59 protein-coding genes, 1 tRNA gene and 1 pseudogene (2 of these 61 only partly in view) are annotated in these 53,169 nt (G+C 65.1%); 23 read left to right on the top strand and 38 right to left on the bottom strand.

Going from position 1 to position 53,169, the window contains the following annotated elements:
• From MUO32_RS16155 to MUO32_RS16185, 7 genes are all read right to left on the bottom strand, one after another.
• Positions 1 to 755, bottom strand: partial view of an aconitase X gene (locus tag MUO32_RS16155; RefSeq protein ID WP_257949385.1) — the start only. The gene continues 928 nt to the left of window position 1, outside the view; only the first 755 of its 1,683 coding nucleotides appear in the window; it begins with the start codon at positions 753 to 755; its stop codon lies off the left edge, out of view.
• A gap of 10 nt (positions 756 to 765) precedes the next feature.
• Positions 766 to 2,016 (bottom strand): FAD-binding oxidoreductase, encoded by a 1,251-nt coding sequence (locus MUO32_RS16160; RefSeq protein ID WP_257949386.1) that lies wholly within the window; start codon positions 2,014 to 2,016, stop codon positions 766 to 768.
• Positions 2,017 to 2,023: 7 nt separating this feature from the next.
• Positions 2,024 to 2,746, bottom strand: coding sequence for an amino acid ABC transporter ATP-binding protein (locus MUO32_RS16165; RefSeq protein ID WP_257949387.1), 723 nt, complete (start codon positions 2,744 to 2,746; stop codon positions 2,024 to 2,026).
• Entirely contained in the window at positions 2,739 to 3,389 is a 651-nt protein-coding gene (locus MUO32_RS16170) for an amino acid ABC transporter permease (protein WP_257949388.1), read from the bottom strand. The genes MUO32_RS16165 and MUO32_RS16170 overlap by 8 nt, the downstream gene beginning before the upstream one ends.
• 11 nt (positions 3,390 to 3,400) lie before the next feature.
• Positions 3,401 to 4,066 carry an amino acid ABC transporter permease gene (locus tag MUO32_RS16175; RefSeq protein ID WP_257949389.1) on the bottom strand — a complete coding sequence of 222 codons (666 nt, stop codon included), beginning with the start codon at positions 4,064 to 4,066 and terminating at the stop codon, positions 3,401 to 3,403.
• A gap of 69 nt (positions 4,067 to 4,135) precedes the next feature.
• On the bottom strand, positions 4,136 to 4,945 hold the full coding sequence (locus MUO32_RS16180; RefSeq protein ID WP_257949390.1) for a transporter substrate-binding domain-containing protein: 810 nt from the start codon (positions 4,943 to 4,945) through the stop codon (positions 4,136 to 4,138).
• A 177-nt stretch (positions 4,946 to 5,122) separates the two neighbouring features.
• A complete protein-coding gene (locus MUO32_RS16185; protein WP_257949391.1) occupies positions 5,123 to 6,640 on the bottom strand; it encodes an aldehyde dehydrogenase (NADP(+)) in 1,518 nt (505 codons plus the stop codon).
• Positions 6,641 to 6,787: 147 nt separating this feature from the next.
• On the opposite strand from MUO32_RS16185, the gene MUO32_RS16190 reads away from it, so the two are divergent.
• A complete protein-coding gene (locus tag MUO32_RS16190) occupies positions 6,788 to 7,825 on the top strand; it encodes an Ldh family oxidoreductase (protein WP_257949392.1) in 1,038 nt (345 codons plus the stop codon).
• A gap of 48 nt (positions 7,826 to 7,873) precedes the next feature.
• Here MUO32_RS16190 and MUO32_RS16195 read toward each other — a convergent pair whose 3' ends face one another.
• The 4 genes from MUO32_RS16195 to MUO32_RS16210 all read right to left on the bottom strand — a co-directional run bounded on the left by MUO32_RS16195 (position 7,874) and on the right by MUO32_RS16210 (position 11,361).
• Positions 7,874 to 8,506, bottom strand: coding sequence for a LysE family translocator (locus MUO32_RS16195; protein ID WP_257949393.1), 633 nt, complete (start codon positions 8,504 to 8,506; stop codon positions 7,874 to 7,876).
• Positions 8,507 to 8,625: 119 nt separating this feature from the next.
• Entirely contained in the window at positions 8,626 to 9,588 is a 963-nt protein-coding gene (locus MUO32_RS16200) for a dihydrodipicolinate synthase family protein (RefSeq protein ID WP_257949394.1), read from the bottom strand.
• 121 nt (positions 9,589 to 9,709) lie between these two features.
• Positions 9,710 to 10,408 (bottom strand): GntR family transcriptional regulator, encoded by a 699-nt coding sequence (locus MUO32_RS16205; protein ID WP_257949395.1) that lies wholly within the window; start codon positions 10,406 to 10,408, stop codon positions 9,710 to 9,712.
• Between the two features lie 191 nt (positions 10,409 to 10,599).
• Positions 10,600 to 11,361: a GntR family transcriptional regulator gene (locus MUO32_RS16210; RefSeq protein WP_308311298.1), complete on the bottom strand. Its 762-nt coding sequence runs from the start codon at positions 11,359 to 11,361 to the stop codon at positions 10,600 to 10,602.
• A gap of 89 nt (positions 11,362 to 11,450) precedes the next feature.
• On the opposite strand from MUO32_RS16210, the gene MUO32_RS16215 reads away from it, so the two are divergent.
• From MUO32_RS16215 to MUO32_RS16225, 3 genes are all read left to right on the top strand, one after another.
• The gene (locus tag MUO32_RS16215; protein WP_257949396.1) at positions 11,451 to 12,482 is read left to right on the top strand and encodes a proline racemase family protein; all 1,032 of its coding nucleotides are present in this window, start codon (positions 11,451 to 11,453) and stop codon (positions 12,480 to 12,482) included.
• Positions 12,483 to 12,591: 109 nt separating this feature from the next.
• Complete coding sequence (locus MUO32_RS16220; protein ID WP_257949397.1) at positions 12,592 to 13,269, top strand: FadR/GntR family transcriptional regulator; 678 nt, start codon at positions 12,592 to 12,594, stop codon at positions 13,267 to 13,269.
• The gene (locus MUO32_RS16225; protein ID WP_257949398.1) at positions 13,266 to 14,531 is read left to right on the top strand and encodes an MFS transporter; all 1,266 of its coding nucleotides are present in this window, start codon (positions 13,266 to 13,268) and stop codon (positions 14,529 to 14,531) included. The genes MUO32_RS16220 and MUO32_RS16225 overlap by 4 nt, the downstream gene beginning before the upstream one ends.
• Here MUO32_RS16225 and MUO32_RS16230 read toward each other — a convergent pair.
• Both MUO32_RS16230 and metB read right to left on the bottom strand, forming a co-directional pair.
• A complete protein-coding gene (locus MUO32_RS16230) occupies positions 14,501 to 15,199 on the bottom strand; it encodes a 5-formyltetrahydrofolate cyclo-ligase (protein ID WP_257949399.1) in 699 nt (232 codons plus the stop codon). The two genes, MUO32_RS16225 and MUO32_RS16230, sit on opposite strands and share 31 nt — an antisense overlap.
• 19 nt (positions 15,200 to 15,218) lie before the next feature.
• Positions 15,219 to 16,401: pseudogene (gene metB / locus MUO32_RS16235) on the bottom strand (cystathionine gamma-synthase).
• A 108-nt stretch (positions 16,402 to 16,509) separates the two neighbouring features.
• On the opposite strand from metB, the gene MUO32_RS16240 reads away from it, so the two are divergent.
• Positions 16,510 to 17,349 carry a LysR family transcriptional regulator gene (locus MUO32_RS16240; RefSeq protein ID WP_257949400.1) on the top strand — a complete coding sequence of 280 codons (840 nt, stop codon included), beginning with the start codon at positions 16,510 to 16,512 and terminating at the stop codon, positions 17,347 to 17,349.
• Here the strand turns inward: MUO32_RS16240 and MUO32_RS16245 are convergent.
• Positions 17,346 to 17,747, bottom strand: a complete 402-nt coding sequence (locus MUO32_RS16245) for a DUF488 domain-containing protein (RefSeq protein WP_257949401.1) — start codon at positions 17,745 to 17,747, stop codon at positions 17,346 to 17,348. The two genes, MUO32_RS16240 and MUO32_RS16245, sit on opposite strands and share 4 nt — an antisense overlap.
• A gap of 14 nt (positions 17,748 to 17,761) precedes the next feature.
• Positions 17,762 to 18,352 carry a carbonic anhydrase gene (locus tag MUO32_RS16250; protein ID WP_257949402.1) on the bottom strand — a complete coding sequence of 197 codons (591 nt, stop codon included), beginning with the start codon at positions 18,350 to 18,352 and terminating at the stop codon, positions 17,762 to 17,764.
• A 345-nt stretch (positions 18,353 to 18,697) separates the two neighbouring features.
• On the opposite strand from MUO32_RS16250, the gene rnk reads away from it, so the two are divergent.
• Together rnk and MUO32_RS16260 are read left to right on the top strand one after the other, a co-directional pair.
• A complete protein-coding gene (gene rnk / locus MUO32_RS16255; protein ID WP_257949403.1) occupies positions 18,698 to 19,123 on the top strand; it encodes a nucleoside diphosphate kinase regulator in 426 nt (141 codons plus the stop codon).
• Positions 19,124 to 19,260: 137 nt separating this feature from the next.
• Positions 19,261 to 19,776, top strand: coding sequence for a hypothetical protein (locus MUO32_RS16260; RefSeq protein ID WP_257949404.1), 516 nt, complete (start codon positions 19,261 to 19,263; stop codon positions 19,774 to 19,776).
• Positions 19,777 to 19,793: 17 nt separating this feature from the next.
• Here the strand turns inward: MUO32_RS16260 and gdhA are convergent, their stop codons facing one another.
• From gdhA to MUO32_RS16280, 4 genes are all read right to left on the bottom strand, one after another.
• A complete protein-coding gene (gene gdhA / locus MUO32_RS16265) occupies positions 19,794 to 21,146 on the bottom strand; it encodes an NADP-specific glutamate dehydrogenase (protein WP_257949405.1) in 1,353 nt (450 codons plus the stop codon).
• A gap of 93 nt (positions 21,147 to 21,239) precedes the next feature.
• The gene (locus MUO32_RS16270) at positions 21,240 to 22,391 is read right to left on the bottom strand and encodes an HPP family protein (RefSeq protein ID WP_257949952.1); all 1,152 of its coding nucleotides are present in this window, start codon (positions 22,389 to 22,391) and stop codon (positions 21,240 to 21,242) included.
• A gap of 183 nt (positions 22,392 to 22,574) precedes the next feature.
• Positions 22,575 to 22,661 (bottom strand) — tRNA-Leu (locus MUO32_RS16275).
• 82 nt (positions 22,662 to 22,743) lie between these two features.
• The gene (locus tag MUO32_RS16280; RefSeq protein ID WP_257949406.1) at positions 22,744 to 24,174 is read right to left on the bottom strand and encodes a phosphomannomutase; all 1,431 of its coding nucleotides are present in this window, start codon (positions 24,172 to 24,174) and stop codon (positions 22,744 to 22,746) included.
• Between the two features lie 149 nt (positions 24,175 to 24,323).
• Between MUO32_RS16280 and MUO32_RS16285 the strand changes: the two genes are divergently transcribed.
• Positions 24,324 to 24,698: a BA14K family protein gene (locus MUO32_RS16285; RefSeq protein WP_257949407.1), complete on the top strand. Its 375-nt coding sequence runs from the start codon at positions 24,324 to 24,326 to the stop codon at positions 24,696 to 24,698.
• Positions 24,699 to 24,763: 65 nt separating this feature from the next.
• On the opposite strand, the gene MUO32_RS16290 is transcribed toward MUO32_RS16285, so the two are convergent.
• Positions 24,764 to 25,063 carry a SelT/SelW/SelH family protein gene (locus MUO32_RS16290; protein WP_257949408.1) on the bottom strand — a complete coding sequence of 100 codons (300 nt, stop codon included), beginning with the start codon at positions 25,061 to 25,063 and terminating at the stop codon, positions 24,764 to 24,766.
• Between the two features lie 181 nt (positions 25,064 to 25,244).
• Between MUO32_RS16290 and MUO32_RS16295 the strand changes: the two genes are divergently transcribed.
• Positions 25,245 to 25,694, top strand: coding sequence for a DoxX family protein (locus tag MUO32_RS16295; protein ID WP_257949410.1), 450 nt, complete (start codon positions 25,245 to 25,247; stop codon positions 25,692 to 25,694).
• Here the strand turns inward: MUO32_RS16295 and MUO32_RS16300 are convergent.
• Positions 25,685 to 26,080: a hypothetical protein gene (locus tag MUO32_RS16300; protein WP_257949411.1), complete on the bottom strand. Its 396-nt coding sequence runs from the start codon at positions 26,078 to 26,080 to the stop codon at positions 25,685 to 25,687. The genes MUO32_RS16295 and MUO32_RS16300 overlap by 10 nt on opposite strands.
• 190 nt (positions 26,081 to 26,270) lie before the next feature.
• Between MUO32_RS16300 and MUO32_RS16305 the strand changes: the two genes are divergently transcribed.
• Positions 26,271 to 27,032 carry a Crp/Fnr family transcriptional regulator gene (locus tag MUO32_RS16305; RefSeq protein ID WP_257949412.1) on the top strand — a complete coding sequence of 254 codons (762 nt, stop codon included), beginning with the start codon at positions 26,271 to 26,273 and terminating at the stop codon, positions 27,030 to 27,032.
• Positions 27,033 to 27,041: 9 nt separating this feature from the next.
• Here MUO32_RS16305 and pyrC read toward each other — a convergent pair whose 3' ends face one another.
• The 5 genes from pyrC to MUO32_RS16330 form a co-directional block, all read right to left on the bottom strand.
• Positions 27,042 to 28,082: a dihydroorotase gene (pyrC, locus tag MUO32_RS16310; protein WP_257949413.1), complete on the bottom strand. Its 1,041-nt coding sequence runs from the start codon at positions 28,080 to 28,082 to the stop codon at positions 27,042 to 27,044.
• A 60-nt stretch (positions 28,083 to 28,142) separates the two neighbouring features.
• Complete coding sequence (locus MUO32_RS16315; RefSeq protein ID WP_257949414.1) at positions 28,143 to 28,766, bottom strand: nucleoside triphosphate hydrolase; 624 nt, start codon at positions 28,764 to 28,766, stop codon at positions 28,143 to 28,145.
• Entirely contained in the window at positions 28,763 to 29,542 is a 780-nt protein-coding gene (locus MUO32_RS16320; protein WP_257949415.1) for an ATP-binding cassette domain-containing protein, read from the bottom strand. Before MUO32_RS16320 ends, MUO32_RS16315 begins: the two co-directional genes overlap by 4 nt.
• On the bottom strand, positions 29,542 to 30,633 hold the full coding sequence (locus MUO32_RS16325; RefSeq protein WP_257949416.1) for an ABC transporter permease: 1,092 nt from the start codon (positions 30,631 to 30,633) through the stop codon (positions 29,542 to 29,544). Before MUO32_RS16325 ends, MUO32_RS16320 begins: the two co-directional genes overlap by 1 nt.
• Before the next feature lie 266 nt (positions 30,634 to 30,899).
• Positions 30,900 to 31,925 (bottom strand): sugar ABC transporter substrate-binding protein, encoded by a 1,026-nt coding sequence (locus MUO32_RS16330; protein ID WP_257949418.1) that lies wholly within the window; start codon positions 31,923 to 31,925, stop codon positions 30,900 to 30,902.
• Positions 31,926 to 32,212: 287 nt separating this feature from the next.
• Here MUO32_RS16330 and MUO32_RS16335 point away from each other — a divergent pair, with 287 nt between their 5' ends.
• From MUO32_RS16335 to MUO32_RS16350, 4 genes are all read left to right on the top strand, one after another.
• On the top strand, positions 32,213 to 33,442 hold the full coding sequence (locus tag MUO32_RS16335; protein WP_257949419.1) for an ROK family transcriptional regulator: 1,230 nt from the start codon (positions 32,213 to 32,215) through the stop codon (positions 33,440 to 33,442).
• Positions 33,443 to 33,871 carry an RbsD/FucU family protein gene (locus tag MUO32_RS16340; RefSeq protein WP_257949420.1) on the top strand — a complete coding sequence of 143 codons (429 nt, stop codon included), beginning with the start codon at positions 33,443 to 33,445 and terminating at the stop codon, positions 33,869 to 33,871.
• A gap of 98 nt (positions 33,872 to 33,969) precedes the next feature.
• A complete protein-coding gene (locus MUO32_RS16345; RefSeq protein WP_257949421.1) occupies positions 33,970 to 34,146 on the top strand; it encodes a hypothetical protein in 177 nt (58 codons plus the stop codon).
• Positions 34,147 to 34,270: 124 nt separating this feature from the next.
• Entirely contained in the window at positions 34,271 to 34,996 is a 726-nt protein-coding gene (locus tag MUO32_RS16350) for a type 1 glutamine amidotransferase (RefSeq protein ID WP_257949953.1), read from the top strand.
• Here MUO32_RS16350 and MUO32_RS16355 read toward each other — a convergent pair.
• The gene (locus MUO32_RS16355) at positions 34,993 to 36,372 is read right to left on the bottom strand and encodes a PLP-dependent aminotransferase family protein (protein ID WP_257949422.1); all 1,380 of its coding nucleotides are present in this window, start codon (positions 36,370 to 36,372) and stop codon (positions 34,993 to 34,995) included. The genes MUO32_RS16350 and MUO32_RS16355 overlap by 4 nt on opposite strands.
• A 92-nt stretch (positions 36,373 to 36,464) precedes the next feature.
• On the opposite strand from MUO32_RS16355, the gene MUO32_RS16360 reads away from it, so the two are divergent.
• From MUO32_RS16360 to MUO32_RS16375, 4 genes are all read left to right on the top strand, one after another.
• Positions 36,465 to 37,187, top strand: coding sequence for a pyridoxamine 5'-phosphate oxidase family protein (locus MUO32_RS16360; RefSeq protein WP_257949423.1), 723 nt, complete (start codon positions 36,465 to 36,467; stop codon positions 37,185 to 37,187).
• Positions 37,188 to 37,361: 174 nt separating this feature from the next.
• Positions 37,362 to 37,973, top strand: coding sequence for a bifunctional 2-polyprenyl-6-hydroxyphenol methylase/3-demethylubiquinol 3-O-methyltransferase UbiG (locus MUO32_RS16365; protein ID WP_257949424.1), 612 nt, complete (start codon positions 37,362 to 37,364; stop codon positions 37,971 to 37,973).
• Between the two features lie 291 nt (positions 37,974 to 38,264).
• Positions 38,265 to 39,011 (top strand): F0F1 ATP synthase subunit A, encoded by a 747-nt coding sequence (locus MUO32_RS16370; protein ID WP_257949425.1) that lies wholly within the window; start codon positions 38,265 to 38,267, stop codon positions 39,009 to 39,011.
• A 153-nt stretch (positions 39,012 to 39,164) separates the two neighbouring features.
• A complete protein-coding gene (locus MUO32_RS16375; RefSeq protein ID WP_257949954.1) occupies positions 39,165 to 39,353 on the top strand; it encodes a hypothetical protein in 189 nt (62 codons plus the stop codon).
• A gap of 147 nt (positions 39,354 to 39,500) precedes the next feature.
• Here MUO32_RS16375 and lepA read toward each other — a convergent pair whose 3' ends face one another.
• Both lepA and MUO32_RS16385 read right to left on the bottom strand, forming a co-directional pair.
• Positions 39,501 to 41,333, bottom strand: a complete 1,833-nt coding sequence (gene lepA / locus MUO32_RS16380) for a translation elongation factor 4 (protein WP_257949426.1) — start codon at positions 41,331 to 41,333, stop codon at positions 39,501 to 39,503.
• A 61-nt stretch (positions 41,334 to 41,394) separates the two neighbouring features.
• Positions 41,395 to 42,645: an MFS transporter gene (locus tag MUO32_RS16385; RefSeq protein WP_257949427.1), complete on the bottom strand. Its 1,251-nt coding sequence runs from the start codon at positions 42,643 to 42,645 to the stop codon at positions 41,395 to 41,397.
• Positions 42,646 to 42,788: 143 nt separating this feature from the next.
• Here MUO32_RS16385 and MUO32_RS16390 point away from each other — a divergent pair, with 143 nt between their 5' ends.
• Both MUO32_RS16390 and MUO32_RS16395 read left to right on the top strand, forming a co-directional pair.
• Entirely contained in the window at positions 42,789 to 43,367 is a 579-nt protein-coding gene (locus MUO32_RS16390) for an XRE family transcriptional regulator (RefSeq protein WP_257949428.1), read from the top strand.
• A 14-nt stretch (positions 43,368 to 43,381) separates the two neighbouring features.
• Positions 43,382 to 43,903: a GNAT family N-acetyltransferase gene (locus MUO32_RS16395; protein WP_257949429.1), complete on the top strand. Its 522-nt coding sequence runs from the start codon at positions 43,382 to 43,384 to the stop codon at positions 43,901 to 43,903.
• A 56-nt stretch (positions 43,904 to 43,959) separates the two neighbouring features.
• Here MUO32_RS16395 and MUO32_RS16400 read toward each other — a convergent pair whose 3' ends face one another.
• The 6 genes from MUO32_RS16400 to pcaD all read right to left on the bottom strand — a co-directional run bounded on the left by MUO32_RS16400 (position 43,960) and on the right by pcaD (position 47,926).
• The gene (locus MUO32_RS16400) at positions 43,960 to 44,136 is read right to left on the bottom strand and encodes a hypothetical protein (RefSeq protein ID WP_257949431.1); all 177 of its coding nucleotides are present in this window, start codon (positions 44,134 to 44,136) and stop codon (positions 43,960 to 43,962) included.
• Positions 44,137 to 44,236: 100 nt separating this feature from the next.
• Complete coding sequence (locus MUO32_RS16405; protein WP_257949432.1) at positions 44,237 to 45,292, bottom strand: 3-carboxy-cis,cis-muconate cycloisomerase; 1,056 nt, start codon at positions 45,290 to 45,292, stop codon at positions 44,237 to 44,239.
• 59 nt (positions 45,293 to 45,351) lie between these two features.
• Positions 45,352 to 45,966 (bottom strand): protocatechuate 3,4-dioxygenase subunit alpha, encoded by a 615-nt coding sequence (pcaG, locus tag MUO32_RS16410; protein ID WP_257949433.1) that lies wholly within the window; start codon positions 45,964 to 45,966, stop codon positions 45,352 to 45,354.
• Positions 45,966 to 46,715, bottom strand: coding sequence for a protocatechuate 3,4-dioxygenase subunit beta (gene pcaH / locus MUO32_RS16415; protein ID WP_257949434.1), 750 nt, complete (start codon positions 46,713 to 46,715; stop codon positions 45,966 to 45,968). The genes pcaG and pcaH overlap by 1 nt, the downstream gene beginning before the upstream one ends.
• A 7-nt stretch (positions 46,716 to 46,722) precedes the next feature.
• On the bottom strand, positions 46,723 to 47,121 hold the full coding sequence (pcaC, locus tag MUO32_RS16420; protein WP_257949435.1) for a 4-carboxymuconolactone decarboxylase: 399 nt from the start codon (positions 47,119 to 47,121) through the stop codon (positions 46,723 to 46,725).
• Positions 47,114 to 47,926: a 3-oxoadipate enol-lactonase gene (gene pcaD, locus MUO32_RS16425; RefSeq protein WP_257949436.1), complete on the bottom strand. Its 813-nt coding sequence runs from the start codon at positions 47,924 to 47,926 to the stop codon at positions 47,114 to 47,116. The genes pcaC and pcaD overlap by 8 nt, the downstream gene beginning before the upstream one ends.
• A gap of 94 nt (positions 47,927 to 48,020) precedes the next feature.
• Here pcaD and pcaQ point away from each other — a divergent pair, with 94 nt between their 5' ends.
• Entirely contained in the window at positions 48,021 to 48,944 is a 924-nt protein-coding gene (pcaQ, locus tag MUO32_RS16430; protein ID WP_257949955.1) for a pca operon transcription factor PcaQ, read from the top strand.
• Between the two features lie 66 nt (positions 48,945 to 49,010).
• Positions 49,011 to 49,742 (top strand): 3-keto-5-aminohexanoate cleavage protein, encoded by a 732-nt coding sequence (locus MUO32_RS16435; protein WP_257949437.1) that lies wholly within the window; start codon positions 49,011 to 49,013, stop codon positions 49,740 to 49,742.
• Here MUO32_RS16435 and pobA read toward each other — a convergent pair.
• The gene (pobA, locus tag MUO32_RS16440; protein WP_257949438.1) at positions 49,736 to 50,908 is read right to left on the bottom strand and encodes a 4-hydroxybenzoate 3-monooxygenase; all 1,173 of its coding nucleotides are present in this window, start codon (positions 50,906 to 50,908) and stop codon (positions 49,736 to 49,738) included. The genes MUO32_RS16435 and pobA overlap by 7 nt on opposite strands.
• Positions 50,909 to 51,022: 114 nt before the next feature.
• Between pobA and MUO32_RS16445 the strand changes: the two genes are divergently transcribed.
• Positions 51,023 to 51,919 (top strand): helix-turn-helix domain-containing protein, encoded by an 897-nt coding sequence (locus MUO32_RS16445; RefSeq protein WP_257949439.1) that lies wholly within the window; start codon positions 51,023 to 51,025, stop codon positions 51,917 to 51,919.
• On the opposite strand, the gene MUO32_RS16450 is transcribed toward MUO32_RS16445, so the two are convergent.
• Positions 51,904 to 52,551 carry a sulfite oxidase-like oxidoreductase gene (locus MUO32_RS16450; RefSeq protein WP_257949440.1) on the bottom strand — a complete coding sequence of 216 codons (648 nt, stop codon included), beginning with the start codon at positions 52,549 to 52,551 and terminating at the stop codon, positions 51,904 to 51,906. The genes MUO32_RS16445 and MUO32_RS16450 overlap by 16 nt on opposite strands.
• A 55-nt stretch (positions 52,552 to 52,606) precedes the next feature.
• Positions 52,607 to 53,169, bottom strand: the 3' portion of a protein-coding gene (locus MUO32_RS16455) for an IclR family transcriptional regulator (protein ID WP_257949441.1). The gene runs 193 nt beyond the window's last position; the window shows 563 of its 756 coding nt (coding positions 194–756); its start codon lies beyond the right edge, outside the window; its stop codon occupies positions 52,607 to 52,609.

Raw genomic sequence — 53,169 nt, forward strand, 5'->3', positions numbered from 1 at the left:
GCGAGGCGGGCGGCGGGGTCGCCGAAATCCCGCGGCACGCCCTGCTTTTCCCAATTGGCGCGATCGACGGAAATGGCATTCATCGTGGTCGGCACGCACACCTTCGCGGCCATGTCCGCCATCTTTTCCGCGAAGGTCAGGTTGGCGGGGCTGGCATAGATGCAGCCGTCGATATGGCCCTGCACCACGTCGATGAGTTTCGTCGCGCCCTGCTGCGCGGCCATGGCGGCGGTGATGCGCAGCGCCAGCTGCACGGCGACGCCGTCGCGTCCATCGAGCATGGCGCGGTCGTTCTCGGTGAGATCGAGCGCCGAGGTGGCCGGCGGGGAAACGGGGATAACAAGGCCGTCTGCCTCGATTGCCGTGTTGCTGATCGTTGCCGTCTTCGCGCGACAGAGCGCGTCATAGGCGTCATGCGAGACGCGCAGCACCGGCAGCGGCCTGTCGAACATTTCCGCGGCGATCAGCGCGCCGAGCGTCAGCACGTCCTCCGCCTCGCTGAACACCAGGGCGGCGGGCGCGCGGCCGGTCAGCGCCATGTCGAGCAGCACGCCGGAGCCGGTGCAGGAGCCGCGGCTCGACGGCATCATGAGAATACCGCCGGTGATCGGCACGCCATGCAGCGGATGATGCACGTCGATGACGCGGCCCGTCGCCGGATCGACACCGCCCCAGAAACTCAGCGCCTCGCCCGCCGCGATGATCGGACCGGAGGCTGTTCCGGCAAGAATGCTGCGGGCGGAGAGCGTTGCCATGGGGTGGCTCCTAGAAACGTTGCGGCGAGAAGGATGCGATGTCGATGCTGGTCGGCCGGTCCGTCAGGAGGTCGGCGACGAGACGGGCGGTGCCGGCGGATTGGGTGAGGCCGAGATGGCCGTGACCGAAGGCGTAGACGACGCGCGGCGTCGCGCGGGCGCGGCCGATGGCGGGCAGGCTGTCCGGCAGCGAGGGGCGGAAACCCATCCACTGCACGCCACCAGCAGGCTTCAGCCCGGGCAGGAAGCTGCGGGCCTTTTCCAGCATGGCTTCCGACCGGCGGAAGTTCGGCGGTAGCTTCAGTCCGCCAAGCTCCACCGCGCCGCCAACGCGGATGCCGGTCGAAAGCCGGGTAACGACAAAACCGTGGCCGCCGAAGGTCACCTGCGTACGCAGGTCGAAGGCGTCCAGCGGCAGCGTCGTGTTGTAGCCGCGCTCTGTTTCGAGCGGGATGGTTTCGCCAAGCGAGCGCGCGACCTGATGCGAGAAGGCGCCGGCCGCCAGCACGACGTTTTGCGCCCGCAGCGTCCGACCGTCGGTCGTGCGGATTTCCACGCCACCCTCGATCGGGTGCAGGCCGGAAACCTCGGCCCTTTCGATTGTGCCACCCATAGCGCGAAAATGATCGGCAAGCGCCAGCGTGTAGAGTTTTGGATCGGCGATGGAGTACCAGCCGGGCGTGAACGTGCCGTGGGTGAAGCGCGGCGCAAGGCCGGGCTGGATCGCCGCCATGTCGGCGGCGCCCATATGGCGGAATTCGACGCCATGCGCTTCGCGGGCCTTCCAGCCGGGCAGCGAGGCATTCAGCTCGGCCTGGCTTTCATAGACCTGGAGGTTGCCTTCCTTGCGCAGCATGTCGGCGGTGCCGGTTTGCGTCAGGAACGGTTCCAGCTCGGCCTTGGACAGGTCCATCAGCGCGGTCTGCGCGGCGGTGGAATGGGCGACGTGCCTCGCCGAGCAGGCGCGCCAGAAGCGGAACATCCACGGTGCGATCTGGAAAGCGTAGGACGGCGGGATGCTGAGCGGCCCGAGCGGATCGAGCAGCCATTTCGGCGCCTTCTTCAGGATGCCGGGCGAAGCGAGCGGCAGGATGTCGGTAAAGGCGAAAGCCCCTGCATTGCCGGCAGAAGCACCGGCGGCCGGGGCCTCACGTTCCAGAACGGTGACGGAGAGGCCGCGCGCCTGCGCGGCAATGGCGGCCGAAAGGCCGACCACGCCGGCGCCGATGACGACGACGCCGGGCTCGATATCTGTCTTCATGATGCTCTCAATGCGTGGCGGCGAGGAAGGTCTGCAGCTCGGGATCCTTCGGTGCGCCGAACAGCTGTTCCGGCGGCGCGATCTCGGCCATCACGCCCTTGTGGAAGAAGGCGACGCGGTCGGAGACTTCGCGGGCGAACTTCATTTCATGCGTGACGCAGATCATCGTCATGCCTTCGGAGGCGAGCATGCGCAGCGTGTCGAGCACTTCGCCGACGAGCTGCGGGTCGAGCGCCGAGGTGACTTCGTCGAACAGCATGTAGGCCGGCGACATGGCAAGCGCGCGGGCAATCGCCATGCGCTGCTGCTGGCCGCCGGACATGCGGCTCGGATAGACCGAAAGCTTGTCGCCGAGGCCGACATGGGTCAGCTGCTTGACGGCCATGGCCTCGGCCTCAGCCTTCGACTGGCCAAGCACCTTGACCGGCGCGAGCATGACGTTTTCCAGCACGGTCAGGTGCGGGAAGGCGTTGAACTGCTGGAACACGATGCCGAGCTTGCGGCGCAGCTTGTTGAGGTCCGTCGCCTTGGCATGAACATCGGTGCCGTCAACCACGATGCGACCGGCATCGATGGTCTCCAGACCGTTGATGCAGGTGAGCAACGTCGATTTGCCGGAGCCCGAGCCGCCGATGATGGTCAGCACTTCGCCCTTCTGGACGGTGAGGTTGATCCCCTTCAGGACTTCCAGCTGGCCGAAGGATTTGCGGACGTTTTCGATCTCAATCATTGGACCACCGTTTTTCGAGATAGCCGCCAAGCCGGGCTATGGGGAAGCTGATGATGAAGTAGATGGCGCCGCAGATCAGCAGGATGAACAGCGGTTCCTGCAGGCGCGTGACGAGGATCTGCGAGGCACGCAGGAGCTCGATCAGGCCGAGCCAGAGCACCAGCGCCGAATCCTTCATGACGCCGAGCGTCAGGCCGATCCAGGCGGGCAGCGAGACGCGGGTGGCGAGCGGCGCCACGATGTAGCGCATGTCCTGCCACCAGGTCATGCCGAGCGAGCGGGCCGCACGGCGCGTCGTGGTGGGCACGGCGGAGATGCCACCGCGCACGATCTCCGTGCAATAGGCGGCGGTATAGAGCGACAGCACCACGCAGGAGGTGGTGAACGGCGCCCAGCCGAGCTTCAGGATCGATTGCAACGCGTTGCCGAGCACGAGCTGGATGAGCAGGGGCACGGAACGAAAGATGTCGAGCAGGAAGGTGAGCGGCAGCGACCAGTAGGTGCCGAGCTGGTTGCGCAGCACGCCGAAGACGACGCCGAGGATGGTGCCGGCGAGGACGGAAACGGCGGTGACGGCCAGCGTCATCGCAGCGCCCTTGGCGAGGAAGCCGAGATCGGCGAGCGTGAGAGCGGTATCGAACATGGGTTACCCTCTCAGTAGCGGAACATGCGCGTGGCAGCGAGGCGCGCTGCCAGCGTCACGGCCTTGGCGATCAGGTAGTAGATGACCGCCGCGAGCGCGAAGAATTCGAAGGTACGGAAGGACACCGCGTTCAGCGCCTGGGTGACACCCGCAAGATCCGTGTTCATGCCGACGGTGACGCCGAGCGAGGTCATCAGGATTGCCCAGACCATCTGGTTGGTGGCCGGCAGGAAGGCGATGCGCAGCATCTGCGGCATGACGATGTAGCGGAAGGCCATGAGCGGCGTCATGCCGAGCGAGCGGCCGGCGCGGGTCTGCGTTTCCGGGATTGCCTTCAGCGCGCCTCGGAAATTTTCCGCGAGATAACCGGCATTGTTGAAGGCGATACCGACAAGCAGCGCCGTATAGGGGCTGAGATGGATGCCGAAACTGCCCAGCCCGAAATGGGCCATGTAGATCTGGAAGAGCGCCGGCGTGTTGCGCGCGATCTCGACCCAGACCGTGGCGAAGCCACTCAGGACGCGGTTTTCCGACAGCCGGAAGAGCGTCAGCGCGAGCGCGACGGCAAGGCCGATGGCCATGGAAAGCAGCGCGATCTGGAGCGTGACCAAAGCACCGTCCAGCATCTGGGGCAGGGCCTTGAACGCCTGGTTCCAATGGAAATTGTAACTGAACATTGCCGTCTCACCCTTCGGAAACGATAAGCGGCGCGGAAGAGGTTCCCGCGCCGCCTTCTAAACGGCAGATTAGCGATAAACGCCGTTGATCGAAAGGGACGGCACTTCGCCGCCAACCCACTTCTCGTAGAGTTCGTTGTAACGGCCGGTGCGAACCTGCTGGTTGATGAACAGGTTCAGGTAGTTGATCAGGCCGTATTCTTCGCGGTTGGTGAAGAGCGCGACATAGTCGATGTCGTAGGGCGCGTTGCCGACGACGGAGATGCCGGCGAACTTGCCGCCCTTGACGTTGGACTGGGCAACCGTCGAGGTGGAGACCGTGGCGTCGATCTGGCCCTGGCTCAGCGCGAGGAAGACGTCAGCCTGGGTCTGGTACGGGCGGAATTCGCCGACGCCCCATTCCTTGACGGTCTTTTCGAGCGCGATGGCTTCGAACGTGCCGGCGGTGGCGCCGACAACCTTGCCCTTCATGTCTTCGAAGGACTTGACGCCCGACTTGTCATTGGCCGTGACGGCCATCTGGAAGGCGAAGTAGGGGATCGTCATGCCGACGGTCTTGGCGCGTTCCAGCGTGTCGGAGGTCGAGGCGACGCCGACATCGACGCGGCCGGACATCAGGGCCGGAATACGCTCCGGGAAGGGCGTCTCGACGATTTCGGCGGTGACGCCGAGCGCCTTGGCCAGATCGTTGCAATAATCGACGTCGAAGCCGATCGGGTTGTTGCTCTCGTCGCGTGCGCCCATCGGCGGGAAGTCGAGAACGACGGCGCAGCGCAGCGTGCCGGACGAGATGATGTCGTCCAGCTTGTCGGCCTTGGCCGGGCTGGTGAGGGCGGTGGCGGCCACGAGGCCGAAGGCGAGGACCGAGGTCTTCTTCATTACTCTCTCCCTGAATTGGTCTGGACGATCTACATGGCGGAGGTCCGTCCTGCGCCGAGACGTAAATCGCCTTCTAAAATACAAATAATATGCAAAAAGTATATAGCTCGTATGCAAAAAAATACCGGGCCTCCCTTTCGGAAGACCCGGCCTTGTCCGGCAAGCCTCAGGCTTGAATCAGTTGAGGAAATCCTCGGGCAGCAGGCCCTCCGGGAAGTTCTGGTAGGAAACCGGACGCAGGAAGCGGCGGATCGACATCGTGCCGACGCTCGTCGCGCCGAAATTCGTCGAGGCCGGGTACGGACCGCCATGCACCATGGAATCCACCACTTCCACGCCGGTCGGGAAGCCGTTGACGAGCACGCGGCCGGCCTTGCGCTCCAGGAACGGGCGCAGGCGCTTGGCGTCCTCGAGGTCGCCGGCATCCATGTGGATCGTTGCCGTCAGCTGGCCCTCGAAGTTGCGGGCAAGCGTTTCCATTTCATCGACCGAGGAGACACGCACGACGAGGCCGAGCGGGCCGAACACTTCTTCCGAAAGCGCGTGGTCGGCGAGGAACTGGTCGCCCGAGATCTCGAAGAGGTTCGGCAGCGCGTTGCGGCCGGTCGACTCGGTCGTCAGCAGCGGCTTGACCGTGTTGCGGCCTTCAAAGCGTGCCTGGCCGTCCTGATAGGCCTTGGCGATGCCGTCCGTCAGCATGGTCTGCGGTGCGACCTTGGACAGCGCCTCGATAGCAGCGGCGGTGAAGCGGTCGGCATCCGCGCCGTCCTTGACGATGGCGATGCCCGGATTGGTGCAGAACTGGCCGGCACCCATGGTGAGCGAGCCTGCCCAGCCCTGGCCGAGGCTTTCGGCACGGGCCTTCACGGCCTCCGGCAGAACGAACATCGGGTTGACCGAGCCGAGTTCACCGAAGAACGGGATCGGCTCGGGGCGGGCGGCGCAGAGGTTGAACAGGGCGCGGCCACCGGCCAGCGAACCCGTGAAGCCGACAGCCTTGATCAGCGGATGCTGCACCACGGCTTCGCCGACCTGGCGGTTACCGCCCTGGATGAGCGAGAAGACGCCCGGATGCACACCGGTCTTCTGGATGGCGGCGAGAATGGCTTCTGCGATGATCTCGCCCGTGCCCGGATGGGCCGAGTGACCCTTCACGACGACGGGGCAACCGGCGGCAAGGGCTGCTGCGGTGTCGCCGCCGGCCGTCGAGAAGGCAAGCGGGAAGTTGGAGGCGCCGAACACGGCGACCGGGCCGATCGGGCGCTGGATCAGGCGGATTTCCGGGCGCGGTGCCGGCTGGCGGTCGGGCAGGGCGGCGTCGAAGCGGCGATCGAGGAAGTCACCCTTCTCGATATGATCGGCGAAGAGGCGGAGCTGGCCGGTGGTGCGGCCGCGCTCGCCCTGCAGACGGGCGACCGGCAGGCCGCTTTCCTGCGTGCCGATCTCGGTGATGGCGTCGGCGCGGGCCTCGATCTCGTCGGCGATGGCGCGCAGGAACGCGGCGCGGTCGGCACGCGAGGAATAGCCGTAGCTGAGGAAGGCGTCTTCGGCGGCTTCCGCCGCGCGGTTCACCAGCTCGACCGTGCCGACGGCAAAGTCATGGGCCGGGCCCTGGGCGGGCGAGGAGGTAAAGGTGCCGTTGCCGTCGAGCCATTGTCCGGCGACGAGGTGTTTACCGTTGGGAGTGAAAGCCATTAGACGTACCTTTCTGATGGGAAGAGGATTCGCCCCCGACATAGACACTTGCGGAGCGAATTGCACTTGTCGAAATCTTGTATACTCTATGTATGCAAATGTTCAATCGCCAACCTGTCGCGGTCGGCACAGCGGAAGAGACGAAAAATGACGCAAACCTCCACCCTGACGATTGCCGACCTGCATGAGCGCGTCGAGGCCATCTTCCGCAAGGGCGGTCTCAATGATGTGCAGGCCGCAGCACTTGCCCGCGTCATCGTTGCCGGTGAGCGAGATGCCTGCAAATCGCACGGCATCTTCCGCATCGAGGGTGCGCTGCGCACCGTCAAGGCCGGCAAGGTGAAGCCGGATGCGGTGCCGGTTCTGGATCGCAACGAGGGTTCGGCCATCGTCAAGGTCAATGCCAGCGGCGGTTTCGCCAACCCGGCCTTCGAACTCGGCGTTCCCGTGCTTGCCGAGCGCGCCCGCAAACTCGGCATCGCAGCGCTCGTCATCAACGATTGCACCCATTTCTCCGCGCTCTGGCCGGAGGTCGAGGCCGTGACGAATGAAGGCCTTGCCGCCCTCGTGATGTGCCCGAGCTACGCGACGGTCGCCCCCACTGGCGGCAACAAGCCGCTGCTCGGAACCAATCCCTTCGCCTTCGGCTGGCCGCGCAAGGACAGTTCTCCTTACGTCTTCGACTTCGCCACTTCGGTCGCCGCTCGCGGCGAGATCGAATTGCACCGCCGCGCCGGAAAACAGCTTCCCGAGGGCTGGGCGATCGACGCCGACGGCAACCCGACGACCGACCCTGAAGCGGCGCTCGCCGGCGCCATGCTGCCCTTCGGCGGCCACAAGGGGTCCGCCATCGGCACGATGATCGAGCTTCTGGCCGGCATCATGATCGGCGACCTGACGAGCCCGGAAGTGCTCGACTATCTCGGCACCACGACGCTCGCCCCTTTCCACGGCGAACTGATCATCGCCATGTCCCCGGAAGCCTTCGCCAAGGGCCGCCCCGGCGATCCCTTCGCCCGCGCCGAAGTGCTCTTCGAAGCCATCGTCGGCGGCGGCGCCCGCCTGCCCTCGCAGCGCCGTTTCGTGGCCCGCAAGGCATCCGAAACGAATGGCGTCACGCTGACGGCCGCCGAGACGGAGCAGCTTGACCGCCTGCTGGCTCTCGGCCTCGACGCGATCGCCTGACGTATATTTGACCTGCACGGAACCGCGGCGGCGCTGTTGCCGCGGTTCTCAGCCCTTCTGCAGGGCGAGATGGGCGCCAAGCCCGATGAGCACCGTCCCGCCCGCCTTGCGCACGAGGGACTGCACGCCGCTCGACCGCTTCAGCCGCGCGAGGATCACGTCCGCCAGCAGGACGCTGACGACGTCGGCGAAAGTGAAGATCAGATTGACCATCGTGCCGAGAATGGCGAGCTGGGCCCAGATCGGCAGGCCGGCGCCGCTGTCGACGAATTGCGGCAGGAAGGCGAGGAAGAAGATCGCCGTCTTGGGGTTCAGGATCTCGACGGTGACGCTTTGCGCGAAAGCCCGTCGCCCGCCCTTCGGCGCCGCACCTGCCGTGTCGCCCTCGTGTGCGTCCGTCGAGCGGAAGAGCGAAATGCCGAGCCAGATCAGATAGGCGGCACCCGCGAGCTTGACGCAGGTATAGGCGACCGGAACGGCATGAAACAGCGCCGAAAGCCCGGCCGCAGCCGCGATGATATGGGCGTAGGCACCCAGATGAATGCCAAACACCGCCATCAGGCCCGCCGCGCGACCGCCCGCCATCGTCCGGGCGGCGGCGTAAAGCATCGCGGGGCCGGGAATGAAGGCGAAGATCGCCGTGGTGACGGCAAAGGCAAGCAGCACATCCAGGGAAGGCATTGCGGTTCCTCTCGTTTGTCCTGCGACCGTCGCAGAACCGAGCGCCTGCGGCAAACGAAAACCGCCCGCAGCGTCGGCTGCGGGCGGCGTTCATGTCGCGGAAAAGAGAGGAGGGCCAATCAGGCCTTGTAGGTCTGCACGGCGCCGGGGAGCTTGCTCCATTCGGCATACCAGGTGTCGAACAGCTTCAGCTGGCTTTCGACATAGCCGCGCTGGCTGTCGGAAAGCGCGTCGGTCTCGTTGAAGTGCAGCGTGTATTCCTTGTCGCCCTTCAGCACCATCATGTGCTTGAAGTAGAGGACGAGGTCCGGACCTTCGTCGAAGGAGGAGAGCACGGCAAGCGCCGATTCCAGCTCCAGCGCGCGGGCGCGGGCATCCGGGTCGCCCTTGGCGGCAGCCCGGGCAAGCGCGCACATGTGCAGCACTTCCTTCGGCAGCACGCAGCCGATGCCGGTGATGGCGCCGACGGCGCCGGCATCGACGAAGCCGGTGAAGACGCAGGTGTCGACGCCGATCATCAGCGAGACGTCATCGTCGCGGCTGGTGATGTTTTCGGCCGCATAGCGCATGTCGGCAGCGCCGCCGAATTCCTTGAAGCCGACAAGGTTCTTGTGGTCTTCGCGCAGCGCGAAGAACAGGTCGGCGCGGGTGGCGAAGCCGTAATAGGGGCTGTTGTAGATGACGGCTGGCAGGTCCGGGGCAGCCGAGAGGATCGCCTTGAAGTGGTTCTTCTGGGCGGCAACGACGGAACCGCGGGACAGGACGCGCGGGATGACCATGAGGCCCTGCGCGCCGACCTTCTGGGCATGCGCAGCGTGGGCGACGGCCGAAGCGGTGTTGACCGCACCCGTGCCGACGATGAGCGGGATGCCGGCCTTCACGAGGCGCTCGACACCTTCCATGCGCTGCTCGTCGGTGAGCAGCGGCCAGTCACCCATCGAGCCGCAATAGACGACAGCGGACATGCCCTTGGCGATGAGTTCCTCTGCCTTGCGCACCAGCTGGTCGAAGTCCGGCGTGCGGTCGTCCTTGCAGGGGGTCATCAGGGCGGGGATGACGCCGGAAAAAATCTTGGCCTTCATATCGGTCTCCTTTGGCAACTCGTCGGGTGGTCAGCCGGCACGATGCCTCAGGCCTCCCCCTCTCTGATTTTGGGTATAGCATCTTGCATTTTATTTGTCGACAAGAAAAATACAACGTCGACTATAGGGCGATATCGAGCCTGTCATTGCGGCTGAAAAGCTTCTGCACCTGGGCGACGATCGCCTCGGCATGCGCCTTGCCGAGCCGGTCGGCCTCGTCGATGTCGCGCGCCTCGATGGCCGCGATGATGGCGGCATGTTCATCGACGAAGCGCTGCGGGAACTGTTCCTCGTAGGATTGATAATAGAGCTGCAGGATGCGCCGACCCTCGTCGAGCAGCCGGCGAAACAGGCTGGTGAAATAGGGGTTGCGGCCAGCCTCGGCGATCGACGCGTGGAAGGCGGCGTTGGTGGCGATCATCGTCAGGGAATCACGCGCGGCGAGCGCTGCCGCATAGTCCTCGTGAAACCCCCTGATGACGGCGAGGTCTTCTGGCCGGTGGCTCTGCGCAGCGAGCCGCGTCGTCACGCGGTACATCAGCACCAGCGCATCGAAGAAGGTGTGGAGGTTCATGAAGTCGATATTCGACACCATGGTCGAGCGGTTCGGCAGGGTCTCGATCAGCCCTTCGCCGGCCAGCCGCACCAGCGCCTCGCGGATCGGCGTGCGCGACATCTTGAATCGCTCGGCCAGCTGCACCTCGTCGATCGGGCTGCCGGGCGCGATCTTCAGGTCGAGAATCTCGTCGCGCAGCAGGTCGTAGACCATTTTGACGCCGGAGCCGCGTTTACGCTCGGGCAGGGAATCGGTTTCGGTCATGGAAAATCCTCTTGTCGACAAAAGAAATACAATTCTCTGCCCGCGCTATCAATCGTTTTAAAGGAGCCTTTTGGTAAAAGCGCCGTCAAGTCTCCGACAGGCGAGATTCCTGCAATTCCAGCGCTTTGCCGACAGAAAACAGAAAGGGCGGGAAAATCCCGCCCTGCATTCGGTCAAAAAAGATGAGACGCTCAGCCCCGATGTTTGCGCAAAAACGTCATCAGCGAGCGGCCTGCGTCGAGGATATGGTCACGCGTCAGGCGCGCGGCGAGATCGGCATCGCCCTTTTCGCAGGCGGCCAGGATCGCCTCATGTTCGCGGCCGGCGCGCGGCACGCCGTTGGTGAAGGTCAATTGCGCGCGCAGATAGCGGTCGATGCGGTCGAGCGAGGATTGCACGTTCTGCAGATAATAGGGGCGGCGGGCCGCCTCGTAGAGGGTGGTGTGGAACTGGCGGTTGATCTCGCCCCAGCGGTGCGGGTCGGTTTCCCGGTCGAAGGCATCGCAGTAGCCGCGCGCCCTGTCCAGCGTCGCACGGTCGAGATTGGGCACGGCAAGCCGCATGACTTCCGCTTCGATCAGGGCGCGGAACTCGAAGATCTCGTCGATCTCCTCGATGGACAGGCCGGCGACGACCGCGCCCTTGTAGCGCTGGGTGGTGATGAGACCGTGCTGCTCCAGCCGCGACAATGCCTCGCGCACGGGGATGCGGCTGGTGTTGAACATCTGCGCGATCTCTTCCTGGCGCAGGCTGTCCCCTTCGGCGATCTCGCCCTCGATGATCGCCTTGCGCAGCGCCTCATAGACGATGTCGGCCGCCGAAGCGGCCTGCCTGACATCGACGGCAGCAAATTTCATCACGTCCAACCCCTGAAAACCGAGGTTCTGGTCATAGGCGGAATCCGGCGAGGGGGCAACCGAGCGACTGTTTCGTCCACCTTTCGAAAACAGCATTGTATATTGGATCCAATTTTTCTATGAATGCTCGACCGCGTCGATGCGCAGCCTGCATCCCGCGAAACATCAAGACATCGGAGAGAGACATGCGCAGCAGCAAGGTCATTCACATCGTCTCCTGCCACGCCGAGGGCGAGGTGGGCGACGTCATCGTCGGCGGCGTGGCACCGCCGCCGGGGGCAACGCTGTGGGAACAGCGCAATTTCATCGCTCAAGACAAGACGTTGCGCAACTTCGTGCTGAACGAACCGCGCGGCGGCGTCTTCCGCCACATCAACCTGCTCGTCCCGCCGAAGGACCCGCGCGCCACGATGGGCTTCATCATCATGGAGCCCGAGGATACGCCGCCGATGTCCGGCTCCAACTCGATCTGCGTGTCCACCGTGCTGCTCGACAGCGGCATCGTGCCGATGGTCGAGCCGGAAACCCATATGGTGCTGGAAGCGCCGGGTGGCCTCGTCAACGTCGTGGCAACCTGCCGCAACGGCAAGGCCGAGCGCATCACCGTCACCAACGTGCCCTCCTTCGCCGACAAGCTGGATGCCAAGCTGGAAGTCGAGGGCCTGGGCACGCTGACCGTCGATACCGCCTATGGCGGCGACAGCTTCGTTTTCGCCGACGCCCGTGCGCTCGGCTTTGCCGTGACGCCGGATGAGGCGCGGGAACTGGCCGAAACCGGCATCCGCATCACCAAGGCCGCCAATGAACAGCTCGGCTTCACCCATCCGGAAAACCCGGAATGGAACCACATTTCCTTCTGCCAGCTGACATTGCCGGTCGAGGAGCGCGACGGCGCGCTGCACGGCCGCAACACGGTCGTCATCCAGCCGGCCAAGCTCGACCGCTCGCCGACCGGCACCGGCTGCTCGGCCCGCATGGCGGTGCTGCATTCCCGCGGCCAGATCAAGATCGGCCAAAGCTTCTCCGGCTATTCGATCCTCGATTCGCGCTTCGATTGCCGCATCGTCGGCGAAACCACGGTCGGTGGTCGCCCGGCCATCGTGCCGGAAATCTCCGGCCGCGCGTGGATCACCGGCACCAGCCAGGTGATGCTGGATTCCGATGATCCATGGCCTGCCGGCTACCGCCTCGCCGATACCTGGCCGCGCAAGCAGTGACGTTTTGCTTTTCCCGGCGCGCTCCGTGGCGCGCCGGGAAGAATGTCTTTGACGATATCGCGAAGAAGCAGTAGTCATAAAGTCATCCGATGATTTTATGACTTATCCGATGCGCTCTCTCAACAAAACAAATCTCGCCGACACCGCCGTGGATGCGATCCGTACGGAAATCCTCGCCCGCCGCTGGACGGTCGGCGAAAAGCTGCCGAACGAGGCGACGCTCTCGGCCATGCTCGCCGTCAGCCGCGGCACGGTGCGCGAGGCGGTGCGCGTGCTCGCCTCGCAGGGCTATATCGAGACACGGCAGGGCTCCGGCACCTATGTGCTCTCGACGGCCGATACGACGCGCCCGCTCACCATGGCGCGGCGCGCAGGCCTGCGCGACCAGTTCGAGGCGCGGCTTGCGCTCGATGTGGAGGCGGCAAGGCTTGCGGCATTGCGCCAGACGCCGACGATGGTCGTCGGGCTTCGCGCCCTGCTGGCCGAGCGCGGCCATTCCGGAGGCAAGGATCAGGCGGCGTTCATCGCCCGCGACTTCGCCTTCCACAAGGCGGTCATCGCCGCCTCGCAGAATGCAGTGCTTGTCGGCATGTACGAATTCTTCTCCACGCTGATTGCCGAAACCATCGCGGCCACCCTCGAAGACGATCTTCCCGAACCCGACATGGCCGCGCATGCCGCCATCGTCGATGCCATCGAAAGCGGCGAACCGGACCGGGCTGATGCCGCCGTGCGCCGCTTCATGGCCCCCGTCCTCACTGCTCTCGACATGTTGCTTCTTTCATGACCCTTCCCAACGATCCCGGCGCCATCGACCTGATCGACGCCGAAGCCGACAGTGTGCCCGCACCCGAGCCGCACCGGCCGAAAAGCGCGATGGCGCGTGTCCTGCTCGGTGCGAGCCTCGTGCTCATCGCCTTCAACCTGCGCCCGGTCTTTTCCAGCGCCTCGGCCCTTTTGCCGGAAATTCGCGACGTGCTCGGTCTGTCCTCCACCGGCGCCAGCCTTCTGACCACATTGCCCGTCGTCTGCCTCGGCCTGTTCTCGCCGCTTGCGCCCCGCCTCGCCCAGCGCATCGGCACGGAGCGCACCTTGCTCGCCGTCATCGTGCTGGTGGCGCTCGGTACGGCCCTGCGCGGCCTCTCCTCCATTCCGCTGCTCTTCCTGGGCACGGCGCTTGCGGGCGGCGCGATCGCGGTCGGCAATGTGCTGCTGCCCGGTCTCGTCAAGCGCGATTTTCCCGACAGGGCGGCGCTGATGACCGGCTTCTACACGATGGCGCTCTGCGCCGGCGCGGCAAGTGCCGCCGGGCTGACGCTGCCCCTGGAGCACGCGCTTGGCGGTTCGCTGGATGGCGCGCTCGCGGTCTGGGCGCTGCCGGCCGTGCTCGTGGCATTACTATGGCTGCCGCAGGTGCTGGCCACCCGCAAACAGGCCAAGCGTGCCGGTTTTCGGGTGGAAGGGCTGTGGCGCGATCGGCTGGCCTGGCAGGTCACGCTCTTCATGGGCCTGCAATCGGCGCTCGCCTATTGTGTCTTCGGCTGGCTGGTGCCGATCCTGCGCGAACGCGGGCTCGATGGGGTCACGGCCGGCGCCATCGTCTCGATGTCCGTCATGGTGCAGGCCGGCGCTTGCCTTGTCGCGCCGCATATCGCCGTGCGGGGAAAAGACCAGCGGCTGATCAATGTCGTGCTCTGCGGTTTTGCCGTGGTGGCGCTGCTCGGCCTGCTCTTCGCGCCGCTCTGGTCGGTCTGGATCTGGGCGGTGCTGCAGGGTATCGGGCAGGGCGGGCTGATTGCGGTGGCCATGACCGTCATCGTGCTGCGCACACGCGATACCCACGTGGCCGCCCATCTCTCGGGTATGGCGCAATGTGTCGGCTATCTCTTGGCCGCCATCGGTCCGCTGGTCGTCGGTCTTATCCGGGGATGGACGGGCAGTTTCGCCTGGAGCGCGGTGCTCTTCGTGCTGCTCGGTCTCGGCGCGGCCGTCAACGGCTGGTTTGCCGGCCGGGCGCTCTATGTCAATGCACGCACGGTGGAGACCTGAGGACGCACGACGGCTGTTTCGGTAACGACGATATCCATGGCTATATCGTGCAGTTGCGGATAGATGGTCGCGATGCGCGAACCGTTATAGCCGATGCCGATGACGCGCGGTCTTTCCGTCATGGCCGCCAGCGTCCGGTCGAAAAAGCCGCCACCATAGCCGAGCCGGTAGCAGGCCGCGTCGAAGCCGACGACGGGGGAGATGACGATATCCGGCCGGCAGGGCCGCGGCTCGGCGGGGATCGGAATATTCCAGACACCGCGGGAAAGCGCCTCGCCCGTCTGCCAGAGATGGAATTCCAGCGGCCGCCCCTTTTCCACGACGACCGGCAGCGCCGTCCGCCCGCCGCGCGCCGAAACCGCTTCGAGGAAGGGTCGAAAATCCGGCTCGCCGCGAAACGGCCAGTAAGCGCTGACAATGCGTCCCGCGACATCGCCGATTTCGTCCAGCACACGGTCCGCAATGGCTTGACCATGGGCAAGGCGCTCCATCGCCGGTATGGCGAGGCGCTTGGCGATGAGGCGCTCCCGTTCGGCCTTGCGCCAGCGGTTCACATCCGTCCAGGCTTGCAGGTCGAGCGGCCCCGGAAGGCCGGCATAGGCAGGATCGATCTCGTGCAGGAAACAGGCCGGCGAGGCGAAGGTGGCGGGAGTGTCGTCGTCTGCCATCGCATCCTCCTTCGACGTCTCAGCAGGCCGAAAGACCCTTTTCGAGCCCGGCCGTGAGGTCGTCGATATGTTCGAGCCCGACGGAGAGCCGGAGCAACCCGTCGCTGATGCCCGCCTTGGCGCGTGCCTCGGGCCCCATGTCCACATGGGTCATGGTGGCGGGATGCGCCACGAGGCTTTCGACGCCGCCGAGCGATTCGGCCAGCGTGAAGGCTCCGACGTTGCGCACGAAGCGCCGCACGGCCGGCACGCCGCCGGCAAGTTCGAAGCTCATCATGGCACCAAAACCCCGCTGCTGTCTTGCGGCAAGCGCATGGTCGGGATGATCGGCAAGGCCGGGATAGTGCACGCGGGAAACGGCGGCATGGCCGCTCAGCCGCTCAGCCGCTCAGCCGTTCGGCAATCGCCATCGCATTCCTTTCCTGTCCCGCCATGCGGGCAAAGAGCGTGCGCAGACCGCGCAGCGTCAGCCAGGAATCGAAGGGCGCGGCGATGGCGCCCGTCACATTGGCCCAATGTTTCAAGGCCCGCGCCTCACCCGCATCGGCGGCAATGACCGCACCCGAGATGACGTCGGAATGGCCGTTCAGGAATTTCGTCGTCGAGTGCAACACATAGTCGGCTCCGAGCGCCAACGGCTGCTGCAATACGGGGGAAAGGAAGGTGTTGTCGACGGCGACGCGCGCACCGGCGGCTTTTGCGAGAGCGGAAAGACCGGCAATATCCACCACGCGCATCAGCGGATTGCTCGGCGTCTCGATCAGTACCAGCGCCGGGTGGTCCCAGAGCGTTGTCTTGAACGCGTCGAGATCCGACTGGTCCACCAGCCGGAGCGTGATCTGCTGCAGCGCGGCGCGCGTCTTCAGCAGGCGCATCGTGCCGCCGTAGCAATCGTGCGGGGCCAGCACCGCGCTGCCGACCGGCAATCGGTTGATGAGGAGGTCGACGGCGGCCATGCCGCTCGGCGTCAGTACCGCCCCGGCACCGCCCTCCAGCCTGGCGATCGCCTCACCCAGCATGTCGCGCGTCGGGTTGCCGACGCGGCCATAGTCATAGGCGCCCGGCGTGTCGAAATCGGGAAACCGGTAGGTGCTGGAAAGGTAGAGTGGCGGCACGACCGCGCCAAAGGCGGTGTCGCTCGCCACGCCATGCGCTGCGGCAATGGTTTCCGGTTGAACTTCAATTGCCGTTCGCTCGGACATCGATATCTGCTCCCTGTTCCAGGGTGGAAAATGCCGCTCCGGCGCTGCGCTGACAAATGAATTCTATTGCTGTTTTCCAGCAAGAAATTTGCGGTTATTCTGCGCTCCATGGACATCGCCATCGCCCGCACCTTTCTGGAAGTCGTGAAGACCGGCAGCTTCGTCGCCGCGGCGGAGAGCCTGCATATCTCGCAGACGGCGGTGAGTGCGCGTATCCGCGTGCTCGAGGAACAGCTGGAACGCCCGGTCTTCGTGCGCAACAAGGCGGGCGCGCGGCTGACGGCGGCGGGCGAGCGCTTCTATGGCTTTGCCGCCACCCTGGTGCAGGTGTGGGAAACGGCGCGCGGCACGGTCGCGCTGCCGCCCGGCCGCGCCGGGATGGTAACGTTGGGCGCCGAACTCAGCCTGTGGAGCCCGCTTTTGAAGCATTGGCTGCTGTGGATGCGGCGGGCGTGCCCCGATATCGCGGTGCGTACGGTCATCGAAACGGCGGAACGGCTGATGGCCCAGGTCGCGGAGGGGGCGATCGATGCGGCAGTGCTCTATGGCGCGCCCCGCCGCCCGGGCCTCGTCGCCGAACTGCTCTTCGAAGAGCGGCTGGTGCTCGCCCGCACGACGGCTCCGGCGGCCGAGGAGGATCCGGTCGGCATCGACTGGGGCGAGGATTTCTCGGCCAGCCTTCGCGCCGCTTTCCCGGACCGGCCCAATCCGGCGGTGTCCGTCAGCTATGGTCCGCTTGCACTCGATTATATCCTGGCGGTCGGGGGATCCGGCTATTTCCGCGAGGGGTTCATCCGCCCGCATCTGGAGGTTGGACGGCTGGAAATCGTGCCGAACAGCCCCGCCTTCGCCTATCCCGCCTATCTGGTCTCCTCGGAAAAGACCGACCCGGCCATGCTGCCGCGCCTGCGGGAGGGCCTGCGCTTCGCGGCGGGCGAACGCCCCTAGAGCAATTCCGGTGAAATCCGGCCCGCCGGAAATACTTTATTATATTGTTTTTGCAGCACTTCCAGCAGAACGTCAGCCAGTACGGCCGCATGGTTGAACTGCGTGTTGCGCGAGCCGTAGAGCAGCGTCACGGTGCCGCTGGCGGCGCGTTTTTTGAGGTCGTCGATGGCAGGATTGTCTTTCAACTCTTCCCGGTAGCGCGTCTGGAACTCCGCCCAGCGCTCCGGCTTGTGGTCGAACCATTTGCGCAGTTCCGTCGAGGGTGCGACGTCCTTCATCCATTCCGCAAACGCGGCTTTTTGCCTGGAAACACCGCGTGGCCAGAGCCGGTCGACGAGGATGCGCTCACCGTCGTCGGCTTCCGGTTCCGCATAGACACGCTTGATCCGTACGGGCATCGCTTGCCTCCCTGCTAGCCAGACACCGTGCACTTGAGATCGGAAAGCAGTCCATCCTTCAAGCCATAGACCCAGCCGTGGATGGAAACGTCCCGGCCGGCCTGCCAGGCGGCTTGCAGCGTCGGCGTGCGGGCAAGACGCTCGACTTGCACGGCGACGGACGTCTCGCACAGCCGGTCGAGGTCGTCGTCGCTCCACGCGCCGCACTCCCGGCATTCGAAGCGCCGGTCGGCGACGTCGCGGATTGGTTGCAGCCAATGGTCGATCAGCCCGAAGCGCTCGCCGCTGACGGCCGCGCGCACGCCGCCGCAGCCATAGTGCCCGCAGATGATGATGTGTTTCACGCCGAGCTGGTGCACGGCATATTCCACCACGGACAGCATGTTGAGGTCAGTGGCGTGGATGAGGTTGGCGACATTGCGATGCACGAAGACCTCGCCCGGCTCCAGTCCGGCGATCACATTGGCCGGCACGCGGCTGTCCGAACAGCCGATCCAGAGATAGTCCGGCTGCTGCAGCTGCGCCAGATGCTCGAAATAGTCGGCTTTCTCCGACTTGCGCTCGTCGGACCAGGCCCGGTTTCTGGCAAAAAGGTCTTCGATCATCACTTGGCTCCGCTGTTGCAGGTGGGGGACCTATCCGCCTGCAGATGCCATCTGTCAAACCGGAGGTCTGCCGCAGAGGCCCTGCCATTAAGCCGTGCTTGACTTTGCCGCCGCCCTTGTCCCATCATAGGGCATGACGACGATGCCCTCCCTTGCCCGGTTTCTGAAACGGTTGTTTCCTCTCGCAGGACACTAGCCCCTCGGTTTGGTCGCGTCGCGCCCCGACCGTGGGGCAATAGCGGTTTCGTTCTAGAACGTAACCGCGCCGTAAAGCGCGACACACATTTCCCAGATTTTGATTGTCCGCGTGCCCTTGAGGCCGCGTGACCCGTATGCGAGGTTTCCATGACTGTTAAGACCAAGAGCGGGCGCCGGCCCGCCATCACCATCGCCCGCTCCGAACACGAGCGCCTGTCCAACCTCGCCGATATGCTGGCCGAGCGCGATCCGCACGCCGCCGAACAGCTCGCCGCCGAACTCGACCGGGCAAAGATCGTCGACGACGCGCGCATGGCGCCGGGCATCATGCGCGTGGGCTCGTTTGCCGAGTTCCGCATCGATGACGAAGCACCGCAGACTGCCGAGCTCGTCTTCCCCGGGGATGCCGACATTTCCCGCCAGCGTATCTCCGTGCTGACGCCGGTCGGCGCCGCGCTGCTTGGTCTGTCCGCCGGCCAGTCCATCGAATGGGCGGCGCGCGACGGCCGGGTGCGGCGGCTCAGCATGATCGCCGTGCACGCGGCCCAGCCCGAAACCGCTCGCGCTTCCTGAGGCTTGCGGCCATGAAATTCCTGTCCTTTTCCATGTCCGGGCGCATCGGAGGCTGCCTCGTCGCAGGATCGTGACCCCCTGTGCCGCAGGCGCGGCCAGGGGGCTTCTCCACCATGGTTTCAAAATGGAGAATGACGATGGGACAGGATCCCGCACTACTGACGATGCGCGACGGCTATGTGCTGGAAAAGATGGCGGCTGACTGGCCACCCTTGACGGAAGAATGGCTGACGCTGCTGCGGCGCAAGCTTTCCAGCCGTCGACTGACGGCGGAAGGCGGCATGCCCGCAGATCTCGCGACAATCGATGCGCGCGTGAATTTCCGCTGCGCCAGCGGGCTTTCCGATACCCGCACACTGTGCCTGCCCGGCACCTACGTACCCGGTGGCGCCTTCCTGCCGGTCACGACCTTCTATGGTCTGGCGCTGCTGGGCCTGCGTGAAGGCCAATCCATGGCTTTCGACCGTCCGGAGGGCCGGCGGGACTGGATCGTGCTGGAAAAGGTGCTGTTTCAGCCGGCCGCTGTCATGGCTGTACCGCCCGAGCCGGAGCGCCCGCGCATCCGGCTTGTTGCCGGCGGTCGCTTCGGGCAGGCTTTCGTCGCCGCCAACGAAAACGGCCCCGGACAAGGTCCAGGGCCGTCCGCTGCCTGAAAACCGGGCGAAGCCCGTTAGATCACGCCCTGCGCGCGCATGGCTTCGGCCACGCGGATGAAGCCGGCAATGTTGGCGCCGAGCACGTAGTTGCCCTTGGCGCCATATTCCTCTGCCGTCTCGGCGCAGCGATCGTGAATGCCCTGCATGATCTGGCCGAGGCGTTCGCGTGCGGTTTCAAAACTCCAGCTGTCGCGGCTGGCGTTCTGCTGCATTTCCAGTGCCGAGGTGGCGACGCCGCCGGCATTCGCCGCCTTGCCGGGGCCGAACAGCACGCCGCCCTCCTGGAAGGCGCGCACGGCTTCCGGGGTGGACGGCATGTTGGCGCCCTCGGCGACGGCGATCACGCCGTTCTTGATCAGCGTCTTGGCGTCCTTGCCGGTCAGCTCGTTCTGCGTGGCGCAGGGAAGGGCCACCTCGCAGGGCACGTCCCAGATCGAGCCCTTGCCGGAGGGAATGAAATGCGTCCCCTTCTTCACGCGGGCATATTCCGAAAGGCGCTCGCGGCGCACTTCCTTGATTTCCTTGACGAGGCCGAGGTCGATACCGTCCTCGTCGAGAATGTAGCCGGAGCTGTCCGAGCAGGCGATGACCCTGGCGCCGTACTTGATCGCCTGTTCCATCGCATAGATGGCGACATTGCCGGAGCCCGATACGGTAACCTTCTTGCCTTCGAAATCCGTGCCACGGCTTTCCAGCATGGCGCGGGTGAAGTAGACCGCGCCGTAGCCGGTCGCCTCCTTGCGCACCAGCGAGCCACCGTAGCTCAGGCCCTTGCCGGTGAAGACGCCGGCCTCGAAGCGGTTGGTCAGGCGCTTGTACTGGCCGAACATCCAGCCGATCTCACGGCCGCTGACGCCGATATCGCCGGCCGGCACGTCGGTATATTCGCCGAGATGGCGGTGCAGCTCGGTCATGAAGGACTGGCAGAAACGCATGATCTCGCCCTCGGAACGGCCCTTGGGGTCGAAGTCCGAGCCGCCCTTGCCGCCGCCGATCGGCAGGCCGGTCAGCGCGTTCTTGAAGATCTGTTCGAAGCCGAGGAATTTGATGATGCCGAGATTGACCGAGGGGTGGAAGCGCAGGCCGCCCTTGTACGGACCGAGCGCCGAATTGAACTGCACGCGGAAGCCGCGGTTGATGTGCACCTGACCCTTGTCGTCGACCCAGGGCACGCGAAAGATGATCTGGCGTTCCGGCTCGCAGATGCGCTCGATCAGCGCATCCTTCAGGTAGTCGGGGTGCTTGGAGACGACGAGGCCGAGGCTTTCCAGCACTTCCCGGGCGGCCTGGTGGAATTCCGGCTCGGCGGGGTTGCGTTGCAGCACCTGGGCCAGGATGGGTTCAAGCTTCTCGTCGACAGTCGCCATGGCGACACTCCTTTCGTCTTTCCTCAAGATCACTGGAAGGGGGCTGCCGGCTTCACACCGGTCAGCCCGCGGTGACATCGTCTTTGCATGGGATCAGATTCCTTGTCCGTACCCGCCCATCAGGCCCGCCGGGCCGGTTTGGGAGAGGCTTTTGGCAAGCGTCGCCAGAAGATCGGTCTGGGAGATGATACCGATGACGCGGTTCGTCTCGTCGGTGACGACGACGGCATGGATGGTGCCGTCGGTCAGGCGCGGCACGAGGCCGATCGCCGGATCCGTTGGCTTCGCCGTCGCTGCCGGCGAGACGGGAAGCGCTGCGGCAAGGTCCGTGGCGGCAAGCTCGCGCAGACCGACAGTCCCGAGAAGACGACCTTCGGCGTCCAGCACCGGCAGGGTGCGGATATCGTGCTCGAGCAGCAGCGCGCGCGCCTCGGCGGCGCTGGCGCCCGCCGTCACCGTCACCACGTCACGCGACATGATGTCGGCGCAGGTGAGATCGCCACGCTGGCGCAGCAACGCCTGCATTTCGACCTGCCGCAAGAGCATGTCGAGGTCGGCGCGGCTGATGTCGAGTGTTTCGTTGAGGCTGGCGATTGCCGTATCGATGTCCTCGGTATTGAAGCCGACGCGCAAGGCGGCCGGTGGATCGGCGGTCTTGTGGGTGTTGACGGCGGCGACGGCCTGCCTGTGCGGATATTGCCGGCCGGCAAGCCGGTGGAAGACCACGCCGAGCAGGACGAGAATCAGCGAATTGATGCCGATCGGCACGATGGGGAACCAGAAGCCGGCGCGAGCGACCGCCGCTCCGCCGATGACAGCCGTCAGCGCGGCCGCTCCGCCCGGCGGATGCAGCGAACGGGTGAGCGACATGACGAGAATGGCGAGCGCCACGGCAAGGCCGATGGCGATGGCGGGATCCCGCACCAGCGTGGAGACGGTGACGCCGACGAAGGCGGAAATCGTGTTGCCGCCAACGATCGACCAGGGCTGGGCAAGCGGGCTCGCCGGCACGGCGAAGAGCAGGACGGCGGAGGCGCCGATGGGGGCGACGATCAGCGGCAGGTGCGGATCCTGGCCCATGAAGAAGCCGCTGACGAGGCCGGTGAGGCAGATGCCGATGAGGGCGCCGAGGCAGCCGATCAGGCGTTCCCTAAGCGTGGCACCGGCGAGAATCGGGGAGAAGAGCCGGAACTTGGACAGAATGCCCGTTTTCTGGGCATCGTGTTGAGGTGGGGCCACGATGATCCTGATCTTGGAAAGGCAGATGATTATTTTTAAGGCTTATGTGCCCAACAGGTCCGTGACGCAAGGGTGCATCGGGAAGATTCTGTTTTGCCGAAAGCGAAGGGGCGGCTGCATCAGCCAACAAAAAAGCCCGGCTGGGCCGGGCTTTTTTGACGACGCTCCTGGTAAATGGAGCGGGGAATTTGGTGCCCAGAAGAGGACTCGAACCTCCACACCCTTTCGAGTACCAGCACCTGAAGCTGGCGCGTCTACCAATTCCGCCATCTGGGCGACGGAGAGCGATGTAGAAGGAGCGCCCGTCGGTGTCAACAGCCTTTTTGAAGTTTTTGCAACGGCTTGGCGAAAAGCTTGTTTATCGGCTTTGTGCCCAGTCGCGGATGCGCTGGAGTCCGGCGGTAAGAAGGCTTGCGGCAGCGGGCTCGTCGGCGGCTTCCACATAGCAGCGCATTTCCGGCGCATTGCCGGAGGGGCGGAAGTGGATCACGCTTTTGTCCTCCAGCGTTACGCGCAGCCCGTCGATATCGCTCGTCGTCTGCGGCACGCCGATGGGTGCGAGGAAGGCGGCGAGCGGTTCGGCGCCAGAGCGCAGCTCGGCCATCAGGGCCGCACTCGTTTCGACGGGGAAGTTTTCCAACCGGTCGCTTGCGGCAGCCGGCAGAGCGAAGCCGGCAGCGACGATGGAGAGCGGCTTCTCTTTTGCGGCGGCGAGGGCCAGCACGGCCAGAATTGGCATCAGGCTGTCGCGCGTCGGCAAGGGGACGAGCGTGTGGCCGTTCACGGCAGAGGGTGTCGCCGTCAGGGTGCCGCCATTCGCCTCGAAGCCCGCGACGGCCGTTTCGCCGGCCGCGACAGCCTCGTTCATCGCGGCGATCACGAAGGGGGAGCCGACGCGGGTGCGCAGCACGCTGCCGTCCACGGCCGCCTCTATACCGGAATTGGAGGTGACGGGGGTGGCGATTGCGGTCGCCCCCAGGAAGCGGCAGGCGATGAGGCCTATCAGGTCGCCACGGACAGGCGTTCCCGTCTCGTCCGCCACGAGCGGCCGGTCTCCGTCGCCATCGGCGGAGACGATGGCGTGCAGGCCGTGCTGCATGGCCCAGCCCTGCAGGAGCGCGACGGTCTCCGGCGAGACGGCTTCGGTGTCCACGGGGATGAAGGTTTCCGAACGGCCGAGCGCGACGACGTCGGCGCCGTAATGGGCAAGCACGTCAACGAACAGATCACGCGCCACGGTAGAGTGCTGGTAGACCCCGACCCGGAGGCCCGAAAGGCTGGTTTGCGGCAGCAGCGTGCGGTTGCGCGCGCCGTAAAGCGCCATCGCCGTCTCATGAAGGTCCTCGGCCGTCTCCTGTGCCGCGTCGAAGATGGTGCCCTCGCTGCGGAGCGCCTCGGCGGCAGCGGTGATTGCCGCCTCGTCCGCCTTGTCGATCTCGCCGTCCGGCCGGTAGAATTTTATGCCGTTGCGATCGGCGGGAATATGCGAGCCCGTCACCATCAGGCTGGCCGCTTTGCGGGCGAGGCCGAGCAATGCCAGCGCCGGTGTCGGCAGCGTGCCGCAGTCCCGGGGGGTAAGGCCGGCCCTGCGCAGGGCCGCAATGGCGATTGCCGAAATCGCGGGGCTGGAGGCCCGGAAGTCACGGCCGACGAGAATTTCGTCACCGGGCCGGGCAATGCCGGCAGCCAGCAGATGGCGGGCAAAGGCGGTGGCATAGAGGGCGGTCGCCGGGCCTTCCAGATCGACCGAGAGCCCCCTGAGGCCGCTGGTTCCGAATTTCAGGCTCATGCAACACCTCTGTCTCTTGCGGATCGGCCGCGCCGCGATAAATCCCTCTAAAGGGTGCGCGCGCGACCATGAATAAAACAAAATGCGTGAACGTAATGCAAAGCAGGGACGTGACAGGGAGAAATCCCGCAGGAACTAGAGAGGATCACATGTCGAAGATCAGAAATCTCGTGTTCGGTTGCGCAATGGGCATCGCCTCCGCAATCGCGCCCATGGGAGCGGCCCAGGCCGTCCCGCTTGGTGTACCGGTGCAGACGACAAGCGACGTGCAGAAGGCGCAGGTGGAGTTCTGCGTCGGCTATGGCTGCGAGCGCCCGCGCTACTATCGCCGCCATCATCGCCCGTATTACGGCTATGAGCGCCGCTACTACCGTCCGCGCTACGAACGGCCCCGCTACTATGGCGGCGGGCGCAACGCGCATGTGCGCTGGTGCTCGAACCGGTACCGGACCTATGACCCCTATACCAACCGCTACCATGCCGGCGGTGGCGTCTACCGGATGTGCTACTCGCCCTATCGCTGATCGCGAGCGGGTTCGAACGGACGGCGGGCTTCGGCCCGCCGTTTTCGTTTCAGGCCCTCTTCATTTCAGGCGGGCGTCTGGTCGGCGCGGTCGGTATGGCCAAGGTCGCGGCCGGGCTCGATGATATCGCGCACCCGCTGCTTCAGTTCCTTCGGTCCCGGAAATCCACCGTCGCGCTTGCGCTCCCAGATCAGCTGATCGTTGACGCGGATTTCGAAATTGCCGCCGGTGCCCGGAAGAAGCGCGACTTCGCCGAGCGCGTCGGAAAACGTCGACAGCAGCTCCTGCGCCATCCAGCCCGCGCGCAGCAGCCAGTTGCACTGGGTGCAATAGAGAATGGAAACACGCGGCTTTTCTGCGGACATGGCAACCTCCTGATCGATTGCCGAAAGCATACAGCAGTGCGCCTGCCTTGGCACGCCGCCTGCACGCGGTCACTTCACGGAAATGTCAACTTAATTCATCAAGTTTTGTCGGTGGACATCTTGTCGCAGCCGGTTTCCTGGAGGAGACGTGGTGCACTGCAACATTCCCATAGGAGCCATCATGACAGAGCTTGCCACCAATCGCCCGCGCCTCATCATCCCCTCGCTCGGCGGCCTTTACTCCAAGCTGTCGGAAAGTGCGGAAACGATCCTGCGCGTCGCAACCGGACTGCTGCTCGTCACCCATGGTTACGGCAAGATCCTCAACCCCTTCGGCGCCAGCGGCATGGTCGAAAGCCTCGGCTTCTATCCGGGCGCTCTCTGGTCGCCGCTGCTGGCTGCCACCGAATTCTTCGGCGGTATCCTGATCGCCATCGGCCTCTTCACGCGCCCGGCGTCCTTCGCCGCGATGATCGTGCTTGCCGTTACCGTTTACTTCCACGGCATCGTGCAGGGTGAGGGCCTTGGCGGCGCGGAGAAGTCGATCCTGTGGACGCTGATCCTGTTCTTCTTCGCCGTGCGCGGCGCCAACAGCCATTCGGTCGACGCCAAGATCGGCCGTCAGTTCTGATCTTTCTGCGGCGGTTGCGGCTTTTGCCGCAGCCGCCCCTCGACGAGCGCCACCAAACTCTCGCCCTCATAGGGTTTTCGCACGATCGGAATGACCTCGAAGCCGACGATGTCCCCGACATTGATGTCTGCGACCGTCGTGAACAACAGCGGCACACGCGCCTCGATCAGCCGCTCGACACGGGCGGTGATCTGCGTCGCGTCGAGCGGCACGTCGAGCAGGCACAGATCGATGTCGGCCAGCATGGCCGAATCCCATTGGTCGAGCTGTTCCGGCCGAATCAGCGTTATGCGGCACTCGAGCGCCGACTTGATCAGATATTCCGCCTCAAGTGCGATCAGGAATTCGCGTTCGGCGATCAAGATGTGCGGGTTAGACGGTTCCATGGCGCCGCACTCCTCTTCCATGCGCAAGCACCGGAAATCACGGCGCTTCGGGAGGCGGACATTGGGCATCATCCCAAAAAGTGTCATTTAAAAAAGACATAGCGACCGTGCAATGGAACAAGTCCTCACGGCTCGCGTTTCAAGAGGCCCGCCGATTTCGGTTTGGCTTGACCTGAGACGTGGAGACATAATGGCGAGCGGTACGGTAGGCCCCCAGCAGAACCGATGGCGCACGCCCTGCCAGCAATGTCCCCTACGCGGCCTTCCCGATTTTAGAGATTTCACGCCGAAGGAGCTGGATTTCGTTTCGCAGTTCAAGAGCGGCGAGCTGTCGATCGAACGGGGTGCGACGATCCTCGTCGAGGGCATGCACAGCGCGCATCTCTTCACGGTGCTGTCCGGCTGGGCTTTCCGCTACAAGCTTCTGCCGGACGGGCGTCGCCAGATCATGAACTATGTGCTGCCGGGTGATCTCATCGGCCTTCAAGGAAGCTTGATGGGCGAGATGGATCATTCCGTCGAGGCGCTGACGCCGGTGACGCTCTGCGTCTTCGAGCGTTCCAAGCTGGAACGGCTCTTCGAGCGCCATGCTTCGCTTGCCTACGATCTCACCTGGATCGCGGCGGCCGAGGAGCGCATTCTCGATGAACACCTTTTGAGCATCGGACGGCGCACGGCATTGGAGCGCACGGCCTATCTCTTGTCCTTCATCCACCAGCGGGCGCATCTGGCGGGCGTGAACGGCGGGCGGCGCGTGATCCCGATTACCCAGCAGCATGTCGCCGACACGCTCGGCCTTTCTCTTGTCCACACCAACAAGACCCTGCGCAAGCTCGCCGATCGCAAGCTGATGCGCTGGCAGGACAAGGGCTGCGAAATCCTCGATGCCGATGGGCTTCAGACACTCGCCGGCTGGGAAGGGCTGCAGCGCGGCCCGCGACCCTTCATCTGACCGGGTGGATTACGCCACATCCCAATGGAGCGGGAACATCGGGTCGAACACCGTCACCGGTCCCGCACCGGTCTCGATCTTCGCCGGAAAGGACACAGGCTCCGTCCGCTTGACGAGGCGGATCGTCTCCTCATTGACCGGCAGGCCGTACCAGGCCGGGCCGTTCAGCGAGGCGAAGGCTTCCAGCCTGTCGAGCGCGCCATCCTCCTCGAAGACATGGGCAAGGCAGCTCATCGTATTGATCGAGGTGTAGATGCCGGCGCAGCCGCAGGCGCATTCCTTCAGCGGATCGACATGCGGCGCCGAGTCGGTGCCGAGGAAGAAGCGCTTGTCGCCGGATGTGGCGGCGGCGCGCAGCGCCAGCCGGTGCTCCTCGCGCTTGGCGACGGGCAGGCAGTAGTAGTGCGGCTTGATGCCGCCGACGAGGATGGCGTTGCGGTTGATGATCAGGTGGTGCGTGGTGATCGAGCCGGCAAGGTTTTCCTTGGACGCCTTGATATAGTCGATGCCGTTCTTCGTCGTGACGTGTTCCATGGTCACGCGCAGTTCCGGCAGGCGCGTCCGCAAAGGATCCAGCACCGTTTCGATAAATACGGCCTCGCGGTCGAAGATATCGACCTCAGGCGTCGTGACCTCGCCATGCACGCACAGCGTCAGGCCGATCTTCGCCATGCGCTCCAGCACCGGCATGGCCTTGTCCATATCGCGCACGCCGCCGTGCGAATTGGTCGTCGCACCCGCCGGGTAGAGTTTGACCGCGCGGATCAGGCCGCTTCTGAAACCGGATTCCACGTCATCGGGGTTGGTGTGTTCGGTGAGATAGAGCGTCATCAACGGCTCGAACCGGTCGCCCTTCGGCAGGGCGGCGAGAATACGGTCGCGATAGGCGGCGGCATCGGCGGTGGTCACGACCGGCGGCACGAGGTTCGGCATGATGATTGCGCGGGCGAAGTGGCGGCTGGTGTCGCCGATCACGCCTTCCAGCATGGCGCCGTCGCGCAGGTGCAGGTGCCAGTCGTCCGGCCGGCGGATGGTGAGGTCTGTGGTCATCTGCTTATCTCCCGCGTTCTGCGGGCTGCGATAGCATCCGCAGGGCCGGACGACAATTCCTCAGAACAGATCGATATGCAGGTCGGCAGGCCGGGAGTTTTCGAGAATCCGTTTTCCGTTCGGCAGGTCGTTGCCGTAGAGCTTCCAGCCGATCTGGTCATCGGGCAGGGCATAGCCCATCCAGCGCTGGCGCAGCCGCTCCTCCAGAACGGCGTAGGGCGGGCCGACGAAGATGGTGAAATCGAAGACGCCGTCGAGCCTGTCCCAGGGCGCATCCTTGAACAGCAGGTAGTTGCCCTCGGCCAGCACGAAGCGTGTTTCCTGCGAAATGGCGCGGGCGGCATTGATGGCAAGCTCGCGGGAACGGTCGAAGACCGGTACCAGCACCTCGCCCTCGGCGCGCTTCAGCGCCTTCACGATGTCGACGAAGCCGCGTCCATCGAAAGATTCGGGCACGCCTTTGCGTGGCAGGAGGCCCCGCTCTGCCAGGATGCCGTTGTCCATGTGGAAGCCGTCCATCGGCAGGATTTCGGCGCTCTCGCCACGGGCGAGAAGGCCGTCCTGCAGCGCTTCGGCAAGCGTCGACTTGCCGGCGGCCGGCGGGCCGGCCAGCCCGACGAGGAAGCGACGCGCGTCTCCCGCGCGCCGCTGGAGTGCATCCACGATGGTGGCGGGCGATATCATGCCGCAATGGCCTCCGACGGCAGCTTGGCGCCCGTCATGAAGGCGACGGCGTCGGACATCGAGTAGTCCTTCGGGTTGATGACGGTCAGCCGCCGGCCGAGCCGGTGGATGTGGATACGGTCCGCCACCTCGAAGACATGCGGCATGTTGTGCGAGATCAGCACGATCGGAATACCGCGCCGGCGCACGTCGAGGATCAGCTCCAGAACACGCCGGCTTTCCTTGACGCCGAGCGCCGCCGTCGGCTCGTCGAGGATGATGACCTTCGAGCCGAAGGCGGCGGCGCGCGCCACCGCAACACCCTGACGCTGGCCGCCCGAAAGCGTCTCCACCGCCTGGTTGATGTTCTGGATCGTCATCAGGCCGAGTTCCGACAGCTTGTCGCGGGCGAACTTTTCCATCGCCGTACGATCGAGCTTGCGGAACACATTGCCCATGACGCCCGGTTTGCGCAGTTCTCGGCCGAGGAACATATTGTCGGCGATCGACAGCGCAGGCGACAGCGCGAGGTTCTGATACACCGTTTCGATGCCCGCCTTCTGGGCCTCGATCGGCGAACGGAAGTTGATCGTCTGGCCTTCAAGCCGGATTTCGCCCTCGTCCGGCGTGATGGCGCCGGAGATCGCCTTGATCATCGAGGATTTGCCCGCTCCGTTATCGCCGATCACGGCAAGAATTTCGCCGGGATAGAGATCGAAGTCCGCATGGTCGAGGGCGGTGACGCGGCCGTAACGTTTGACGAGGCCACGGGCGGTGAGAATGGGTTCGAGAGCCATCAGCCTGCTACCTTTCTGATCCACTGGTCGATTGCGACTGCCGAGATGATGAGGACACCGATCAGGAGGTAGGTCCATTGCGGGTCCGTGCCGATCAGGCGCAGGCCGAGCGAGAAGACGCCGACGATCAGCGCGCCGAAGATCATGCCGAGGATGGAGCCGCGTCCGCCGAAGAGCGAGATGCCGCCGATCACCACGGCGGTGATCGATTCGATGTTGGCGAACTGGCCGGCGGTCGGCGAGACCGAGCCGATGCGGCCGATGAGGGCCCAGCCAGCGAGCGCACAGATCAGGCCGGACAGCGTATAGACCGAAATCAGCATGCGCTTGACATTGACGCCGGCAAGCTCTGCCGCGTCAGGGTCGTCGCCGACGGCATAGACATGGCGACCCCAGGCGGTCTGGTTCAGCACGTACCAGAGCAGCGCGACCAGCAGCACCATGGCGATCACGCCGAAGGTGAAGACCGCGCCGCCGATACGGATGTTGTTGCCGAAGAACTGCAGCAGCGGAGCCTGCGTGGCGAGGTCTTGCGAGCGGATCGTCTCGTTTGCCGAATAGAGGAAGTTCGAGGCGAGGATGATCTGCCACATGCCGAGCGTGACGATGAAGGGCGGCAGCTTCATGCGGGCAACGAGCAGGCCGTTGATGTAGCCGCAGAGCGCGCCGCAGGCGAGGCCGCAGAGCACCGAAACCGCCGGCGGCAGGCCGTAGCGGAAGGTGAACTGGCCCATGACCACGGACGACAGCACCATGATGGCGCCGACCGACAGGTCGATGCCGGCCGTCAGGATGACCAGCGTCTGCGCCGCGCCGACGATACCGACGATCGCCACCTGCTGGAGGATCAGCGTCATGGTGAAGGCGGAGAAGAATTTTCCGCCGAGAACGATGCCGAACACGGCAATTGAAAGCACGAGCACGATGAGGGGCACGGCAGAGGGACTGCCATGCAGGAAGTGCTGGAATTTCTGGATGGCTGTCTTGTCATGCGTATCGAAGGATGCGACCTGCGTTGCGCTGCCGGTCAGCACCTTCTCGAATTCCTGCGAAGGCTGCGAGCCTTGCGGAACTGTTGTTGTCTCACTCATGATCCTTTTCCTCCCCTTCCGATGCCGACCGTCGCGGCAGTGCCGGATAAAATGGGTGCGCGGACGTATCGGCAGAGACGCTTCACACGCACCTGCCGCCTTCTTCGGGCGGCCTCCCGCGCGCAGCGGCCGTGATAAGGACCGCCGATCGCTGGGGACAAAGGTGCCCACGTCTTTTCGCGCTTGTCAAAACAAGGGTGCGTCTATCGCCACCCGATCCGTCCGTAGCGGATTGCCGGCCCGGTCAAACCGGGCCGGCGGGGGCATCAGCCCCAGCACTTGTCCTTGCCGGCCTTGGTGTCGATGGACTCGACGCCTGCCGCCGGCTTGTCGGTGACGAGCGTGACGCCCGTATCGAAGAAGTCCTTGCCTTCGGTCGCCTTCGGCTTTTCACCGGTGTCGGCGAACTTCTTGATGGCCTCGACGCCGAGCGCCGCCATCATCAGCGGGTACTGCTGCGAGGTGGCGCCGATAACGCCATCGGCAACGTTCTGCACGCCCGGGCAACCGCCGTCGACGGAAACGATCAGCACGTCCTTTTCCTTGCCGACGGCCTTCAGCGCTTCATAGGCGCCTGCAGCGGCCGGCTCGTTGATGGTGTGCACGACGTTGATGGACGGATCCTTCTGGAGAAGGTTTTCCATGGCGGTGCGGCCGCCTTCCTCGTTCCCGTTGGTCACGTCGTGGCCGACGATACGGGCATCGTCCTCGTCGCCGATCTTGGAGATGTCCTTAACGTCGATGCCAAAACCCTTCATGAAGCCCTGGTTGCGCAGCACGTCGACCGACGGCTGCGACGGGGTGAGGTTCAGGAAGGCGATCTTGGCGTCCTTGGCGGCGTCGCCGAGGGTTGCGGCGGCCCACTTGCCGATCAGTTCGCCGGCGAGCAGGTTGTCGGTGGCAAAGGTCATGTCGGCGCTGTCGAGCGGCTCGAGCGGCGTGTCGAGGGCGATGACGACGAGGCCGGCGTCACGCGCCTTCTGCACGGAGGGAACGATGCCCTTGGTGTCGGAAGCGGCAATCAGGATGCCCTTCGCGCCATCGGCAATGCAGGTTTCGATGGCGGCGACCTGGCTTTCCGAATCGCCATCGACCTTGCCGGCATAGGCCTTCAGCGTGACACCAAGTTCCTTGGCCTTGGCTTCGGCGCCTTCCTTCATCTTGACGAAGAAGGGGTTTGTATCGGTCTTGGTGATCAGGCAGGCGGTGACATCGGCGGCGGCTGCCGGCGAGGAAAAGGCAACGCCGAGCGCGAGCGCGCCGAGAGCGGCGGAAATGATCGATTTCTTCATCTGTATCCTCCCAAGGACAAAACGGGATGCGCCCGGTTCGGGGCCATCCGGTCGCATGGGCCGGGGGCTCCTCCGCCGGTCCATCCATGCTTCCGAGCCTGAGAAAAACACCAAAAGAAATGCCTGTCAATAAATAAATCGAATTGAATTATTAATCCGATGTGGCATGCTGGCGGAAAGAACGGGTGTAAGCCCCGGCTGCATCGTTTCCGATGGAAGAGCGGAACGGCAACCGATAAGACGACCGGAAAGGGCGCTTCGCGCCGCGGCCGGTACGGGAGGAGACGATGAGCAAACATGCTGCGACGGCGCCTGCCGCGTCGGCCGAAATCCTCGATCCCAGCGGGGGCGCCAACCAGGTGCGCGTGCGCGCCTATAACGAGCGCCTCGTCATGTCGCTGGTGCGCCGGCACGGCAGCCTGTCGAAGGCCGATATCGCCCGGCGTAGCGGCCTTTCGGCCCAGACCGTCACCGTCATCATGCGCGCGCTGGAGGCCGAGGGTCTGTTGATGCGCGGCGAGCCGATGCGCGGCAAGGTCGGCCAGCCCTCGGTACCGATGCGGCTCAATCCGGATGCCGTCTATTCGATCGGCCTGAAGATCGGCCGGCGCAGTGCCGATATCGTGCTGATGGATTTTGTCGGCGGCATCCGTCAGCAGGTGCGACTGACATTCCCCTATCCCATGCCCGGCTCGCTGCTGGCCTTCGTGGAGGAGGGGCTGGCGGAACTGGAAGCCTCGATCACGCCGGAAGAGCGCACCCGCATTGCCGGCTTCGGCGTTGCGGCACCCTTCGAGCTGTGGAGCTGGGCGGGTGAGGTGGGGGCCCCGCAGGCCGATATGGATCAGTGGCGGGGCGTCGATCTCGAGGCGGAGATCGCCCGGCGCGTGCCCTATCCGGTAACGCTGCAGAACGACGCCACCAGTGCCTGCGCCGCCGAGCTGGTCTTCGGCCTCGGCCCGCAATATCCCGATTTCCTCTACCTCTTCATCGGCTCCTTCATCGGCGGCGGCGTGGTGCTGAACTCCGCGCTGTTTACCGGCCGCACGGGCACCGCCGGCGCCATCGGCCCGCTCCCCGTGCAGGGCCGCAACGGCGAGACGGTACAGCTCCTGAAGATCGCCTCGATCTATCGGCTGGAAAACCTGCTGCGCGAACACGGTATCGATCCCAAACCCGTCTGGTATTCGCCCGACGACTGGGTGGATTTTGGCGCGCCGCTGCAGATCTGGATCGACGACATGGCGGCGGCGCTCGCGCAGGCGGTCGTCGCTTCGGCCTCGGTCATCGACTTCTCCGCCGTCGTCATCGATGGCGGTTTTCCCGCCTGGGTGCGCGAGCGCGTGGTTTTGGCCACGCAGGCCGCCGTCGCCCGGCTCGACCTTCAGGGCGTCACCATGCCCGAGATCGTCGAGGGCGCGGTCGGCAGCCGGGCGCGATCGATCGGCGGGGCGAGCCTGCCGCTGTTCTCCCGCTATCTTCCCGACCACAATGTCCTCTTCAAGGAGCTTGCCTGAATGTTGAAAGGTATCGACCCCATCCTGAGCCCCGAGCTGCTCGCCACGCTGCGCGCCATGGGCCACGGCGACGAGATCGCCATCGTCGACGGCAACTATCCCGGCGTCGAACATGCCCGCCGCCTCATCCGTCTCGACGGCGTGGCGCTCGTCCCCGCCATCGATGCCGTGCTCTCGATCATGCCCATCGACGATTTTGTCGAGGAGGCGATCTTCCGCTCGACCTATCGCCAGGAGCGCGACACGCTGGAGCCGGTCCACCACGAGATCGTCGCCTGCTGCGCCCGCCACGAGCCGGACCGTGCCGTCGTCCCCCTCGTCGGCGCCGATTTCTACAACCGCGTGCGCGCCGCCCATACGCTGGTGCAGACCAGCGAGCCACGGCTCTATGCGAATGTGATTTTGCGCAAGGGCGTCATCTATCCCTGATCCTGTTTCGTCGGGAACAGCGTGGGGCGGAACGACATGGGAAAGTCTGGTCACCGGATGAGAGAGGCTCATCCCCAACAAGAGATCAGGAGAGACCCATGCGCAAGATCATCGTTTCCGCCACTGTCGCCCTCGTCGCCGTCGTCTCCTTTGCGGCGCCTTCCCAGGCCGGCTACTACAGCTACGACTACCAGCCCTATTGCTTCATCAAGAAGATCAAGTCCTACGACTACTACGGCAACATCGTTATCAAGCGCATCAAGGTCTGCCGCTGAGATCCCTCTTTCTGAGATCCTCCCCATCTCGCCCGGCTCGAAAGAGCCGGGTTCTTTCTGTCTGGGCACTTGAACCGCGCAAAAGGGCATGGTTGTGTCGCGCGATATCGAAAGGGAGTATCGCATGCGGGTTCTGGTGGTGGAAAACGACAGGGTGACGCTGCTCGGGCAGATCGGCGTCGCGCTTGAGGAAGCAGGCGCAGAGCTCGATATTTGCCGCCCCCATGCCGGTGATGCCATCCCCGTTGACGAGATCGGCCATGATGCCATCGTGGTCATGGGCGGCCCGCAGAATGCCCGTGACGATGAAAATCACGCCTATCTGCCTGAACTCGCCGCCCTGATGCGCCGCTTCGGCGATGCCGACAAGTCGGTGCTTGGGGTCTGTCTCGGCAGCCAGCTTCTGGCCCGGGCCTATGGTGCGGAAAATCTCATCGGCACCCATCCGGAGTTCGGCTGGTGCATGGTGGCGCTGACGAAGGAGGGGGCGGTCGATCCGGTTCTTTCGGCTGCGTCCGGCACCTTTCCGATCTTCGAATGGCATAGCGATTCGTTCACGCTGCCCGAGGGCGCCGTGCGGCTTGCCGGCAACGCCAGCGCAGAAAACCAGGCCTTTCGCCTCGGCCGCGCCATCTACGGCACCCAGTTCCATTTCGAGGCGAGCCGTCCGGTGGTCGAGGAATGGGTCGGGACCTTCCCGGACCTGATCCGAGGCATGGCCCCCGAGTGGCATGCGCGGCGCGCAGAATTTGCCGAGGAGCATGGCCCGAGCGCCGATGCCACCGGTCTGGCGCTTGCCCGCGCCTGGGTCGCGACGATCGGTGCGGCTGAAGCGCGCCGCGTCGCCTAGCGGCCGGCGATATCGGCGGCGAAGCGTTTTGCGGCGGCTTCCAGAATCTCGGGCGCAAAGCCGGAGAAGCCGATCACCAGGCCCTGCCGCGGCGCGTGGGTGACGGCCATGGCCGAGAGCGCCCGGACCCCCAGCCCCGCCTTGCGGGCGATCTCCACCGCCTCAATATCGGGAAGCGACGCGGGCAGCGCTGCGACGAGGTGCAGGCCCTGATCCGGTATCGCGACGGACAGGTTTCTTGCCGTTGCAAGCCCGGCCACCAGCGCATCGCGGGCCGCTTGCGCCCGCCGTCGGGCGCGGCGAAGATGCGCGGCGAAATGGCCTTCGCGAATGAGATCCGTCAGGGCGGCTTCCGCCAGCGTCGGCGGGCTGCGGTCGGTGCGGATGCGCAGTGCGATGACCGTGTCGAGCAACGCGTCGGGGATCACGGCATAGCCGAGCCGCAGGCCGGGAAACAGCACCTTGGAGAAGGTGCCGAGATAGATCACGCGTCCGCTGTCATCCATGCCCTGCATGGCGGCGAGCGGCGGGCCGGCGAAGCGGAACTCGCTGTCATAATCGTCCTCCAGGACCCAGCCGCCGGTCTCCCGCGCCCAGTCGATGAGGGCAAGGCGGCGGCGCATGCTCATGGCGACGCCGAGCGGGAACTGGTGTGAGGGCGTGACATAGACCGCCTTCGCGCCCGGTGCCGCGCGCCCGATATCCGCTCCCTCTTCATCGACAGGTAGCCCCGACAGGGCAAGACCGGCGCCGGCAAAGGCGGCACGGGCGCTTGGATAACAGGGATCCTCGATCATCACCCGGTCGCCCGCGGCGAGTGCTGCGCGGATGACGAGGTCGATGCCCTGCTGCGTGCCCGTGGTGATGACGATCGATCGCGCCTCGCAGCGCACGCCGCGGGCCTGCCGCAGATAGGCGGCGACGGCCTGGCGCAACGCATCGCCGCCGCGCGGATCGCCGTAGTAGAAATGCTCCGGGCCGGGGCGGGCGAGATGGCGCGACAGCAGCGTGCGGAACAGGTCGAGCGTGCGGCTATCCGCCATCGCCACACCGAGCGTGCCCGGCAGCGGCATTTGGGGCGCATTGCATTCCGAAGACACGGATATGGCCGTCTTTACCGTCGGCACCCGTCCGGCAACGAACGTGCCCGCACCGGTGCGCGCCACGGCATAGCCCTCGGCGATCAGCATTTCGAAGGCGGCGACCACGCTGCCGCGCGACGTCTTCAACCGATGGGCAAGGTCGCGCGAGGGCGGCAGCTTGGCTCCGGGCGGAATGTCACCCGCCTCGATCAGCCGGCGCAGTTCGCGGTAGAGCGCCGGCGTGCGTTTTCCCGCTGCTGGCAGGACGGGGATGAGCGAGGACCAATCCGGCAAATTGGTTTGAATTTTTTCGTCTGAATTGGTGCTTTTTCGATCCAATCGCATAGCGCACCATGGCGGCATAGTGTTTGAAAGGCAAGACCCGCATGACCGCCGAGACCGAAACCGCCACCTATCCTGTCACCCCGCGCAACCGCGTCAAGCGCCTGCACGAACGCGGCAGCTACGACCGCGCCGCCGTGCATGCCATTCTCGATGCGGCCATGCTCTGTCACGTCGCCTATGTCATCGACGGCCAGCCCTATACGACGCCGACGCTGTTCTGGCGCAAGGGCGATACGCTCTACTGGCACGGTTCGTCGGCGAGCCGCATGCTGCGCCACCTCAAGGCCGACACGCCCGCCTGTCTCACGGTTGCCCATCTCGACGGGCTGATACTGGCGCGCTCGGGCTTCAACCATTCGGCCAACTACCGCTCCGCCATGTGTTTCGGCACCGCACGCCTCGTCGAGGATCCGGAGGAGAAGATCGAGGCGATGCGCGACGTCGTCGACCGTTTCTATCCCGAGCGCAGCGCGCTTTTGCGTCCCATCACCACCCAGGAGGCCAAGGCCACGACTGTCATCGCCATGCCGATCGACGAGGCGGCTGCCAAGGTGCGGGCCAAGGGCGTCGGCGACGACGAGGAGGATTTCGCGCTCCCCATCTGGGCCGGCGTCATCCCCGTGAAGACCGTGATCGGCGAGGCCGAAACCTGTCACCGGCTTGTAGCAGGCGTCGACAAGCCCGAGACGCTGTCGATCTTCCCCGAGGGCGGGCGACTGGATGACGCACTCAGGACGGGGCAGCGGATCTACGAGGACGGCTGAACGCAACATTGCGTTCTCCCTGCGGAAGCTGGCGTGAAACCGCGTCCATGGTTCTATCTCTCGTCCACCATCCCGGGCTCGATGCCGGGGCGGGCCGAATGGCGCACGACGATTGACATGAGGCGGCATAAGCCTTTCCGTCGCAGGTAGCGTACGGGAGAGCGAGGCAGGGCCATGAACGACATTCTGGACGGCTATGCCGCCGCCGCGACGCCAGAGCTGATCGAGCGCTACGAGGCCTTCGATCCGGTGGCGCTCTACGCACCCGTGCTCGACCTGCTGCCGCAGACACCCGGCCGCGTCGCCGATATCGGCACCGGCACGGGGCGGGATGCGGCGTGGTTTGCCGGCCAAGGGCACCGGGTTCTGGCGGTCGAGCCGGTCCGGGCACTGCGCGAGGCCGGGATGTCGCGGCATGGCGACAAGGGCCTCACCTGGCTAAACGACACCCTGCCGGAACTGGCGGCAACGCGACAGCATGGACCGTTCGATCTCGTGACGCTGAACGGCGTGTGGCAGCATATCGACGAGGCGGCACGCGCTATCGCTTTGCCGGTGCTGGCGGGGATGCTCGCGCCCGGCGGGCGCCTCGTCCTTGCGCTGCGCCACGGTGCCGGGGCTGCCGGCCGGCCCGCCTTCCCGATTTGCGACGACGACACGATTGCGGCCGCCGCCGGCTGCGGCCTCATTTTGCTGCGGTGCCGGGAGGCGGGATCGCACCAGGCGGCGAACCGGGCGCTCGGTGTCCGCTGGACCTGGATGGTGTTCGAGCGGCCATTGGCGTGATCTGCTGCTGGGCGGGCCGGTCAGCGCCGAATTGAGGGGTGCGGTTGCTTTCGATGGTCCTTGCCATCGGCCGATGCAGCGGCTAAACAGCCTTCGCGCTGGACGACCAGCGCCTTGTTCGTTCCGGGGACGGCCCCTCATCTCGCAATCGAGAGAGAATGCCGCGACCCATGAACCCTTCACTCCCGTTCGTTCTGAAATCTGCCGCGCGGCCCGCGCGTGCCTTGCATCGCCGCGTCGCGATCACGGCGCGCTCTCTTGTCGTGCGCCTTGCCTTTCCGAGGATATCCGATGGCCGGACCCATTGAGCAATTCGAGATCAAGCCGCTAGTCCCGTTCGAAATCGGCGGACTGGACCTCAGCTTCACCAATTCCTCCGCCTATATGGTGGCGACCGTCGTGCTCGCGAGCGCCTTCCTGCTTCTGGCGACGGGCCGGCGCGGCCTGGTGCCCAGCCGCTGGCAATCGGGCGCGGAAATCGTCTACGAATTCGTCGCGACGACGCTCAGGGCCAATGCCGGCGAACAGGGCATGCGCTTCTTCCCGCTGGTGTTCTCGCTCTTCATGTTCATCCTGGTGGCAAACCTCGTCGGCATGTTTCCCTATGCCTTCACGGTGACGAGCCATCTCATCGTCACCTTCGCGCTTGCCATGCTGGTCTTCGCGACCGTGACGCTCTACGGCCTGTTCCGGCATGGCGCCGGTTTCCTGAAACTCTTCGTGCCGGACGGCGTGCCGCTGATCCTGACGCCGATCATCGTGCCGATCGAGGTGATCTCCTATCTCTCCCGCCCCGTCAGCCATTCCGTGCGTCTCTTCGCCGTCATGCTGGCCGGGCATATCACGCTCAAGGTCTTTGCCGGCTTCGTCGTCTCGATGGGCGAACTCGGCACGCTCGGCCTTCTGGGCGCGGTGCTGCCGCTCGCCATGACGGTGGCGCTGACGGCGCTGGAACTGCTGATGGCGATCATCCAGGCCTACGTCTTCACCATGCTGACCTGCATGTATCTGAACGACGCGCTGCATCCGGGCCATTGACGGCCTCCGGTCCTGTGCCGATTCCGCACAGGATCGGGCATCCGGCCGGCTTTGCCGTTCACGCGATGGAAAGTGCCGTCGCGTAGAACGTCAAGGGATCAACGGGGCCACCGCAATGCAGAAGCCGGCATCCTGAACACGGCCCTCCAGGGCATGGCGAGCGAGACGGCGCGGGCCGAGAAAATCGCCCGCAGCATCACCGGCGGGGCATCACCCACGAGCGATCCGGCCATGGACATGCTGGACCTCATCTCCGCCGAAACCGGCTTCGGCGCCAACGCCGCCGTGTTCGAGACCGGTGCGGACCTCTGGGAGGTTCTGGCGAGTATCAAGCGGGATTGACCCTTGCCCCCCGTTATCCTCGGGCTGGACCCGAGGATCCAAGTGAGAGCGCGGGGCATGGATGGTCGGGTCAAGCCCGACCATGACGAAGGAGGAGGGGCGACGTCGTCGTCGCAAAAAAAGGGAGGCAGCGCCTCCCTTTTCGTCTTATTCGTCGCCCATCTTGAGCGCTGCGATGAACGCTTCCTGCGGGATTTCGACCTTGCCGAACTGGCGCATGCGCTTCTTGCCGGCCTTCTGCTTGTCGAGCAGCTTGCGCTTGCGGGTCGCGTCGCCGCCGTAGCACTTGGCGGTCACGTCCTTGCGCAGCGCCGAGATGGTCTCGCGGGCGATCACGTTGCCGCCGATGGCGGCCTGGATCGGGATTTTGAACATGTGCTTCGGGATCAGCTCCTTGAGCTTCTCGCACATGTCGCGGCCACGCTTTTCGGCGGCCATGCGGTGCACCATCATGGAGAGCGCATCGACCGGCTCGCCGTTGACGAGGATCGACATCTTTACCAGATGGCCTTCCTGGTGGTTGGTGATCTGGTAGTCGAAGGACGCATAGCCCTTGGAAATCGACTTCAGGCGGTCGTAGAAATCGAAGACCACTTCGTTGAGCGGCAGGTCGTAGGTCAGCATCGCGCGGGTGCCGACATAGGTGAGTTCCACCTGGATGCCACGACGGTCCTGGCAAAGCTTGAGGATGCCGCCGAGATAATCGTCCGGCGTCAGGATGGTGGCGCGGATCCACGGCTCGTGGATTTCCTTGATCCTCACGACGTCAGGCATGTCGGCCGGGTTGTGCAGCTCGCGCTCCGTACCGTCGTTCATGAACAGCTTGTAGACGACCGACGGCGCCGTCGCGATCAGGTCGAGGTCGAATTCGCGCTCGAGGCGTTCCTGGACGATTTCGAGATGCAGCAGCCCGAGGAAGCCGCAGCGGAAACCGAAGCCGAGCGCGGCGGACGATTCCATTTCGAAGGAGAAGGACGCATCGTTGAGGCGCAGCTTGCCCATGGCGGCGCGCAGGTCCTCGAAGTCGGCGGCATCGACCGGGAACAGGCCGCAGAACACCACCGGCTGCGCCGGCTTGAAGCCCGGCAGCATGTTGGCGGTCGGGCGCTTGTCCTCGGTAATCGTATCGCCGACGCGGGTATCGGCCACTTCCTTGATGGAGGCGGTGATGAAGCCGATCTCGCCGGGGCCGAGCGCCTCGACGGTGACCATCTTCGGCGTGATGACGCCGACGCGTTCCACCTGGTACTTCGCGTCCGTGCCCATCATGCGGATGGTCTGGCCCTTTTTCAGCACGCCATCGAGAATGCGCACGAGCACGATGACGCCGAGATAGGTGTCGTACCACGAATCGACGAGCAGTGCCTTCAGCGGCGCGGTCTCGCCGCCCTCGCTCTTCGGCGCGGGCAGCTGGTGGACGATGGCTTCCAGCACGTCGGGAATGCCAAGGCCGGTCTTGGCCGAAATCAGCACGGCCTGCGAGGCGTCGATGCCGATGACTTCCTCGATCTGCTCGCGGATGCGGTCGGGCTCGGCCGCCGGCAGGTCGATCTTATTGAGGACCGTGACGATCTCGTGGTTGTTGTCGATCGCCTGGTAGACGTTGGCGAGCGTCTGGGCTTCGACGCCTTGCGACGCATCCACCACGAGCAGCGAACCTTCGCAGGCCGACAGCGAGCGCGACACTTCATAGGCGAAGTCGACGTGGCCGGGCGTGTCGATGAGGTTGAGAACGTAGGTCTCGCCATTATTGGCGACATAGTGCAGGCGCACGGTCTGCGCCTTGATGGTGATGCCGCGCTCCTTCTCGATATCCATGTTATCGAGGACCTGCTCCGACATTTCGCGCGCGGCAAGGCCGCCGGTCGACTGGATCAGCCGGTCGGCGAGCGTCGACTTGCCGTGGTCGATATGGGCCACGATCGAGAAATTGCGGATATGGTCGAGGGGCGTCGAATTATTGGTGCTCATGCGCGCCATATAGCAGCGGGCGAGATTCCCGCAAAGCGGTAAATGAAGGGTTTCCTGCGCTCCAGCACCGCTATTCTGGGACGTTCTGGCCTTCGACGAGTGCGCCGGCATTTGGCACCTGGGCGCTGCGGATCTCAAAACTCTCCCGCGCCTCCATCGGCACGGTCTCGCGACGGCGCAGGCGATGGGTGACGAAGGCGGCGTAGAGGACCGCGACAGCCATCGCGGCATAGATGAAGGTCTTGGGGCCGTAGATGGGGGTGAGCGCCGTGACCGCCAGCGGAACGAGCGTTGCCGAAGCCGACCAGGCGACGAGAAGGGTGGAGGCGAGCGGCACGAAATCCTCCGGGTCCGTGCGGTCGTTGGCATGCGCATTGGCGATTGAATAGACGCTCTCGACCGCCCCCGCCCAGAGTGCGAAGACCAGAATGAGGACGGCGAAAGCCTGGAATGAGACGAAGAGGGCGGCGACCGCTGTGCCTGAAATCAGCAGGCAGGTGAAGATCAGCACGATGCGCCGGTCGATACGGTCGGACAGGGTGCCGAGCGGATATTGCACGAAGAGCAGGCCGAACTGCATGACGAACATCAGCAGCGCCACGTCGGTCTGGCTGACATTGTTGGTGGCGGCGTAGATCGGCGTAAAGCCCTGCACGACCATGGAGAGCCCGCCGGCGGCGAGCACGCCGATGAGGGCGACGGGGGAATTGCGCCAGGCCATGGCGAAATCGACGCTGACGCGGGCGGGTGCGGGCGGCGTCGGCAACCGGGTCAGGCCGATCGGCAAAAGGGCGATGGTGGTGACGAAGATGGTGACGAGGGGCGCGAGGTTGCCGTCGGCCGGCATCTGCCCGAACAGCCAGGCGCCAACGCCGAGCCCCAGCACATAGGCCATGTAGAAGAACGACATGGCCTTGCCGCGCCAGCGGTTGTCGGCCGCGTGGTTCAGCCAGCTCTGCGCGATGATGAAATTGGAATTGCCCGCCGCACCATAAATGCCGCGCGCCAAAATCCAGACAAGCGGGTTGACGCCGAGCGCCACGAGGAAGGCGGCGATGAGGACCAGCGCCATGGAGCACGAGAAGGCGCGGGCATGGCCGACGCGGCGGATGACCGGCCCTGCGAGAATGCAGCCGAGCAGGCCGCCAAAGGCGATGGCCGTGACGGCAGCACCCGGCGTCCACGAGGGTGCATCGGCGCGCGACAGGACATAGGGCACATAGGCGAGCATGATGCCGTTGCCGATCGCCACGAAGGTCATCGAGACGACGATGGCGGTGATGGAAAAGAGCGAGGATGCCCGCTGCGTTTCACCTGTCATCTGTCTGCCCCCCCTGATTCTAGCGGCGTCACCATATCGGGATGGGCGATGTCGCATTGTCGCTGGAGCGGCATGGCGGAGAATTATTTTCAGATGGGTTGATGCCTGTTGACTCCATTATACGAGACAATTAATCCATAATAATGGAAAACGAAACGGATCCCCTGGAAAGCGCGATTGGCGAGCGTGTGCGGCTGCTGCGCACCGCGCGCAACCAGACGCTCGACGACCTCGCAAGCGCGTCCGGCGTCAGCCGGGCGATGATCTCGCGCATCGAGCGCGGCGAGGCGAGCCCGACGGCGCAGCTTTTGTCGCGGCTCTGCGCGGCGCTCGACCTGACGCTCTCGGCCTTCTTCGCCTTTTCGCAGGAGGACGGCGATCCGCTGTCGCGACGGGAAAAGCAGACGGTCTGGCGCGATCCGGAAACCGGCTACCAGCGCCGTGCCATCTCGGCGCCGAACACGGTTTCGCGTGTCGAGGTGATCGAGGTGGAGTTCCCGGTGGGCGCCCGCATGGCCTATCCGCCGGAAACGGCGAAGGCGGGCATGACGCAGCATGTCTGGCTGTTTTCCGGCGAACTCCGCATGACGATCAAGGACGTCGTGCACGACCTTCGCCCCGGCGATTGTCTCTACATGAGCATCACCGAGGGCCACGTCTTCGAAAACCCCGGCAGTGAACCGGCCCACTATGCCGTGGTGCTGGACCGCGGCCGCACCTGACCCTTGAGGAAGCGATGAGCGATATCAGACTGCTCGACCCTGCCGAAACGCGCGCCCGGCTGGGTGAGCTTGCCGACGTGCTGGCCGATTGCGTGACCGGCGGCGCCTCCGTCGGCTTCATGGCACCCTATGGGCCTGATGATGCGCTGCCTTTCTGGGAAGGGGTCGCAACGGCTGTCGGTGAAGATGCGACGCTGCTCTTTGCCGCCGAACGGGAGGGGCGCATCGTTGGCACGGTGCAGGTCGGCATCCGCCAGATGCCGAACCAGCCGCACCGGGCGGACGTCAAGAAGCTGCTGGTCATGGAAAGCGAACGCGGCCGCGGCCTCGCCCGCGCGCTGATGGCGGCGGCCGAAGCCGAAGCCGCCCGGCGAGGCAAGACTGTGCTGGTGCTCGACACCGCCACCGGCAGCCCCGCCGAGACCGTCTACGAGCGGCTCGGCTGGCAGCGCGCCGGCGTCATTCCGGACTATGCGCTCTATCCGGACGGGCGCTATTGCGCGACGACGTTCTTCTACAAGCGCATCGGCGAATGACAAAACCCGGATGCAGGGCACATCCGGGTTTTGCGGAGGTCGGCGGGAAGGCGTGATTACTTGCAGACCTTGATCTTCTTGATCACCAGGTTGCCGTAGTAATCGTAGGACTTGACCTTCTTGATGAAGCAGTGCGGCTTGTGGCCGTAGCTGTAATAGCCGGCCTGCGAGGGGGCTGCGAAGGAAACGGCGGCAAAGAGCGCGACGGTGGCGGAAACGATGAACTTGCGCATGGGGATCTCCTGATCTCTGAGGGATGAGCCTCTCTCATCCGGTGTGAGCAGACTTTCCCACGATTTTTCGCCGCCCGCTGTTCCGGATGGAACAGGGATTTTATTCGCTCCCCAGCCGACGAATGGAGGCGAGAAGCTCTGCGCCGAGCCGGAGGGATGCACCGCAGGCGACGGCCATCTGCGGCAGGATCAGCCATTCGAGCGTCCAGGCCGCGCCTGAGCGTTCCTGTTCGTGCACGGCCGCCTGCGCCAGCCCGCCGAGTTGGGCGGCGTTGAAGCGGGCGAGTGTGACAAGCACTTCGGCGGCAACAGGGTTCTGCTTGTGCGGCATGGCGGAGGAGGCACCGCCGCCGGCAAGCGCGATCTCCGCGCCGCGATCCGCCAGCAGTGCGATGTCCTGCCCGATCTTGCCGAGGCTGCCGGTGATGGCGGCAAAAATACCCGCGAGCTCGCCGATGCGATCGCGCTGGCTATGCCATTGCGGCGCGTCGACGAGGCCGAGTTCGCGGGCGAGCACCGCGCGCACGGCCGGCCCCTTGCCGCCGAGCTTTTCCAGCGTGCCGGCTGCGCCGCCGAACTGTACGGCAAGGCCGCTGCCGGCAAACGTCTGCAAGCGTTCGGCCTGTCGTTCGAGCGGGGAGCGCCATGCCGTGATCCGGTCAGCCGCGGTGATGGGTATCGCCGCCTGCATGCGCGTGCGCCCCATGAGCGACCGCGCACCAAAAGCGGAGGAAAGGCCTCCGAGCGTGGTAACCAGCGCCCCCAAGCGGGTTTCGAGGACGGGCGGGAGCCGCGAGAGACGCAGCATCAGGCCGCTGTCGACGACATCCTGGCTGGTCGCGCCGAAATGCAAGTGTTTGCCATGGGGCTCACCGATGACGGTGCGTAACTGGCGCACGAAGTCCGGCACGACGACACCGTCGCGGGCGGTGGCTTCGCGCAGGCTCGCAACATCAGGCGCGAAACGGTGTGCGGCAGCGGCGATCGCATCGGCGGCCGCCGCCGGAATGACACCTTGATCCGCTTGCGCCTTCGCCAGCGCCACCTCGAAGGCGAGCATGGCTTCAAGCTCTGCGGCCATGGAGAACAGACCGGCCACTTCGGCATCGCCGACGAGGCCGGACAGGTAGGGGTGATCGAAGGGGGAAACGGTCATGGTGTCCTCTTTTCGGGAGGGGCGAGCGCGCATGATAGCCGACTGCAGTCTTCCTGCCGCTAGATATCGAAGAACACCGTCTCCTTTTCGCCCTGCAGGTGGATGTCGAAGCGGTAGTGGTCGCCGTCTCCGGCCGCGATCAGGGTCGGTACGCGTATGCGGTGTTCGATGCTGGCGAGCACGGGATCTTCGGCGTTCGCAGCCTCCTCGTCGGAGAAGTAGAGACGCGTGTTGAGACCGAGATTGATGCCGCGGGCGACGATCCAGACGGAGATATGCGGGGCCATCGGGCGGCCGTCGCGGAAGGGGACACGGCCGGGTTTGATGGTCTCGAAACGGTATTCTCCGGTCACACCGTCGGTGGCGCAGCGGCCCCAGCCGGAAAAGTCGGGGTCGGCGCTGCCGCGCAGTTCCGAGGGACTGTTGTAGAGGCCGGCGGCATCGGCCTGCCAGATTTCCAGCAATGCATCCTTCAGCGGCGTGCCGGTGCCGTCGAGAACACGGCCGGTGATGGTGATACGCCGGCCGCGCGTCCTGTCGTTCACCATCGTCGCGCCGAGATCGCTGTCGTAGACGCCGTGGATGCCGGCAACATTCGGGGTGAGGCCGATATGGACATAGGGGCCTGCGGTCTGCGACGGGCTTTCCTTGAGATAACCGAGCGGCTGGACCATCAATTGCCCTCCATGCGGTTTTCGAAGAGCGTCGAGCGGCGCCCGCGCAGCACGATGTCGAACTTGTAGGCGCGCGCATCCATGGGGATCGTGTTGGCCCAGTCCAGCGCGGCGACCAGCTGCTCGACCGCCGCCCTGTCCGGGATCGTCTGCACGATGGGACACTTCCAGATCATCGGATCGCCTTCGAAATACATCTGCGTGATCAGCCGCTGGGCGAAGCCGTGGCCGAAGACGGAGAAATGGATATGCGCCGGGCGCCAGTCGTTGACGCCGTTCGGCCAGGGATAGGGGCCGGGCTTGATGGTGCGCAAGGCGTAACAGCCGTCCGCGTCGGTGATGGTGCGCCCGCAACCGCCGAAATTCGGATCGAGCGGCGCGAGGTAGCTTTCCTTCTTGTGCCGGTAGCGCCCGCCGGCATTGGCCTGCCAGAATTCCAGGAGCGCGCCGGGCACCGGCCGCGCCCGCTCGTCGAGCACGCGACCATGCACGATGATGCGCTCGCCGATGGCGCTTTCGCCTGATCTGGCGAAATTGTGGATCAGGTCGTTGTCGCGTTCACCCAGAATCGAATGGCCGAAGACCGGCCCCGTGATTTCCGACAGCGTGCCGTCGAGCGACAGAAGCGTCTTCTGCGGCGAGCGCAGCACGGAGGTCTTGTAGCCGGGGGTGAGACCCGGCGGATGCCACAGGCGGTCGCGGGAGAAGAAGGCGCCGGTTTCGGGATTTCGGTTGGAAGGATCGCGCATCGTCGCCTCAGGCCGCCTGTTCCGCATCCATATCCGCAAAGACCTGCTTGGCCATGCGGATCGCCCGGTTGGCGGCCGGCACGCCGGCATAGATGGCCACATGCAGCAGCGCTTCGGCAATGTCTTCGCGGCTCGCACCGGTATTGACGGTGGCACGGACATGCATCGCCACCTCTTCGTCATGGCCCAGCGCTGCCAGCAGCGCGATCGTCACCAGGGAGCGCTCGCGCTTCGTCCAGCCGGGGCGCGACCAGACGGCACCCCAGGCGCTTTCGGTGATCAGCTCCTGAAAAGGCTGGTCGAAGGCGGTGGCGGCGGCACTGGCGCGGTCGACATGGGCGTCGCCGAGCACGGCGCGACGCGTCGCCATTCCCGCGCGGTAGCGCTCTGACTGCGGTTCAGGCATGCAGCTTTCCTCCGACGGGAAGGGTATCGATGAAGGCGCGGATCATCTCTGTCAGCATTTCCGGTTGCTCGACGCAGGGAATGTGGCCTGCATCCTTGATGACCTCATAGCGCGCGCCGTGGATGAGTTTTGCCATGGAGAGCACGAGATCCGGCGGCGTCGAACCGTCCTGGTCGCCGACGACGCACAGCGTGGGCACTGCTATGCGCTTCGTCTGCTCGGTGAGGTCGGCATCGCGCAGCGCCGCGCAGGTGGCGGCGTAACCCACGGCGGACTGGCGCGTCAGCATGTTGCGGTATCCGTGATAGGCGGCGTTCTCCGGCCGGCGGAAGGCGGGGGTGAACCAGCGCTCCATGATGCCGTCGGCAAGGCTCTCGATGCCCCTCGTCTCGACGCTTTCGATGCGGGCGTTCCACGTTTCCGCCGTGCCGATCTTGTGCGCGGTGTCGCAGAGAACGAGCCCTTTCACGAGGTCCGGGCGGTTTGCCTCCAGCCCCTGCGCGATCATGCCGCCGACCGAGAGGCCGCAGATCACGGCTTCCTTGACGTTCAGCCGGTCGAGCAGGGCAGCGAGATCCAGCACATGGTCGTCGATCGAATAGGGCACCTGGCCGAGGTCGGAAAGGCCATGGCCGCGCTTGTCATAGGTGATGATCGGGAAATCACCGGCAAGGCGCACGACGACGTCGCGCCAGATGCGGAAATCCGTGCCGAGCGAGTTGATGAAGACGATCACCGGCTTGCCGGCCGGGCCGCCGATCAGCTGGTGATGCAGGATCACGTCATTGACGGTTGCGAATTGCACATCTGTCTCCTTCCAATTCGCAGATTGGTTTGGCAATCTGGTTCGGTAAAATGATATTTTCGGCCATTCCAATAACGTATGGGTTATGAAGTCCGTGATCGATAGCCGCATCAAGGTCCGCCATCTCCAGACCTTTGTCGAGGTGGCGCGCCAGAAGAGCGTGATGAAGGCCGCCGGCCTCCTGCATGTCAGCCAGCCGGCGGTGACGAAGACCATTCGCGAGCTGGAGGAGGTCCTCGGCGTCGCCGTCTTCGAGCGGGACGGACGCGGGATCAGGATCACCCGCTACGGCGAGGTGTTTCTCAAACATGCCGGTGCCGCGCTGGCGGCGCTGCGGAACGGCCTCGATTCCGTTTCGCAGGCGCGCGCGGGTGCCGCGCCGCCCGTCCGCATCGGCGCGCTGCCGACAGTCTCGACGCGCATCATGCCCGGCGCGATGCGGCTCTTTCTCGGAGAGGAAACCGGCGCGCGGGTCAAGATCGTGACGGGGGAGAATGCGGTGCTGCTGGAGCAGCTGCGTGTCGGCGATCTCGATCTCGTCATCGGGCGCCTGGCCGCGCCCGAGCAGATGACGGGCTTTTCCTTCGAACATCTCTATTCGGAGAAGGTGGTGTTTTGCGTGCGAGCCGGGCATCCGCTGCTGGCCGGCGGCGCGCTCCTTGCACGGCTCGGTGCCTTTCCGGTGCTGATGCCGACGCGGGGCTCGATCATCCGCCCCTTCGTCGAGCGTTTCCTGATCGCCAACGGCATAGGCGAGGTGGCGAACCCGATCGAGACCGTTTCCGACGCTTTCGGCCGCGCCTTCGTGCGCGAAGGCGATGCGGTGTGGATCATTTCCGAGGGCGTGGTGGCTGGCGATATCGCCGAAGGCGTGCTGGCGGCGCTGCCGCTCGATACGAGCGAGACGAAGGGCCCCGTCGGCCTCACCATGCGCGCGGATGCCGTGCCCTCCCTGCCGCTCGCCATCCTTATGCAGACAATCCGGGACGTGGCGGGAGCGATTACACGGTCGCCCTAGTCGCGGTTGCGCAGTGCGGCCGGCCGTGTCAGCCTCGGTCTCCAGATCGCACGGGGAGAGCATGGGATGATCATTCAGGCCTGCATCAACGGCGCGCGCGACGCGACGTTTCACCCGGCGCTGCCTTTGACCCCGCAGGCGATGGCGGCCGATTGCCTTGCCTGTGTTCTGGCCGGCGCCGGTGAAATCCATCTGCATACGCGCGATACGGATGGCCGCGAGAGCCTGGCACCCGAAGCGATGGACGGGACGATGCGATTGGTTCGCGTGGTTGTACCCGGAACCCTCGTCGGAGTATCGACCGGCGACTGGATCGAAAAGAGCGATGCGCGCACGCTCGCGGCCATCGCCACGTGGCAGGTGCTGCCGGACTATGCTTCGGTCAACCTGTCGGAGCCGGCAGCGCCTGCCGTCATGCGGCAGCTTTCGGCGCGCGGGGTGGGGATCGAGGCGGGGCTTGCCTCCGTCGCCGATGCGGAGCGTCTCGTGGGCCTTACGCTGGAGCGGCCGCCGCTGCGCATCCTGATCGAGATCGCCGAACAGGAATTTGGCGAGGCCACCCGGGTTGCCGACGGCATCCATGCGGTTCTCGAGAAAGCCGGCCTCCGGCGGCCTATTCTGCTGCATGGCATGGACGACACGGTCTGGCATTTTGCAAGGCTCGCAGCCGCCAGGCGCTGGTCGACGCGCGTCGGCCTGGAGGATGGCAGGTTGCTGCCGGACGGCGCACCGGCGCCGGACAATGCGGCGCTGGTGCGGGCGGCTGTCGAGATCTATCGGCAGGCTGCCGCTCAATAGGGCAGGCCCACGTAATTTTCAGCCAGCACCGTCTCGGCCGCGCGGGAATGGGTGAGGTAGGCGAGTTCGGCCTCCTGGATCTTCTGGTCGAAGTCGCCGGTGGCGGGAAAGCGGTGCAGCATGCTCGTCATCCACCAGGAAAAGCGGACGGCCTTCCACACGCGGCCAAGCGCCCGCCCGGAATAAGCATCGAGCGCTGCATTCGAGCGGTCCTGATAGTGTTCAAGCAGGCCCGTTGCGAGGTAGTGCACGTCGCTGGCGGCGAGGTTCAGGCCCTTGGCGCCGGTCGGCGGCACGATATGGGCGGCGTCGCCGACGAGAAAGAGCCGGCCGAAGCGCATCGGCTCGGCGACGAAGGAGCGCAGCGGGGCGATGGATTTCTCGAAGCTCGGGCCGGTCGTTATCGCCTCGGCATGGTGGGCGGGCAGGCGTCGGCGCAGCTCGTCCCAGAAGCGCTCGTCGGACCATGCCTCGACCTTCTCGTCCTGCGCGCACTGGATATAGTAGCGGCTGCGAGTGCGCGAGCGCATCGAGCAGAGCGCAAAACCGCGCGGATGATTGGCATAGACAAGTTCGTCATCGACCGGCGGCACGTCGGCGAGAATACCGAGCCAGCCGAAGGGATAGACTTTTTCGAAGGTGCGGATGGCGCCTTGCGGTACGGCCTTGCGGCTTGCGCCGTGAAAACCGTCGCAGCCGGCGATGAAATCGCAGTCGATGCGATGCGTCACGCCGTGCTTCTCGTAGGTGACATGGGGCGTCCCGCCATCGAAGCCATGCGGCACCACATTCGCCGCCTCGTAGATCGTTAGCCGGCTTTCGGCCTCGCGCGCTTCGACGAGGTCGCGCGTCAGCTCGGTCTGGCCATAGACAATCACGCGCTTTCCGCCCGTCAGGTCGAAGAGATCGATGCGGTGGTCGCGGCCGTCGAAGGCGAGAGAGAAGCCGTCATGCGGCAGGCCTTCCGCCCGCAGGCGTCTACCGACGCCGGCCGCCTCAGCCAGTCGTGCCGTGCCTTCCTCCAGGACGCCGGCCCGAACGCGTGCCAGAATATGGGCCCGGCTGGAGCGATCGAGTATGACGGTATCGATGCCCGCCTTGCCGAGAAATTGTCCGAGCAGCAGACCTGATGGACCCGCGCCGATGATGGCGACCTGAACGCGCACGATGTCCTCCCACCTGACGTTTCGCAAAGTGTCGGCGAAAAGAGCCTGATGGCACAATGGACGGATCGCGCGTCTGCTTGTACAAATCGAACACTGTTGTCAGACGGCGGCGATATGACGAAATCCGTTCCGACCTACGACCTCTATGGCGAAAGGGCCGGCAATAGGCCGGATTTCTGGCTGCATTGCGAGACGATCCCGTCGCGCAGCAGCCTGCACCGTTACGAGATCGGCCTGCACCGGCACGAGAGCTTCTTCCAGATCCTGTACATCTCCGCCGGATCGGGCGATGCCCGGTTCGGCAAGGAGACGGTAACGCTCGCGCCGCCCGCCATCGTCACCGTGCCGCCGGCCGTCGGCCACGGTTTCCGTTTTTCCCGCGATGTCGATGGTCACGTCTTCACGATGCTCGCCTCGCATCTGCGCCTTGCCGGCGAGGCGGGGCGTTTTGCGGCGGAGCCGCGTGTCACGCCGCTCGATGCCGGCGATCCGGACAGCGCCTTTGTGCTGGCGACGCTGGAGCGGCTGGCGGGTGAATGGGCGCAGCGGCGCAGCGGCCGCACCGACCTGATGGAAGCCTATCTGGTCTCTGTGCTGACGCTGACGGCGCGGTTGTGGAGCCGGAACAGCTCCAATGAGGAGGCAAAGGAAGGGGCGGGCGAGACGGCCCGCCGCATGGAGCATCTCAACGGCCTCATCCAGCAGCATTTCCGCAGCCAGAAGCCGGCGCAGTTCTATGCCAGGGAAATCGGTGTTTCGCCGACGCATCTCAACCGGATCGTCAAGGTGGCGACGGGCCTGACGGCGCATGCCTATATCGCGCGAAAGCTCATCGACGAGGCAAAGCGCGCGCTCGTCTTCACGGAGATGCCGGCGCAGGAGGTCGGCCTTGTGCTCGGCTTTGCCGACGCCGCCTATTTCTCGCGCTATTTTTTGCGGGCGGCGGGCGCGACACCGCGCGCCTTCCGGCTGGCCGAACGGGCGCGTCTTTCTGCTCAATCGTCGGAATAGCGCTCTTCCATCCAGGGGTCGCCGCGCATGTGATAGCCGTTGCGCTCCCAGAAACCAGCCTGGTCGCCGGGCAGGAAATCGATACGCGTCAGCCACTTGGCGCTTTTCCAGAAATACAGATGCGGCACGACGAGGCGCATCGGCCCGCCATGCTCGATGGAGAGCGGTCGGCCCTCCCAATGGGTGGCGAGGATGGCGTCCTCTACGGCGAAATCGGCAAGCGGCAGATTGGTCGTGTAGCCGTCATAGCTCGTCAGCATGACAAAACTCGCCTCTGGCCGCGGCATGACGCGGTCGAGCAGGTCGCGCGTGGCGACACCCTCCCAGCGGTTGTCGTAGCGCGACCATGTCGTCACGCAGTGGATGTCGGACAGTTTCCGACTCTGCGGCAGGGCGAGGAATTCAGACCAGCCGAAGGATGTGGGGTTCTCCGCACCGCCCTTCACATCGAGCCGCCAGCTTTCCGGGCGGATGACGGGCTGTTGGCCGAGGTCGAGCACGGGCCAGTTGGTGACGAGATGCTGGCCGGGCGGCAGGCGGTCGGTTTCCGGTCGGGTAATCCGGCCCGTCAGGAATTTGCCCTGGTCGGCCCATTGGCGCTTGGTGCGGGTGAGCTTGCTCTCGTCGTCCATGGCGGTCTCCTGTTGCGCTGCAAAAGGTGGGGGCCGCCCTTGCCCTCTGTCAAGATCAGGAGAGCAGCGGGCGCAATGCCGCCTGCACCTCGCGCATGGCCGGAAGATAGCGTTCGACCATCTCCTGCGCCGCCGCATGCACGGCCGGCGTACCGATATTGAGGGCGGCGACGGCCCGTCCCCGGGCGTTTTCCAAGGGCAAAGCGATGGAGCGCAGACCGATTTCAAGCTCCTGATCGATCAGCGCATAGCCCTGCCTGCGCACCTCGGAAAGTTCGGCCATCAGGATGTCCGGATCGGTCTTGGTGAAGGGCGTATTGGCCTTGCGCTGCGAGGCGTCGATGATGGCGCGGGCTTCCGTCTCGGGAAGGGCGGCGAGCAGCACGCGACCCATGGAGGCGCAGTAGGCCGGCAGCCGCGAGCCCGCCGTCAGGCTGATCGACATGACGCGCTTCTGCGCCGCCCGTGCGACATAGACGATCTCCGTGCCGTCGAGCACCGAGGCCGAGGCGCTCTGGCCGACTTTTTCGGAAAGCTGGTCGAGATAGGGCTGGACGAGCCGTGGCAGCGGCGTCGCGGAGAGATAGGCATGGCCGAGGCGCAGGATCCTTGGCGTCA

This window comes from Shinella sp. CPCC 101442, assembly GCF_024704725.1.
Classification (GTDB): Bacteria; Pseudomonadota; Alphaproteobacteria; order Rhizobiales; family Rhizobiaceae; genus Shinella.

Excerpts from the sequence above, each read along its gene's own strand:
- MUO32_RS16160 (WP_257949386.1), bottom strand. The coding sequence starts at position 2,016 with ATGAAGACAGATATCGAGCCCGGCGTCGTCGTCATCGGCGCCGGCGTG.
- MUO32_RS16165 (WP_257949387.1), bottom strand. The coding sequence starts at position 2,746 with ATGATTGAGATCGAAAACGTCCGCAAATCCTTCGGCCAGCTGGAAGTC.
- MUO32_RS16170 (WP_257949388.1), bottom strand. The coding sequence starts at position 3,389 with ATGTTCGATACCGCTCTCACGCTCGCCGATCTCGGCTTCCTCGCCAAG.
- MUO32_RS16175 (WP_257949389.1), bottom strand. The coding sequence starts at position 4,066 with ATGTTCAGTTACAATTTCCATTGGAACCAGGCGTTCAAGGCCCTGCCC.
- MUO32_RS16180 (WP_257949390.1), bottom strand. The coding sequence starts at position 4,945 with ATGAAGAAGACCTCGGTCCTCGCCTTCGGCCTCGTGGCCGCCACCGCC.
- MUO32_RS16185 (WP_257949391.1), bottom strand. The coding sequence starts at position 6,640 with ATGGCTTTCACTCCCAACGGTAAACACCTCGTCGCCGGACAATGGCTC.
- MUO32_RS16190 (WP_257949392.1), top strand. The coding sequence starts at position 6,788 with ATGACGCAAACCTCCACCCTGACGATTGCCGACCTGCATGAGCGCGTC.
- MUO32_RS16195 (WP_257949393.1), bottom strand. The coding sequence starts at position 8,506 with ATGCCTTCCCTGGATGTGCTGCTTGCCTTTGCCGTCACCACGGCGATC.
- MUO32_RS16200 (WP_257949394.1), bottom strand. The coding sequence starts at position 9,588 with ATGAAGGCCAAGATTTTTTCCGGCGTCATCCCCGCCCTGATGACCCCC.
- MUO32_RS16205 (WP_257949395.1), bottom strand. The coding sequence starts at position 10,408 with ATGACCGAAACCGATTCCCTGCCCGAGCGTAAACGCGGCTCCGGCGTC.
- MUO32_RS16210 (WP_308311298.1), bottom strand. The coding sequence starts at position 11,361 with ATGCTGTTTTCGAAAGGTGGACGAAACAGTCGCTCGGTTGCCCCCTCG.
- MUO32_RS16215 (WP_257949396.1), top strand. The coding sequence starts at position 11,451 with ATGCGCAGCAGCAAGGTCATTCACATCGTCTCCTGCCACGCCGAGGGC.
- MUO32_RS16220 (WP_257949397.1), top strand. The coding sequence starts at position 12,592 with ATGCGCTCTCTCAACAAAACAAATCTCGCCGACACCGCCGTGGATGCG.
- MUO32_RS16225 (WP_257949398.1), top strand. The coding sequence starts at position 13,266 with ATGACCCTTCCCAACGATCCCGGCGCCATCGACCTGATCGACGCCGAA.
- MUO32_RS16230 (WP_257949399.1), bottom strand. The coding sequence starts at position 15,199 with ATGGCAGACGACGACACTCCCGCCACCTTCGCCTCGCCGGCCTGTTTC.
- MUO32_RS16240 (WP_257949400.1), top strand. The coding sequence starts at position 16,510 with ATGGACATCGCCATCGCCCGCACCTTTCTGGAAGTCGTGAAGACCGGC.
- MUO32_RS16245 (WP_257949401.1), bottom strand. The coding sequence starts at position 17,747 with ATGCCCGTACGGATCAAGCGTGTCTATGCGGAACCGGAAGCCGACGAC.
- MUO32_RS16250 (WP_257949402.1), bottom strand. The coding sequence starts at position 18,352 with ATGATCGAAGACCTTTTTGCCAGAAACCGGGCCTGGTCCGACGAGCGC.
- rnk (WP_257949403.1), top strand. The coding sequence starts at position 18,698 with ATGACTGTTAAGACCAAGAGCGGGCGCCGGCCCGCCATCACCATCGCC.
- MUO32_RS16260 (WP_257949404.1), top strand. The coding sequence starts at position 19,261 with ATGGGACAGGATCCCGCACTACTGACGATGCGCGACGGCTATGTGCTG.
- gdhA (WP_257949405.1), bottom strand. The coding sequence starts at position 21,146 with ATGGCGACTGTCGACGAGAAGCTTGAACCCATCCTGGCCCAGGTGCTG.
- MUO32_RS16280 (WP_257949406.1), bottom strand. The coding sequence starts at position 24,174 with ATGAGCCTGAAATTCGGAACCAGCGGCCTCAGGGGGCTCTCGGTCGAT.
- MUO32_RS16285 (WP_257949407.1), top strand. The coding sequence starts at position 24,324 with ATGTCGAAGATCAGAAATCTCGTGTTCGGTTGCGCAATGGGCATCGCC.
- MUO32_RS16290 (WP_257949408.1), bottom strand. The coding sequence starts at position 25,063 with ATGTCCGCAGAAAAGCCGCGTGTTTCCATTCTCTATTGCACCCAGTGC.
- MUO32_RS16295 (WP_257949410.1), top strand. The coding sequence starts at position 25,245 with ATGACAGAGCTTGCCACCAATCGCCCGCGCCTCATCATCCCCTCGCTC.
- MUO32_RS16300 (WP_257949411.1), bottom strand. The coding sequence starts at position 26,080 with ATGGAACCGTCTAACCCGCACATCTTGATCGCCGAACGCGAATTCCTG.
- MUO32_RS16305 (WP_257949412.1), top strand. The coding sequence starts at position 26,271 with ATGGCGAGCGGTACGGTAGGCCCCCAGCAGAACCGATGGCGCACGCCC.
- pyrC (WP_257949413.1), bottom strand. The coding sequence starts at position 28,082 with ATGACCACAGACCTCACCATCCGCCGGCCGGACGACTGGCACCTGCAC.
- MUO32_RS16315 (WP_257949414.1), bottom strand. The coding sequence starts at position 28,766 with ATGATATCGCCCGCCACCATCGTGGATGCACTCCAGCGGCGCGCGGGA.
- MUO32_RS16320 (WP_257949415.1), bottom strand. The coding sequence starts at position 29,542 with ATGGCTCTCGAACCCATTCTCACCGCCCGTGGCCTCGTCAAACGTTAC.
- MUO32_RS16325 (WP_257949416.1), bottom strand. The coding sequence starts at position 30,633 with ATGAGTGAGACAACAACAGTTCCGCAAGGCTCGCAGCCTTCGCAGGAA.
- MUO32_RS16330 (WP_257949418.1), bottom strand. The coding sequence starts at position 31,925 with ATGAAGAAATCGATCATTTCCGCCGCTCTCGGCGCGCTCGCGCTCGGC.
- MUO32_RS16335 (WP_257949419.1), top strand. The coding sequence starts at position 32,213 with ATGAGCAAACATGCTGCGACGGCGCCTGCCGCGTCGGCCGAAATCCTC.
- MUO32_RS16340 (WP_257949420.1), top strand. The coding sequence starts at position 33,443 with ATGTTGAAAGGTATCGACCCCATCCTGAGCCCCGAGCTGCTCGCCACG.
- MUO32_RS16345 (WP_257949421.1), top strand. The coding sequence starts at position 33,970 with ATGCGCAAGATCATCGTTTCCGCCACTGTCGCCCTCGTCGCCGTCGTC.
- MUO32_RS16350 (WP_257949953.1), top strand. The coding sequence starts at position 34,271 with ATGCGGGTTCTGGTGGTGGAAAACGACAGGGTGACGCTGCTCGGGCAG.
- MUO32_RS16360 (WP_257949423.1), top strand. The coding sequence starts at position 36,465 with ATGACCGCCGAGACCGAAACCGCCACCTATCCTGTCACCCCGCGCAAC.
- MUO32_RS16365 (WP_257949424.1), top strand. The coding sequence starts at position 37,362 with ATGAACGACATTCTGGACGGCTATGCCGCCGCCGCGACGCCAGAGCTG.
- MUO32_RS16370 (WP_257949425.1), top strand. The coding sequence starts at position 38,265 with ATGGCCGGACCCATTGAGCAATTCGAGATCAAGCCGCTAGTCCCGTTC.
- MUO32_RS16375 (WP_257949954.1), top strand. The coding sequence starts at position 39,165 with ATGGCGAGCGAGACGGCGCGGGCCGAGAAAATCGCCCGCAGCATCACC.
- lepA (WP_257949426.1), bottom strand. The coding sequence starts at position 41,333 with ATGGCGCGCATGAGCACCAATAATTCGACGCCCCTCGACCATATCCGC.
- MUO32_RS16385 (WP_257949427.1), bottom strand. The coding sequence starts at position 42,645 with ATGACAGGTGAAACGCAGCGGGCATCCTCGCTCTTTTCCATCACCGCC.
- MUO32_RS16390 (WP_257949428.1), top strand. The coding sequence starts at position 42,789 with ATGGAAAACGAAACGGATCCCCTGGAAAGCGCGATTGGCGAGCGTGTG.
- MUO32_RS16395 (WP_257949429.1), top strand. The coding sequence starts at position 43,382 with ATGAGCGATATCAGACTGCTCGACCCTGCCGAAACGCGCGCCCGGCTG.
- MUO32_RS16400 (WP_257949431.1), bottom strand. The coding sequence starts at position 44,136 with ATGCGCAAGTTCATCGTTTCCGCCACCGTCGCGCTCTTTGCCGCCGTT.
- MUO32_RS16405 (WP_257949432.1), bottom strand. The coding sequence starts at position 45,292 with ATGACCGTTTCCCCCTTCGATCACCCCTACCTGTCCGGCCTCGTCGGC.
- pcaG (WP_257949433.1), bottom strand. The coding sequence starts at position 45,966 with ATGGTCCAGCCGCTCGGTTATCTCAAGGAAAGCCCGTCGCAGACCGCA.
- pcaH (WP_257949434.1), bottom strand. The coding sequence starts at position 46,715 with ATGCGCGATCCTTCCAACCGAAATCCCGAAACCGGCGCCTTCTTCTCC.
- pcaC (WP_257949435.1), bottom strand. The coding sequence starts at position 47,121 with ATGCCTGAACCGCAGTCAGAGCGCTACCGCGCGGGAATGGCGACGCGT.
- MUO32_RS16435 (WP_257949437.1), top strand. The coding sequence starts at position 49,011 with ATGATCATTCAGGCCTGCATCAACGGCGCGCGCGACGCGACGTTTCAC.
- MUO32_RS16445 (WP_257949439.1), top strand. The coding sequence starts at position 51,023 with ATGACGAAATCCGTTCCGACCTACGACCTCTATGGCGAAAGGGCCGGC.
- MUO32_RS16450 (WP_257949440.1), bottom strand. The coding sequence starts at position 52,551 with ATGGACGACGAGAGCAAGCTCACCCGCACCAAGCGCCAATGGGCCGAC.